This is a genomic window from Streptomyces sp. NPDC098789 (genome assembly GCF_044759975.1).
Lineage (GTDB): Bacteria > Actinomycetota > Actinomycetes > Streptomycetales > Streptomycetaceae > Streptomyces.
Genome location: NZ_JBIWAJ010000005.1, coordinates 347,600 through 405,270, shown reverse-complemented (window position 1 = coordinate 405,270; position 57,671 = coordinate 347,600). Strand labels below are relative to the sequence as shown.

General features: G+C 71.7%; 37 protein-coding genes (2 of these 37 running past the window's edge). 18 read left to right on the top strand and 19 right to left on the bottom strand.

Going from position 1 to position 57,671, the window contains the following annotated elements; genetic code table 11:
- Both ACIQWR_RS14150 and ACIQWR_RS14145 read right to left on the bottom strand, forming a co-directional pair.
- On the bottom strand, positions 1 to 60 hold the beginning of the coding sequence (locus ACIQWR_RS14150) for an SDR family oxidoreductase (RefSeq protein ID WP_404008292.1). Its footprint begins 723 nt before the window's first position; 60 of the gene's 783 nt are visible here — the first part of the coding sequence; the start codon lies at positions 58 to 60; the stop codon falls past the left edge of the window.
- A 253-nt stretch (positions 61 to 313) separates the two neighbouring features.
- The gene (locus ACIQWR_RS14145; RefSeq protein ID WP_404008289.1) at positions 314 to 1,546 is read right to left on the bottom strand and encodes a PLP-dependent aminotransferase family protein; all 1,233 of its coding nucleotides are present in this window, start codon (positions 1,544 to 1,546) and stop codon (positions 314 to 316) included.
- A gap of 76 nt (positions 1,547 to 1,622) precedes the next feature.
- Between ACIQWR_RS14145 and ACIQWR_RS14140 the strand changes: the two genes are divergently transcribed.
- Positions 1,623 to 2,465: a hypothetical protein gene (locus ACIQWR_RS14140; protein ID WP_404008286.1), complete on the top strand. Its 843-nt coding sequence runs from the start codon at positions 1,623 to 1,625 to the stop codon at positions 2,463 to 2,465.
- 235 nt (positions 2,466 to 2,700) lie between these two features.
- Here ACIQWR_RS14140 and ACIQWR_RS14135 read toward each other — a convergent pair whose 3' ends face one another.
- Together ACIQWR_RS14135 and ACIQWR_RS14130 are read right to left on the bottom strand one after the other, a co-directional pair.
- The gene (locus tag ACIQWR_RS14135) at positions 2,701 to 2,913 is read right to left on the bottom strand and encodes a DUF397 domain-containing protein (protein WP_354380417.1); all 213 of its coding nucleotides are present in this window, start codon (positions 2,911 to 2,913) and stop codon (positions 2,701 to 2,703) included.
- A 208-nt stretch (positions 2,914 to 3,121) separates the two neighbouring features.
- Entirely contained in the window at positions 3,122 to 4,006 is an 885-nt protein-coding gene (locus ACIQWR_RS14130) for a helix-turn-helix domain-containing protein (RefSeq protein WP_404008283.1), read from the bottom strand.
- A 611-nt stretch (positions 4,007 to 4,617) separates the two neighbouring features.
- Here ACIQWR_RS14130 and ACIQWR_RS14125 point away from each other — a divergent pair.
- Genes ACIQWR_RS14125 through ACIQWR_RS14110 form a run of 4 tightly spaced genes read left to right on the top strand, consistent with a single transcriptional unit; the run spans position 4,618 to position 9,191 of the window.
- A complete protein-coding gene (locus ACIQWR_RS14125; protein WP_404008280.1) occupies positions 4,618 to 7,233 on the top strand; it encodes an ATP-binding protein in 2,616 nt (871 codons plus the stop codon).
- Positions 7,230 to 7,916, top strand: a complete 687-nt coding sequence (locus ACIQWR_RS14120) for a response regulator (RefSeq protein WP_399261697.1) — start codon at positions 7,230 to 7,232, stop codon at positions 7,914 to 7,916. Before ACIQWR_RS14125 ends, ACIQWR_RS14120 begins: the two co-directional genes overlap by 4 nt.
- 24 nt (positions 7,917 to 7,940) lie before the next feature.
- On the top strand, positions 7,941 to 8,360 hold the full coding sequence (locus tag ACIQWR_RS14115) for an OB-fold nucleic acid binding domain-containing protein (RefSeq protein WP_330333123.1): 420 nt from the start codon (positions 7,941 to 7,943) through the stop codon (positions 8,358 to 8,360).
- Positions 8,361 to 8,363: 3 nt separating this feature from the next.
- A complete protein-coding gene (locus tag ACIQWR_RS14110) occupies positions 8,364 to 9,191 on the top strand; it encodes a DUF3159 domain-containing protein (RefSeq protein WP_404008276.1) in 828 nt (275 codons plus the stop codon).
- 142 nt (positions 9,192 to 9,333) lie between these two features.
- Here ACIQWR_RS14110 and ACIQWR_RS14105 read toward each other — a convergent pair whose 3' ends face one another.
- Positions 9,334 to 9,996 carry a TrkA family potassium uptake protein gene (locus tag ACIQWR_RS14105; RefSeq protein WP_283449663.1) on the bottom strand — a complete coding sequence of 221 codons (663 nt, stop codon included), beginning with the start codon at positions 9,994 to 9,996 and terminating at the stop codon, positions 9,334 to 9,336.
- A complete protein-coding gene (locus ACIQWR_RS14100) occupies positions 9,993 to 10,661 on the bottom strand; it encodes a TrkA family potassium uptake protein (protein ID WP_354379042.1) in 669 nt (222 codons plus the stop codon). The genes ACIQWR_RS14105 and ACIQWR_RS14100 overlap by 4 nt, the downstream gene beginning before the upstream one ends.
- Before the next feature lie 295 nt (positions 10,662 to 10,956).
- Here ACIQWR_RS14100 and ACIQWR_RS14095 point away from each other — a divergent pair, with 295 nt between their 5' ends.
- Together ACIQWR_RS14095 and ACIQWR_RS14090 are read left to right on the top strand one after the other, a co-directional pair.
- Positions 10,957 to 13,023, top strand: coding sequence for an APC family permease (locus ACIQWR_RS14095; RefSeq protein WP_404008272.1), 2,067 nt, complete (start codon positions 10,957 to 10,959; stop codon positions 13,021 to 13,023).
- A 175-nt stretch (positions 13,024 to 13,198) separates the two neighbouring features.
- Positions 13,199 to 14,533 carry a class I SAM-dependent RNA methyltransferase gene (locus ACIQWR_RS14090; protein WP_404008270.1) on the top strand — a complete coding sequence of 445 codons (1,335 nt, stop codon included), beginning with the start codon at positions 13,199 to 13,201 and terminating at the stop codon, positions 14,531 to 14,533.
- 119 nt (positions 14,534 to 14,652) lie between these two features.
- On the opposite strand, the gene ACIQWR_RS14085 is transcribed toward ACIQWR_RS14090, so the two are convergent.
- Genes ACIQWR_RS14085 through ACIQWR_RS14075 form a run of 3 tightly spaced genes read right to left on the bottom strand, consistent with a single transcriptional unit; the run spans position 14,653 to position 17,554 of the window.
- Entirely contained in the window at positions 14,653 to 15,906 is a 1,254-nt protein-coding gene (locus ACIQWR_RS14085) for a hypothetical protein (protein WP_404008267.1), read from the bottom strand.
- Positions 15,906 to 17,387, bottom strand: coding sequence for an N-6 DNA methylase (locus ACIQWR_RS14080; RefSeq protein ID WP_404008264.1), 1,482 nt, complete (start codon positions 17,385 to 17,387; stop codon positions 15,906 to 15,908). The genes ACIQWR_RS14085 and ACIQWR_RS14080 overlap by 1 nt, the downstream gene beginning before the upstream one ends.
- Positions 17,384 to 17,554 carry a hypothetical protein gene (locus ACIQWR_RS14075; RefSeq protein WP_404008261.1) on the bottom strand — a complete coding sequence of 57 codons (171 nt, stop codon included), beginning with the start codon at positions 17,552 to 17,554 and terminating at the stop codon, positions 17,384 to 17,386. The genes ACIQWR_RS14080 and ACIQWR_RS14075 overlap by 4 nt, the downstream gene beginning before the upstream one ends.
- 540 nt (positions 17,555 to 18,094) lie before the next feature.
- Between ACIQWR_RS14075 and ACIQWR_RS14070 the strand changes: the two genes are divergently transcribed.
- The 7 genes from ACIQWR_RS14070 (at position 18,095) to ACIQWR_RS14040 (ending at position 30,321) form a co-directional block, all read left to right on the top strand.
- Positions 18,095 to 18,931: a VWA domain-containing protein gene (locus ACIQWR_RS14070; protein ID WP_404008259.1), complete on the top strand. Its 837-nt coding sequence runs from the start codon at positions 18,095 to 18,097 to the stop codon at positions 18,929 to 18,931.
- 35 nt (positions 18,932 to 18,966) lie between these two features.
- Entirely contained in the window at positions 18,967 to 19,794 is an 828-nt protein-coding gene (locus tag ACIQWR_RS14065) for a hypothetical protein (RefSeq protein ID WP_404008256.1), read from the top strand.
- A 2-nt stretch (positions 19,795 to 19,796) separates the two neighbouring features.
- Positions 19,797 to 21,974, top strand: coding sequence for a hypothetical protein (locus ACIQWR_RS14060; protein WP_404008253.1), 2,178 nt, complete (start codon positions 19,797 to 19,799; stop codon positions 21,972 to 21,974).
- Positions 21,975 to 22,143: 169 nt separating this feature from the next.
- Positions 22,144 to 23,700, top strand: a complete 1,557-nt coding sequence (locus tag ACIQWR_RS14055) for a TIGR02677 family protein (RefSeq protein WP_404008500.1) — start codon at positions 22,144 to 22,146, stop codon at positions 23,698 to 23,700.
- Positions 23,697 to 24,944 carry a TIGR02678 family protein gene (locus tag ACIQWR_RS14050; RefSeq protein ID WP_404008250.1) on the top strand — a complete coding sequence of 416 codons (1,248 nt, stop codon included), beginning with the start codon at positions 23,697 to 23,699 and terminating at the stop codon, positions 24,942 to 24,944. The genes ACIQWR_RS14055 and ACIQWR_RS14050 overlap by 4 nt, the downstream gene beginning before the upstream one ends.
- Complete coding sequence (locus tag ACIQWR_RS14045; RefSeq protein WP_404008247.1) at positions 24,941 to 29,086, top strand: TIGR02680 family protein; 4,146 nt, start codon at positions 24,941 to 24,943, stop codon at positions 29,084 to 29,086. Before ACIQWR_RS14050 ends, ACIQWR_RS14045 begins: the two co-directional genes overlap by 4 nt.
- Positions 29,083 to 30,321: a TIGR02679 family protein gene (locus tag ACIQWR_RS14040; RefSeq protein ID WP_404008244.1), complete on the top strand. Its 1,239-nt coding sequence runs from the start codon at positions 29,083 to 29,085 to the stop codon at positions 30,319 to 30,321. The genes ACIQWR_RS14045 and ACIQWR_RS14040 overlap by 4 nt, the downstream gene beginning before the upstream one ends.
- A gap of 473 nt (positions 30,322 to 30,794) precedes the next feature.
- On the opposite strand, the gene ACIQWR_RS14035 is transcribed toward ACIQWR_RS14040, so the two are convergent.
- The 9 genes from ACIQWR_RS14035 to ACIQWR_RS13995 all read right to left on the bottom strand — a co-directional run bounded on the left by ACIQWR_RS14035 (position 30,795) and on the right by ACIQWR_RS13995 (position 40,722).
- A complete protein-coding gene (locus ACIQWR_RS14035; RefSeq protein ID WP_404008241.1) occupies positions 30,795 to 31,694 on the bottom strand; it encodes a D-alanyl-D-alanine carboxypeptidase family protein in 900 nt (299 codons plus the stop codon).
- A gap of 315 nt (positions 31,695 to 32,009) precedes the next feature.
- A complete protein-coding gene (locus ACIQWR_RS14030) occupies positions 32,010 to 34,100 on the bottom strand; it encodes a HelD family protein (protein ID WP_404008238.1) in 2,091 nt (696 codons plus the stop codon).
- A gap of 152 nt (positions 34,101 to 34,252) precedes the next feature.
- The gene (locus tag ACIQWR_RS14025) at positions 34,253 to 35,443 is read right to left on the bottom strand and encodes a cytochrome P450 (RefSeq protein ID WP_404008235.1); all 1,191 of its coding nucleotides are present in this window, start codon (positions 35,441 to 35,443) and stop codon (positions 34,253 to 34,255) included.
- Entirely contained in the window at positions 35,440 to 36,645 is a 1,206-nt protein-coding gene (locus ACIQWR_RS14020; RefSeq protein ID WP_404008233.1) for an MAB_1171c family putative transporter, read from the bottom strand. Before ACIQWR_RS14020 ends, ACIQWR_RS14025 begins: the two co-directional genes overlap by 4 nt.
- A complete protein-coding gene (locus ACIQWR_RS14015) occupies positions 36,642 to 37,169 on the bottom strand; it encodes a regulator component (RefSeq protein ID WP_404008230.1) in 528 nt (175 codons plus the stop codon). The genes ACIQWR_RS14020 and ACIQWR_RS14015 overlap by 4 nt, the downstream gene beginning before the upstream one ends.
- 359 nt (positions 37,170 to 37,528) lie before the next feature.
- A complete protein-coding gene (locus ACIQWR_RS14010) occupies positions 37,529 to 37,990 on the bottom strand; it encodes a helix-turn-helix domain-containing protein (RefSeq protein WP_404008227.1) in 462 nt (153 codons plus the stop codon).
- Between the two features lie 259 nt (positions 37,991 to 38,249).
- Complete coding sequence (locus ACIQWR_RS14005; RefSeq protein ID WP_404008224.1) at positions 38,250 to 39,422, bottom strand: MAB_1171c family putative transporter; 1,173 nt, start codon at positions 39,420 to 39,422, stop codon at positions 38,250 to 38,252.
- Complete coding sequence (locus tag ACIQWR_RS14000) at positions 39,415 to 39,990, bottom strand: ImmA/IrrE family metallo-endopeptidase (protein ID WP_404008222.1); 576 nt, start codon at positions 39,988 to 39,990, stop codon at positions 39,415 to 39,417. Before ACIQWR_RS14000 ends, ACIQWR_RS14005 begins: the two co-directional genes overlap by 8 nt.
- A 258-nt stretch (positions 39,991 to 40,248) precedes the next feature.
- Positions 40,249 to 40,722, bottom strand: a complete 474-nt coding sequence (locus ACIQWR_RS13995; RefSeq protein ID WP_404008220.1) for an XRE family transcriptional regulator — start codon at positions 40,720 to 40,722, stop codon at positions 40,249 to 40,251.
- Positions 40,723 to 41,515: 793 nt separating this feature from the next.
- Here ACIQWR_RS13995 and ACIQWR_RS13990 point away from each other — a divergent pair.
- The 3 genes from ACIQWR_RS13990 to ACIQWR_RS13980 all read left to right on the top strand — a co-directional run bounded on the left by ACIQWR_RS13990 (position 41,516) and on the right by ACIQWR_RS13980 (position 45,897).
- Complete coding sequence (locus ACIQWR_RS13990) at positions 41,516 to 43,495, top strand: BTAD domain-containing putative transcriptional regulator (RefSeq protein WP_404008218.1); 1,980 nt, start codon at positions 41,516 to 41,518, stop codon at positions 43,493 to 43,495.
- Positions 43,496 to 43,697: 202 nt separating this feature from the next.
- Positions 43,698 to 44,459 (top strand): thioesterase II family protein, encoded by a 762-nt coding sequence (locus tag ACIQWR_RS13985; protein ID WP_404008215.1) that lies wholly within the window; start codon positions 43,698 to 43,700, stop codon positions 44,457 to 44,459.
- Positions 44,452 to 45,897, top strand: a complete 1,446-nt coding sequence (locus tag ACIQWR_RS13980; protein ID WP_404008212.1) for an amidase family protein — start codon at positions 44,452 to 44,454, stop codon at positions 45,895 to 45,897. Before ACIQWR_RS13985 ends, ACIQWR_RS13980 begins: the two co-directional genes overlap by 8 nt.
- A gap of 24 nt (positions 45,898 to 45,921) precedes the next feature.
- On the opposite strand, the gene ACIQWR_RS13975 is transcribed toward ACIQWR_RS13980, so the two are convergent.
- Entirely contained in the window at positions 45,922 to 46,845 is a 924-nt protein-coding gene (locus tag ACIQWR_RS13975; protein ID WP_404008210.1) for an ornithine carbamoyltransferase, read from the bottom strand.
- Between the two features lie 194 nt (positions 46,846 to 47,039).
- Here ACIQWR_RS13975 and ACIQWR_RS13970 point away from each other — a divergent pair, with 194 nt between their 5' ends.
- Positions 47,040 to 57,671, top strand: the start of a protein-coding gene (locus ACIQWR_RS13970) for a non-ribosomal peptide synthase/polyketide synthase (RefSeq protein WP_404008207.1). 11,703 nt of this gene lie beyond the right edge of the window; 10,632 of the gene's 22,335 nt are visible here — the first part of the coding sequence; the start codon lies at positions 47,040 to 47,042; its stop codon lies beyond the right edge, outside the window.

The following is a 57,671-nucleotide window of genomic DNA, read 5'->3' as shown; positions in this document are numbered from 1 at the left end:
CTGGTGGCCGAGCCCGGCGCCGACGCCGGAGACGATGACGGTCTTGCCTTGCAGCAGCATGCGGGCTCCTGGTGGGGCGGCGGGGCCTGGGCGCGCTTGCGCGCGCACAGATCTGACGGGGCGTCAGGCTACGGTGGCGCGGGCGGGGTGGGAAGCCTTGTGGCGGGCTCGGATGTGGGTGGGTGCGGTGGGGTGGGCGGGTGCGGTCGGTCTCCCCTCCGGGGGCGCCTAAATCTCCCCCAGCTACCGCTGGGAGGGGCCCCCGGGCGGGGCTGGAGGTGGCGGGGCTGGAGGTGGCGGTGAGGGAGTCCGGTCAGGACAGGGCGGTCGACAGGCGGGTCAGGCCCTCGGCTATTTCGGTGGGGGTGTGGGTCGTGAACGACAGGCGCAGGGTGCGCGGGTCCGCGGGACCGGTGAAGAAGGCGGCCCCCGGCACGTACGCCACGTCGTGTTCCACCGCGACCTTCAGCAGGGCGCCCGCGTCGTACCCCTCCGGAAGCCGCGCCCAGACGAACATGCCGCCCTCCGGCCGGTTCCAGTGCGACCCCGCGGGCAGCGCGTCCGGCAGTCCCGCGAGCAGCGCGTCCCGCCGCTCGCGGTAGGCCCGCCGGACCACGCCCACGTGCGCGTCCAGGTCGTTGGCGGCCAGGTAGTGCGCCGCCGCCAGCTGGTCCACCGTCGAGGTGTGCAGGTCGCTGGCCTGCTTCGCCACCACCGCGGCCCGCCGCAGCGCGGCCGGGGCCCGGAGCCAGCCGAGCCGCAGCCCGGGCGCCATGACCTTGGAGAAGCTGCCGAGCAGCGCCGTACGGTCCAGCGCCCCCGGGTGCGCGGCCAGCCACGGGACCTCCGCCCCCTCGTAGCGGAGTTCGCCGTAGGGGTCGTCCTCGATCAGCCAGGTCCCGAGCCGCTCGGCGATCCGGGCCACGGCGGCCCGGCGGGCGGCGGGCAGGGTGCGGCCGGTCGGGTTCTGGAAGGTGGGCACGGTGTACAGCAGCTTCGGCCGCTCGCTCCGCACCGCCTCCTCCAGCGCCTCCGGCACGATCCCGTCCGCGTCGCAGGCCACGGCCACCACGCGGGCCCCGGCCAGTTGGAAGCACTGGAGGGCCGCCAGATAGGTCGGGTTCTCGACCAGGACCACGTCCCCCGGCTCCACCAGCGTGGCGGTGACGAGCGCGAGGGCCTGCTGCGAACCGGTGGTGACCAGCACGTCGTCCGGCCCGGTCGGGAGCCCGCGCGCGCTCGCCCGGGCGGCGACGACGGCGCGCAGTTCGGGGGCGCCCTCGGTGGTCGAGTACTGCAGGGCCCGGGCGGCCGAGGTCGCGAAGGCGGCGTCGTACGCGGCCCGCAGGCCCTCGGTGTCGAAGAGCTCCGGCGCCGGCAGTCCGCCCGCGAAGTTGATCACGCCGGGCCGCTCGGTGAGGGCGAGGATCTCGCGCACGGGCGAGCCGGCGACGCTGGCGGCCCGTGCGGCGAAGGGGGGCGGGGATGCGGGCACGGTGGCTCCTTCGGGAGGCGGATGGGCGCAGCGTAGCGGTGGAAGATGCATATGGCACCCACCTGTCCACGACCTGAACTCGCCCCCACCACTCCACATCTGATGAATCATCAGCTAGACCGGTCCCATGACGACAGAAGACACTCGCCCCGACGACTACGCCGCGCTCGCGTCGGTCGGCCCCTACGGCGTCCACCCGGGACACGCGCTCATCACCATGGTCGAGCCGCACCCGGGGCACGAGTTCGCTTACAACCGCTGGTACGAGGACGACCACTACTACGCGGGGGCCATGGCCATGCCGTGGATGTTCGCCGGTCGCCGCTGGGTCGCCACCCGCGAACTCCAGGAGCTGCGCTACCCGGAGAAGTCCGCCGTCGCGCAGCCGGTCACCGCCGGTTGCTACCTCTCGACGTACTGGGTGACCGAGGGCCGCTACGACGAGCACATGAAGTGGACCGTCGGCATCAACAAGCGGCTGGGCCGCGACGGGCGCGTCTACCAGGACCGCACGCACGTCTTCACCGCCTTCCAGGACCACGAGGCGACCGTCTACCGCGACGGGGCCGCCGGGCCCCGGGACTACCACGCGATGGACCACCCGTACGCCGGGCTCGTCCTCCAGGTCATCGACGCGGAGGGCCCCGAGCAGCGGGCGGAGCTGCTGGAGTGGCTGCGCTCGCGGCACCTGCCGCAGCGGCTGCACGGCTCGCCGGCCGCGATGGTGACGGTCTTCCGGCCGACCCCTCTGCCGGGCGACCGGATGACGTACGTCAAGCAGGTCGAGGGGGTCGACACCCGGCTGACGCTGCTGTGGTTCCTGGAGGCCGACCCGCGCACCTGTTGGGACCGCTTCCAGGGGCTGGACGCGCAGATCGCGGCGGCGGGGTCGGGCGGGAAGGTGGAGCTGGTGGCGCCGTTCGTCCCGACCGTGCCGGGGACGGACCGGTACGTCGACCAGCTCCGCTAGGGGGTGGTGCCGTGGCCTTGGTCGAGGCCCCGGCCCCGGCGGCCCCGGTCGCGTCCGCCGCTGCGGCCGGGGGCGCGGGCACGGCCGAGCCCCCTCGGCCGGGACGGCGGGCCAGTCGAGAGGGCTCCAGTCAGTACTGCGGGTACTGCGGGTACTGCGGTTACTACGGGTCTTGCCGGTCCTACGGGTCCTGCCAGTGGTGCGGGCAGGTCGGTCGGGGAGCTCGTCGTGATGCTCAGACGAGCTGTCCCAGCCGGCCTTCGTTGACCTCGTTGACGAACGAGGTCCAGGAACCCGGCGCGAAGGCGATGGACGGACCGTCCTGCACCTTCGAGTCGCGGACCGCGATGGCCTCGGTGACGGGGGACTTGACTTCGACGCACGCGCCGTTGCCGCCGGAGTACGAGGACTTCGTCCAGTTTTCCGTGGCGCCCAGTCGAATAGCCATGTTTTTCTCCGGTTCAGCGAGTCGTTCCGAATTGACGCCAGCCAATTTCCTGTTCCTGGCTGACGTGATCGACGCTACCGGCACCGCCCGACGGGTGAAGGGGCCATTCACCCGTCCGGATGGCATATTCAGGCCAGGTCTTCCGTGGCCGGGTGGTGACGGTGTACCGTACCGGCGCCCAGCGCCACCTGCCCGGTTTGCTCCACTTCTATCGACGCTTGCCCGCGTGGTCGTTGATGATGTCGGAGATGAACTCCCGGGTCTGGTCCACATTCAGGGCCTGGGCGCGCAAGTGCTCGTACATCACGCTGTACTTCTGGACGTCATTCGCCTTCTCCAGGTACAAATCGCTCGTGACGCCCTCGATGTACACGACCGTCGAGTCGGAGGCGTCCGGGAATTCCAGAATGGCGTACTGGCCGTTCACGCCGGGGTGCGCGCCCATGGAGAAGGGCATCACCTGGACGGTGACGTACGGCTGTTCCGACTGCTCTATCAAGTACTCCAGCTGTCGGACCATCAATTGCCCGTCGCCCACGCGCCGGCGCAGGGCGGCCTCGTCGATGACCGCCCACAGGCGCAGCGGACCGACGTCGACGTTGCTGTTGTCGGTCTCCGAGAGCCGCTTCTGGCGGTGCATCCGCACCTGTACGCGTTTCTCGATGTCGACCGGCGCGGTCTCCGGCAGCGCGCCGCGGATCAGCGCCTGGGCGTACTCCGGTGTCTGGAGCAGCCCCGGGACCACCTGGGGCTCGTAGGTCCGCAGGCTGGCCGCGTCCGTCTCCAGACCGATGTAGACGCTGTACGGGATGTCGCCGAAGGCGTGCCACCAGCCCTGTTGGCGGGAATCCTTGGCCATCTGCATCAGGGAGTCGACGAGCCGGCGGTCCTCGACCTCGTAGACGTCGCACAGGTCGCGGACGTCGCGCTGGCTGATGGAACGGCGGCCGTTCTCGAGCCGACTGATCTTGGACTGGGAAACGAGCAGGCGTTCGGCGACCTGTTCGGCCGTCATGCCCTTGTCCTCACGGAGCTTGCGCAGCTCCATGCCCAATCGGCGGCGTCGGACGGTGGGGTTGACATTGGACGCCACGATTACGGCACCTCCGCTTGCTTGCTGTTTGCTTACTGTCTCTCTGCGTGTCTGATGATGAGCAGACTGCCATCGAAGGGCGCGGCCTCGCTGGGGAACGGGCCGGAACGGTTCCGCGGGACCCGGGACCCGGGACGCGGTACGCGTGCTGGCGCGGACGGCGCCGGACGGCGCCGGGCGGGGCCTGTGGGGCCCGGCGAGGCCGGTGGGGCGCCAGTGGCTCCCAGGGGCCCTGTGGTGCCCGGGAACGCAGGCGCGGGGGGGGGGGGGGGCGGGGGGGCGGCCCCCCCCCCCCCCCCGCCGGGGGGGGGCCCCCCCCGGGGGGGGGGGGGGCCCGGGGCGGGGGGGGGGGGCGCGGGGCGGGGGGGGCGGGGCGGGGGGGGGGGGCGGGGGGGTGCGGGGGGGGGTGGGCCCGGCGGGGGGGGGCCCGGAATACCCCGCGGGGCGGCCCCCCCCCCGCCCCCCCGGGCCCGGGGGGGGGCCCCCCCCGGGGGGGGGGGCGCCCCACGGCCGTTCCCGGGGCGGCGCGATCGCGTCAGGGATCCGTCAGGGATGGCCGGATGGGCGTTCATCTGCGCGTATTCGGTCGACTCGTCCCGGAGAATGAGCGCATGGGACGCGGCAAACTACGGATCTACCTCGGTGCGGCGCCCGGCGTGGGCAAGACCTACGCCATGCTGTCCGAGGGCCACCGGCGGGTGGAACGGGGCACGGACTGCGTGGTGGGCTTCGTCGAGCACCACGGGCGCCCGCGCACCGAGGTGATGCTGCACGGCCTGGAGCAGACGCCGCGCCGCGAGGCGACGTACCGCGGGGCCGCCTTCACCGAGATGGACGTGGACGCGCTCCTCGCCCGCCGGCCGGCGATAGCCCTGGTGGACGAGCTGGCGCACACGAACGTGCCGGGCTCGCGCAACGCCAAGCGCTGGCAGGACGTCGAGGAGCTGCTCAAGGCGGGCATCGACGTGGTCTCCACGGTCAACATCCAGCACCTGGAGTCCCTGGGCGACGTGGTCGAGGCGATCACCGGGGTCCGCCAGCGGGAGACCGTCCCCGACGAGGTGGTCCGGCGGGCGGACCAGATCGAACTGGTCGACATGTCCCCGCAGGCGCTGCGCCGCCGCATGGCGCACGGCAACGTCTACCAGCCCGACAAGGTCGACGCGGCCCTGTCCAACTACTTCCGGCCCGGCAACCTCACCGCCCTGCGCGAGCTGGCCCTCCTGTGGGTCGCGGACCGGGTCGACGAGTACCTCAACGAGTACCGGGGCGAGCACGGCATCCGCTCCACCTGGCAGGCGCGCGAGCGGATCGTCGTCGGCCTGACGGGCGGCCCGGAGGGGCGCACGCTGATCCGTCGGGCGGCCCGGATGGCGGCCAAGGGCTCCGGCAGCGAGATCATGGCCGTCTACATCGCCCGCAGCGACGGGCTGACCGCGGCCTCGCCCAAGGAGCTGGCGGTCCAGCGGACCCTGGTCGAGGACCTTGGCGGAACGTTTCACCATGTGATCGGCGACGACATCCCCGACGCCCTGCTGGAATTCGCCCGGGGGGTCAACGCCACGCAGATCGTCCTCGGCTCCAGCCGCCGCAAGGCCTGGCAGTACGTCTTCGGCCCCGGCGTCGGCGCCACCGTGGCCCGCGACTCCGGACCCGACCTCGACGTCCACATCGTCACCCACGAGGCGGTGGCCAAGGGGCGCGGACTGCCCGTCGTGCGCTCCGCCGCCCGGCTCGGGCGGGGCAGGATCCTGGCGGGCTGGTTGGTCGGCGTACCGCTGCCCGGGCTGCTCGCCCTGGTCCTCACGCACATCGACTCCGACCCCGGCATCGCCAACGAGATGCTGCTCTTCCTCTCGCTGACGGTCGGGGCCGCGCTGCTCGGCGGGCTCTGGCCGGCGCTCGCCTCGGCGGCCCTCGGCTCCCTGCTGCTCAACTTCTACTTCGCCCCGCCGGTGCACCGGTTCACCGTCTCCGACCCCAAGAACATCGTGGCCATCGCCGTCTTCTTCGGGGTGGCCGTGTCCGTGGCCTCCGTGGTCGACCTGGCCGCCCGGCGCACCCACCAGGCGGCCCGGCTGCGCGCCGAGTCCGAGATCCTCTCCTTCCTGGCGGGCAGCGTCCTGCGCGGCGAGACCACCCTCGACGCCCTGCTGGAGCGGGTCCGGGAGACCTTCGCGATGGAGTCGGTGGCCCTGCTGGAACGCGCGGCCGACGTGGAACCCTGGACCCCCGCCGGGAGCGTCGGCCCCAATCCGGTGGCCCGCCCCGAGGACGCCGATGTGGACATGCCCATCGGCGACCACATGGCGCTGGCCCTGAGCGGGCGCGTACTGCCCGCGGAGGACCGCCGGGTGCTGGGCGCCTTCGCCGCGCAGGCCGCCGTCGTACTGGACCGCCAGCGCCTGGTCGGCGAGGCCGAGGACGCCCGCCGGATGGCCGAGGGCAACCGGATCCGCACCGCCCTGCTCGCCGCCGTCAGCCACGACCTGCGCACCCCGCTCGCCTCGATCAAGGCCTCCGTGAGCTCGCTGCGCTCCGACGACGTGGAATGGTCCGAGGAGGACAGCGCCGAGCTGCTGGCCGGGATCGAGGAGGGCGCCGACCGGCTCGACCACCTCGTGGGCAACCTGCTCGACATGTCCCGGCTGCAGACCGGTACGGTCACTCCGCTGATCCGGGAGATCGACCTCGACGAGGTGGTCCCGATGGCGCTGGGCGGCGTACCGGAGGACAGTGTCGTGCTCGACGTGCCGGAGTCGCTGCCGATGGTCGCGGTGGATCCCGGGCTGCTGGAACGGGCCGTCGCCAACGTCGTGGAGAACGCCGTCAAGTACAGCCCGGGAGGGGAACCGGTGACCGTCGCCGCGAGTTTCCTCGGTGACCGGGTCGAGGTCCGCGTGGTGGACCGGGGACCCGGCGTGCCCGACGAGGCCAAGGACAAGATCTTCGCGCCCTTCCAGCGCCACGGGGACGCCCCGCGGGGCGCCGGGGTCGGCCTCGGCCTCGCCGTCGCCCGCGGCTTCACCGAAGCCATGGGCGGCACGCTGGCGGCCGAGGACACCCCCGGCGGGGGACTGACGATGGTGCTCACCCTGCGCGCCGCCGGCAGGGGTCCGTCGCCCGCGGCCGAAGGCGTCGTGCTCACACCCACAGACGTGCGACGGACACCCACAGACATGCGACAGACACCCACAGACGTGCGACAGAAGGCAGGACCCCAATGACCCGGGTGCTCGTGGTGGACGACGAGCCGCAGATCGTCCGAGCCCTCGTGATCAACCTCAGAGCGCGCAAGTACGAGGTCGACGCCGCCGCCGACGGGGCGCAGGCCCTGGAGCTGGCCGCGGCCCGCCACCCGGACGTGGTCGTGCTCGACCTGGGCCTGCCCGACATGGACGGGGTCGAGGTGATCCGCGGGCTGCGCGGCTGGACCCGGGTGCCCATCCTGGTGCTCTCCGCCCGGCACAGCTCCGACGAGAAGGTCGAGGCGCTGGACGCGGGCGCCGACGACTACGTCACCAAGCCCTTCGGCATGGACGAGCTGCTCGCCCGGCTGCGCGCCGCCGTCCGCCGGGCCGAACCCGGCGCCGGCGCGGGCGAGGACGAGGTGGTCGTGCGGACCGAGGGGTTCACCGTGGATCTGGCCGCGAAGAAGGCGGTGCGCGAGGGGCGCGACGTACGCCTGACCCCCACCGAGTGGCACCTGCTGGAGGTCCTGGTCCGCAACGGGGGCAAGCTGGTCAGCCAGAAGCAGCTGCTCCAGGAGGTCTGGGGGCCCTCGTACGGCACCGAGACGAACTACCTGCGGGTCTACATGGCGCAGCTGCGCCGCAAGCTGGAGGCCGACCCCTCGCACCCCCGGCACTTCATCACCGAACCGGGCATGGGATACCGCTTCGAGAGGTAGCCGACGCGCCGGTACGCTTCCTGTATGAGTGCTGAACCGCGTCCCGAGAAGCCCGCGAAACCGGCCAGGCCGGGGGGCCGGTTCCGCCGGATGATAGAGCGGCTTTCCACCTCCCAGGAGGAGCTGCATTCGGCGGAGCTGCAAGAGGACGCAGAAGCCGCGGGGTGCACGCGGATCTGCGACTGCCACGACCGTCAGATAGTCAAGGTCACCGGTACGCTGCGCACGGTCACGCTGCGGCCGAGGGCGGGCGTGCCGGCGCTGGAGGCGGAGCTGTTCGACGGCTCCGCCGCGCTGGACGTGGTCTGGCTCGGCCGTCGCTCGATCGTGGGTATCGAACCGGGCAGGCGCATGATCGCCTCCGGGCGGATCTCCATGAGCCATGGGCGCCGGGTCCTCTTCAACCCGAAGTACGAACTCCGACCGCTCGGACAGGAGCACTAGCCGGTGACGTCATTCGACAAACCGACCCATCAGCCGACGGGCCCGTCGCAGGAGGCGCGGGCGCGCCACGCACGGGTGCCCGACGCGCAGCTGCCCGACGCGCAGGCGAGCGACGCGCAGCCGACCGAGGACCAGAAGGCCGTGACCCAGGCGGCCCTCTTCGACGCCTTCGGCGGCATCCGGGGCACGGTCGAGACCATGCTCCCGGGCCTGCTCTTCGTCATGATCTACACGATCAACAAGAACGTGCAGATGTCCGCCATCGCGGCGGGCGCGGTGGCGGTCCTGCTGGTCATCGTGCGGCTCGTCCGCAAGGACACCGTCAAGCACGCCTTCAGCGGCGTCTTCGGCGTGGGCGTCGGCGTGGCCTTCGCGCTGTTCACCGGCACCGCCAAGGGCTTCTACCTGCCCGGGATGATCTACGGCGCCGGGCTGGGCGTGGCCTTCACGCTCTCCGCGCTCGTGGGCTTCCCGCTGCTCGGGGTGATGCTCGGGCCGGTCTTCAAGGAGAACCTGTCCTGGCGCACCCGCAACCCGGGGCGCAAGACGGCGTACACCAAGGCCAGTCTGGCCTGGGGCCTGATCTTCCTCGCCAAGTACGCGATCCTCTTCCCGCTGTACTTCTGGGGTGACGAGACGCAGCTGGGCTGGGTGCTGATCGCGCTCAAGCTGCCGCCGATGGTGCTGGCCGTCTACTTCACCTGGCTCTTCCTGGCGAAGGCGCCGCCGCCGATCAACGTGCTGGCGGAGTGGGAGGCCGAGGAGGCCGCCGAGAAGGAGCGCAAGGCGGCGGCGAAGGCCGCGAAGGCGGCGCGCAACCCGCAGGCCTGAGGGCCGGCGGGGCGTGTGCGCACACACGAAAGGGGCGGGTGGCCATCGGGCCGCCCGCCCCTCCCGTGTGTGTACGCGGGGTGCGCGTGTACGAAGGGTGCGCGTCTACGAAGGGTGCGCGTCTACGAAGGGCGCGCCGGTGTCAGCGGCGGGCCTGGAGGAGTTCCTCCAGCTGCTCCTCGCGGGCCTGGGCGGCCACGAAGAGGAGCTCGTCGCCGGACTCCAGGGTCTCCTCCGGGTGCGGGGTCAGCACCCGGTTGCCGCGGATGATGGTGACCAGCGAGGTGTCCTCGGGCCAGCTGATCTCGCTGATCTGGGTCCCGGCGACCGGGGACTCCGGCGGCAGGGTCAGCTCGACGAGGTTGGCGTCGCCGTGGCTGAAGCGCAGCAGCCGGACCAGGTCGCCGACGCTCACCGCCTCTTCGACCAGGGCCGACATCAGGCGCGGGGTGGAGACGGCGACGTCCACGCCCCAGGCCTCGTTGAAGAGCCACTCGTTCTTCGGGTTGTTGACGCGGGCCACCACGCGCGGCACCCCGTACTCGGTCTTCGCGAGCAGCGAGACGACGAGGTTCACCTTGTCGTCACCGGTGGCCGCGATGACCACGTTGCAGCGCTGGAGCGCGGCCTCGTCCAGCGAGGTGATCTCGCAGGCGTCGGCCAGCAGCCACTCGGCCTGCGGCACCCGCTCCACCGAGATGGCGGTCGGTGCCTTGTCGACGAGGAGGACCTCGTGCCCGTTCTCCAACAGTTCGCCCGCGATGGAGCGGCCCACGGCGCCTGCGCCGGCGATCGCGACCCTCATGCGTGTGCCTCCTCGGGGCCTTCGGCGAAGGCCGCCTCGACCTTCTCGATCTCGTCCGTGCGCATCATCACGTGGACGAGGTCGCCTTCCTGGAGCACGGTCTGGGAAGTCGGCAGCATCGCCTCGCCCAACCGGGTGAGGAACGCGACGCGCACGCCGGTCTCCTCCTGCAGGTTGCTCACCTTGTGCCCGATCCAGGCCGCGGAGGTGTGCACCTCGGCGAGCTGGACCCCGCCGCTCGGGTCGCGCCACAGCGGCTCGGCCCCGGACGGGAGCAGCCGGCGCAGCATCTGGTCGGCGGTCCACCGTACGGTCGCGACGGTGGGGATGCCGAGGCGCTGGTAGACCTCGGCGCGCTTGGGGTCGTAGATGCGGGCGGCGACGTTCTCGATGCCGAACATCTCCCGGGCGACCCGGGCGGCGATGATGTTGGAATTATCACCACTGCTGACCGCGGCGAAGGCCCCGGCCTCCTCGATGCCGGCCTCGCGCAGGGTGTCCTGGTCGAAGCCGACGCCCGTGACGCGGCGGCCGCCGAAGGACGCCCCCAGCCGGCGGAACGCGGTGGGGTCCTGGTCGATCACGGCGACCGTGTGCCCCTGCTGCTCCAAGGTCTGCGCGAGGGCGGAGCCCACCCTTCCGCAGCCCATAATGACGATGTGCACGGCCGTCCTTCCGGCTGTCGGCGGCTGGCGGCCTGCCGTGGATCGCCTTTCGGGCTTCCTTCGGGCTTCCGTCGGGGTTCCATCGGAGTTCCGTCGGCGTTGCGTCGGGGTTCCACGGGGGCCAGCCTTGTTACCTGCTCAGGCTTAACAGGGTCTCAGACCGTGGCCCAAGCTACACACGGGCGGTCACCAGTGTGACTCCAGTGTCGTCTGTTGGGGTCCTGTGGTCTGCAAATACGCCGACCCGGGGGTGGTGGTTGGCCAGCCGAATTTCCCAACGCTTACGATCCTCTGCGTGTCCAAACTGACCGACGTGCCCAAACGGATCCTGATCGGCCGGGCGCTACGCAGCGACCGCCTCGGAGAAACGCTCCTCCCCAAGCGGATCGCCCTACCCGTCTTCGCCTCCGACCCGCTCTCCTCAGTGGCATATGCCCCTGGCGAGGTACTGCTGGTCCTGTCGATCGCGGGCGTGTCGGCGTACCACTTCAGCCCGTGGATCGCGGTGGCGGTGGTCGTGCTGATGTTCACCGTCGTCGCCTCCTACCGGCAGAACGTCCACGCCTACCCGAGCGGCGGCGGCGACTACGAGGTCGCCAACACCAACCTCGGCCCCAAGGCGGGCCTCACCGTGGCCAGCGCCCTGCTGGTCGACTACATCCTGACCGTCGCCGTCTCCATCTCCTCCGGCGTCGAGAACCTCGGCTCCGCCGTCGATTTCGTCATCGAGCACAAAGTGCTCGCCGCGATGATCATGATCGTGCTGCTCACGCTCATGAATCTGCGTGGAGTGAAGGAATCCGGGAATCTCTTCGCGATCCCGACCTATATCTTCGTCGGCGCGGTATTCGTGATGATCGCCTGGGGCGCCTGGCGCGGCCTCGTCATGGGCGACACGATGGAGGCCCCGACGGCCCATCTGGAGATCAAGGCCGAACACCAGGGCCTGGCGGGCTTCGCGCTCGTGTTCCTGCTCCTACGGGCCTTCTCGTCCGGCTGCGCCGCGCTCACGGGCGTCGAGGCCATCAGCAACGGCGTCCCCGCCTTCCGCAAGCCCAAGAGCAAGAACGCGGCCACCACCCTCGCCCTCATGGGCGGCCTGGCCGTGACCATGTTCTGCGGCATCATCGGCCTGGCCATGGCCACCGACGTGAAGATGGCCGAGACGCCGGCCAGCGACCTGCTCGACAAGGGCGTCCCGGTCGGCTCCGGATTCGTCCAGCACCCGGTGATCTCCCAGGTCGCCGAGGCCGTCTTCGGCAACGGCAGCTTCCTGTTCATCGTGCTCGCCGCGGCCACCGCGCTCGTGCTCTTCCTGGCCGCCAACACCGCGTACAACGGCTTCCCGCTGCTCGGCTCGATCCTGGCCCAGGACCGGTACCTGCCGCGCCAGCTGCACACCCGCGGCGACCGGCTGGCCTTCTCGAACGGCATCGTGCTGCTCGCCGGCGCCGCGATGCTGCTGGTGTGGATCTACGACGCCGACTCGACGAAGCTCATCCAGCTCTACATCGTCGGCGTGTTCGTCTCCTTCACGCTGAGCCAGATCGGCATGGTCCGGCACTGGAACCGCCACCTGCGGAGCGAGCGGGACACGGCGACCCGCCGCCGGATGCACCGCTCCCGGGCGATCAACACCTTCGGCGCGATCTTCACCGGGCTGGTGCTGGTCGTCGTACTCGCCACCAAGTTCACGCACGGTGCCTGGGTCGCCCTGCTCGGCATGGTGATCTTCTACGGCACGATGACCGCGATCCGGAAGCACTACGACCGGGTCTCCGCGGAGATCGCTGCGGCCGACGGGCCCTCCGAGGACAGCGTGCGGCCCTCCCGGATCCACTCGATCGTCCTGGTCTCCAAGGTCCACAAGCCCACCCTGCGGGCACTGGCCTTCGCCAAGCTGACCCGCTCGGACACCCTGGAGGCGCTCAGCATCAGCGTCGACCCGGTGGAGACGAAGGCGCTGCGCCAGGAGTGGGAGCGGCGCGGGATCAACGTGCCGCTCAAGATCCTCGACTCGCCGTACCGGGAGATCACCCGGCCGGTGGTGGAGTACGTGAAGGGGCTGCGCAGCGAGAACCCGCGCGACGCCGTCAGCGTCTACATCCCGGAGTACGTCGTCGGACGCTGGTACGAGCACCTGCTGCACAACCAGAGCGCGCTGCGGCTCAAGGGCCGGCTGCTCTTCACCCCCGGCGTGATGGTCACCTCGGTGCCCTACCAGCTGGAGTCCTCCGAGCTGGCGAAGAAGCGCGCCAAGCGGCGCCAGGACTGGAACGCCCCGGGTGCGGTGCGCCGCGGCCCCGTGGACACGCCGCGCCCGCCCAGGCCGCCGAAGTCGAAGGACACGGCCGCGAAGTAGCACGGCCGCGAAGTAGCCGCGGTCGCTGGTTGGTGAACGGCCGGACGAGATCCACGTAAACTGGTGGGTCGGTCGTCCGGCCGTTCCCGTGCGCCCGCCCCGCATTTCCCGTACGCCCCGCACGACCCGCACGCCCGTGCGGATTCTCGCCCTTGAACCTTGGAGTTCCCCCGACATGACCGAGCAGAACGAGACGAAGAAGTCACTGGTCGGGGAAGAGTACGAGGTCGAGGTCGGCGCCGTGGCCCACGGCGGCCACTGCATCGCCCGTACCGCCGAGGGCCGGGTCCTGTTCGTCCGGCACACCCTGCCCGGCGAGAAGATCATCGCGAAGGTCACCGAGGGCGACGAGGACTCCCGCTTCCTGCGCGCCGACGCGGTGACCGTGCTCGAAGCCTCCAAGGACCGCATCGAGGCCCCGTGCCCCTACGCCGGCCCGGGCAAGTGCGGCGGCTGCGACTGGCAGCACGCCAAGCCCGGCGCGCAGCGCCGCCTCAAGGGCGAGGTGGTGGCCGAGCAGCTCCTGCGCCTGGCCGGGCTCACCCCCGAAGAGGCCGGCTGGGACGGTACGGTCCTGCCGGCTGAGGGCGACAAGCTGCCCGCCGGACAGGTCCCCGCCTGGCGCACCCGGGTGCAGTTCGCGATCGACGAGGACGGCCACGCGGGCCTGCGCAAGCACCGCTCGCACGACATCCAGCCGGTCGACCAGTGCCTGATCGCCGCCCCGGGCGTCACCGAGCTGGGCATCGAGAAGCGCGAGTGGCCCCAGCTCGCCTCCGTCGAGGCCATCGCCGCCTCCGGCTCCGGCGACCGCCAGGTCGTCCTCACCCCGCAGCCCGGCGGCCGCCTGCCGCTGGTCGAGCTGGACAAGCCCGTCTCGGTCCTGCGGGTCGAGGAGAAGGACGGCGGCGTCCACCGCGTCCACGGCCGCGCCTTCGTCCGCGAGCGCTCCGACGGCCGCACCTACCGCGTCGGCATGGGCGGCTTCTGGCAGATCCACCCGCAGGCCGCCGACACCCTGGTCAAGGCCGTCATGCAGGGCCTGATGCCGCGCAAGGGCGAGATGGCCCTCGACCTCTACTGCGGCGTCGGCATCTTCGCGGGCGCCCTGGCCGAGCGGCTCGGCGACACGGGCGCGGTGCTCGGCATCGAGTCGACGAAGCGCGCGGTCGAGGATGCCCGGCACAACCTCCAGGACATGGAGCGCGTCCGCATCGAGCACGGCAAGGTCGAGCAGGTCCTGCCGCGCACCAAGATCAGCGAGTGCGACCTGATCGTCCTGGACCCGCCCCGCGCCGGCGCCGGCAAGCAGACCGTCCGCCACCTGGCCGGCCTCTCCCCGCGCCGCATCGCCTACGTCGCCTGCGACCCGGCCGCCCTGGCCCGCGACCTGGCGTACTTCAAGGACAACGGCTACAAGGTCCGCACGATGCGCGTCTTCGACCTCTTCCCGATGACGCACCACGTGGAGTGCGTGGCGATCCTGGAGCCGGTGGCGAAGGCCGGCTGACTGGGTTGGCTGGGTGGTATGTGAGGCGTGTCGTGGGCGTCACGGCGATATCGATCGGCTTCGATGCTCGTGACATGACGCACGCTCGACGGACAGTGGGAGCATCGCCCGATGGGCCGTCAGGGCGGTGCAGCCGCTGTTGTATCGACGCTGGGCCGGAGGCTGATGCCGTCGGCTTCGGCGTCGGGATCCCGCGGCGAGAGCATGTTGGCCCTTGCCGAGATGTCGCGCAGGATGGCGTCCTTCAGTTCGGACAGCGTGCTGATCTCCGAATCGAGCTGCATCGCCATCGCGTGCAGGGGGTCGGTCAACTCGTGGAAGCGTGTCCGGATGCTCACGTCAGGCCATGCGATGCTCAGGCGCGAGAAGGCGCCCGCGGAGATCTCCCGTCCGTTCTGGCCCTGCGTGGCGCCCACGATGGCGCTGCTCCGGCTCCTCAGTTCGTGCAGTAGCCACCAGGTGTCCACGGGGTTCTGAGGGCGTACGGCCAGGACGCCCCTGGCGGGTGAAGCGAGGCGAGGCGTCACCGCGACGTGCGCGCCGGTCGGACGAGTGGTCAGCAGGATTGTGCCCGGGGGGCACGTCGCCCGAGTGTCCCCCGAGCTGCACAAGCCGCTTCTCCTGACGTAGGGCAGCGAGAGCTCGAGGAGATCGGTCGGGGTGATCCCGTCGATACCCGAAGCCTCGGAGCGGGGGGCCAACGACTTCGCGGAGCCCGTGCCGCTCTTCGCCTTGGTGACCTCGCCGAGTCGTCGTGTTTCCCACGTGGCGCTGTTGGAAGTCCATTCGGCGTGCATCGCATCGCACAACTCCGACGTCGCCAGCGCTGCTGCCCTGTTGAGGGTCGTCTTCTCCTCGATGAGACTGATCGCTCTGTGGAACCTCGCGATCGTGCTCGCCGGGGGGAGGGGGAAGGGCATGCGGCGAAGCGAGTCGAGGCTCAGGGTCGGTTCGACGTGGGCGGTCACTTCCTCGTCGATCCATGCTCTCGCCGTGGGTGTCTGCAACCAGATCTGAAGCCAGCGCACGATGTGTGGGGCTGCTCGGATGATTCCGACCGATCTGGTCGCCGTCCATCCGGAGTGATGGGCGGTGACGAGCGCGGCATCGCCCGTCCGACGGACGAGTACGACGACCAGATCACCCTCCTGAAGCGTGGCCCGGGTGGGACGCACATCCGGCGGGTGGGCAGTGTTGCCGGGAGGCGTGCGGATGTGCCCGTCCCTGACGTGAGTTGAACTGACCACGGCCCGCTGCTCGGAACCGTCATCGTTGAGAACGCCGAATGTGGTGAACATGGCTCGTCCGGGGAATTCGGCGATGGTGGTCTCCCGCCATGCCTCGGGACCAAGACTGTCGGTCGTGGTGTCCATCAGATCTCCTTCAGCGCTTCCAGCAGCCGCGGTTCGAGTGCGTGGACCTGGCCGAGCTTGTCGGCCAGGTCGCGCTTCAACTCGTCGATCCTGCTACGGGTGGCCTCCTGCTGCCCCGGTGGCGTCGCCGCGTACGTCGTCGGCATCAGGTCGTAGGAGCGGCGGGCGATCTCCTCGGTCGTGCAACTTCGACACCAGCCGGCCTCATCACGATGGGGAACGTCCGCAGAGTTCTCCTCGACCATTCCCCGCCACGTCGAGAGCGTGGCCAGGATCCGTTCGGAGTGCCGGTCGCCCAATTGCCGCGCCCTCGAATCCGGAATGAGTTCGAAGGCCCGCCGCGCGTTGATGAAGAGCACCTCCCCACGCCTGTCGATGGTTCCCCAATCGGAACGCGCACTCTTGTCCCGGTTCAACACCCAGAGACAGGCGGTGGCATCGGAAGTGCCGAACACCCTGGGTGGAAGCGCGATGACGCACTCGACGATGTCGTCCCCGACCAGCTGTTCCCGCAGACTTCGCGTGGCAGGTTGCGGGCTCTTGGCCGCGATGTCGGCCATCAGGAAGGCGGCCCGACCCTGCGGAGCGAGCGCATGCGCGATGTGCAGAATCCAGGCGGAGTTGGCTGTCCCCCTGGGCGGGGGGCCGTCCGGCCATCGAGGGTCGACGTACGGGAGCCCCGCGAGGCCCTCCGCGGCCCAAGCCGGCTGGTTGAACGGAAGGTTGGCCAGGACGACGTCGTACGACGAGCCGGTCTCCGGCCTGGCGAGGCTGTCTCCCGGAGGGGCGATTCGCGCCCCGATGCCCCGTACGGCGAGATTCATACGGGCGACCTGGGAGGTGTGGGCGTGTTGTTCCTTGCCCACCAACGACATGGTCGGATTCAGCCCGACCTTCTCATGAACGTAGCGGTGGCTCTCGGCCAGGAGCCCTCCGGAACCGCAGGCGGGATCGAGCACCCTGTGACCGTCCTGAGGCACCGAGACGCCGATCATGAGACGGGCGATGTCGCGCGGGGTGAAGTACTGGCTGCCGCGCGCCTGAGCGGCCGATAGGTTCTGCAAGCACTGATCGAGCAAGTCCCCCACCTGCTGTGCTGCATCGATGGCCCGGATGAGCCTGCGCAGCAGGGAGTCGATGTTGGGGGGCAGGAACGGGACGACATCCTGCATACCCGTTCTGCTGCCCCCGTCATCGGGGAGGGTGAGCCAGCGATGAAGGCACTGGCTCACGGCACTTGTGATGGGTCCGTCCTTCGCGGCCTGGTGTGAGAGCCACGACCAGGTGGGGGCGACGGAAGTTGGGGAATCGGTGTGCGCGGTCCGGCTCAGATAGAGCAGCCCGAGGACGAGACGAGCCGCGTCATGAACGTTCATCAGACGGGACAAGCCGGTGGTCAACTCGTCGACCAACAGCAACGGCTGCCGGGTGACGCCTGTCGTACGCCGGGAGGTCGGGCGAGGCGCCCCCTGCTCCGTCACGGGCCCACCACGCCGAGGGAGGCCATGACCCCGAGGCTCAGGGTGAGCGCAACGGCGAAGGCCGCCACCCCCGCCTTGAAGGCGACTGTGGGCCCGCCTTCCTCGACAGTCGCGACGAGGCTGCCGGCAAGGGCAGCAACCAGGGCCGAGAGGACCGCGATGATCACGAATAACACCCTTTGTTCCATTGGATTCCCTTCTGAGATCAAGCGACCTGGACGAACAGGACCTCGCCGTGGGGTCCTTGTTGTCAGGTAGGACGGTAGAGGAAGCGCTCCTTGCGCGACAGGGAGCACGGTGTTTGGGATTCGCCAGGGTTCGGCAGGCTCTTGAGGGTGATGTGGCAGAGCACGGTGTTCGGGGTTTGAGGGAGCGGGGGCCGCCGGGCACGGCGGCCACAGTGGTCGTCATGCCCACGCACAGGTCGATCCTCCGCACTTCGTCGCCGCGAGACCCCGGTCCGGCGCATGGTCAACTCTCAGGAGGCGCAGCGCCCGTCGCCGAACTCATGGAGACCGTCCGACAACCACAGCGCACCGTTTCGCGGGCATCGTTCTGATCGACTATCACTCGCCCGGCGGCGTCGCGGACTACGATGCAACCGGGGGAATCTCGGTGTCTGAAGCTTGAGAGTCGGTGTCCGGGCGTCAGCATGTCGTGTGAGCTCCTCCAACGACCGACCTCTCCGCAGTCGCCAGGAGTGCAACGTGCCGTACACGGCCGAGATCAGCCGCAGCAATCCGACGAGCATTATTTTCCTCGTCGATCAGTCGACATCCATGAGCGACCCCATCGGTGGTGAAGTCCCCCAGCAGAAGGCCGATGTCGTCGCCGATGCCATCAACCGGCTCCTCACGGAACTGTCCGTCAAGTGCGCGAAGGAAGAGGGCGTACGCGACTACTTCCACGTGGCCGTCATCGGCTACGGCGCCACCGTCGGTTCGGCATTCGCGGGTTCACTCGCAGGCCGCGACATCGTTCCGTTGAGCGAGGTGGCCGACAATCCGGCCCGCATCGACGAGCGGCACAAGAAGGTGCCCGACGGTGCCGGCGGTCTGGTCGAGACCTTGGTCAATTTCCCGCTGTGGATGGACCCGGTCGCCCACGGCGGCACACCGATGAACCGCGCTCTGAAGTACGCCGCGAACCTCGTCGCCGGGTGGACCGAGCGCTACCCGGCCGGTTTTCCGCCGATCGTCATCAATCTGACGGACGGAGAGTCGACCGACGGCGACCCCGGCGCAGCTGCCGAAGCCATCACGTCGCACGCCACGGCCGACGGGGCTGCCCTGCTGTTCAACCTGCACGTCTCGGCGGCGGGTGGAACACCCACTGCGTTCCCCGACACCGCCGACGGGCTCCCCGACAGTTACGCCCGCACGCTCTTCAGCATGTCGAGCCCTCTGCCCAGCCACATGCGTTCCTACGCTGCTTCCCAGGGCCAGAAAGTCAGCGAAACCACCCGCGGTTTCGTCTACAACGCGGACATCACCACGGTCGTCCAGTTCCTCGACATCGGCACCCGTGCCACCGAACTGCGGTGACCACCTCGTCATCCTGCGTGTACGTCACTCACCTCGTGGCTCCCAAGTACGGCAGCACGGACGAGGAATGCGAGGATGCCGTCGCTGTGCTCCCGAACTGTTCGCACGATCACATGCTGCTGGGGCCCTTCACCGCAGGTGTGTGTGACGGGGCCACGGAGAGTGCCCTGGCCAAGAACTGGGCACGCCTGCTGTCCGCAGCGGCGGCCGAGTACGCCATGGAGCGACCGGAAATGCTGGCCGGTGGCGCCGCCTTCGAAGGGTTCGCCGCCTCGGCCGTCGCCCAGTGGGACCCTTGGCTCGCCCAGTACACGAAAGGGCGCGTAGAGGAGGGGCGCCCGTTGAAGTGGTACGAGCACACCAAGCTCGCCGAGGGTGCCTACGCGACCCTGCTCACCCTGCGTGTCGACCCCGATCCTGCTCCTCGACCCGACGGCGACACCGGCGCCGACACCTCCGAACCGGGATGGTGGTGGCGAGCCGCTGCGCTGGGGGACAGTTGTCTGTTCCAGCTGCACGATAACCGGCTGGTCGAGACGTTCCCCGTGAGCTCGGCCGAGGAGTTCGGTACGGTGCCGGACCTGTTCGGTAGCCGCAATCACGACGCGGCGCTGCTGGCCCGCCGGACTCGGTTCGCCGAAGGCCGTTGTGGGCCCGGGGACAGGCTGATCCTGATGACCGATGCTCTGGCTGCTTGGTTCTTGTCGGTTCCTGACCAGGACGGCGCCATACGTCAGTTGCTGGACTTCTCCGGACCCAGTGACTTGGGTGGATTCAGGGAATGGCTGGACGGTCTGCGGGAGCGCCAGCAGCTGCGCAACGACGATGTGGCAGTCGTACGGATCGATTTCGAAGGGCGGTGACCGTGTCCCCGCCCACCGGACCGCAGGTGCAGTTCCCCAGCGGCGCAGCCTACGCGGAAGCCCTGCAGCACACGCAGCTGTGTTTCCAGCACCCCGAACTCAAGGGCGCACGACCAGAACTGACCAAGCTCGGATTGCCCCGTGCGATATCCGGCGCCTTCGCGAGCGTGTTCTCGCTGGCCTCCGCCGCCTCGGGGCAGAGGTACGCGGTCAAGTGCTTCACCCGGCACGTCGCCGATCAGGAGCGCCGCTACCAGGCCATCAGTGCCCGACTCGCTCGGCTGGACTCGGCTGAGCTGTCTCAGCATTGGAACCTCGGTTTCGAGTATCTTCCCGATGCGATCCGTGTGGGGACGGGCCTCTTCCCCGTTCTCAAAATGGAGTGGATCGAGGCCGTCACTCTTTCCTCGTGGCTGGAGGACAATCATGCGGACCGGTTCGCCGTCGACCGCCTGGCTGACCGGTTCGAAGGTCTGACCCGCGATCTGTCGGTACACGAGATCGCCCACGGTGACCTCCAGCACGGCAATCTGCTCGTTGCGAGCGATGACACCTTCCGTCTGGTCGACTACGACGGCATGTACGTGCCGGAGCTCGCCGGCCTGGGCGGGACCGAGAGAGGTCACCGCAACTATCAGTCACCCATGCGGGGGAACGACGACTTCGGATCGACGCTGGACCGGTTCTCCGCCTGGGTCATCTTCCTGTCACTCAAGGCGATCGCTGCCGACCCGGCACTGTGGAACCGGCTGCACGAACCGAGCGGCGAGTTCCTCCTGCTCGCGGAGGACGACTTCAAGAATCCGGCCGGGTCCACGGGGCTCCGGACGCTGCTCGCCCATCCCGACCGGATGGTGCGGGGCCTCGCGGACCAGGTCAGGGCCCTGGCCTTTCAGCCCCTGGACCTCCTTCCCCCGCTCGCCCGGGCCGTCCCGAACCAACGGCCTTCCACTACGGCGAGCACTTCGGTGCCGGCCCCCTCCAGCGTTGCCGCCGGTACGGGGGGACTGCCCGGCTGGATGGCCGGGCACGTCCCCGCGCGGGACGTGCCGACGCCGGCCGCGGCTGCCGCGATCGCGCCGGGCAGCTTTCGCACCCGTACGCCGCTGGACGTCATGGCAGCATTGTTGTGGCCCCTTGCCCTGGTGATGACCGTCCTGATGTTCATCGTCGGGCTCACGGCGCAAACAGCCGCGGCAGGGGTACCGCTCGTCCTCGCCGCCGCGATGACCGTGTTCGCTCGGAGCCGTCGCGCCGAGCGGTCGCAGTCCCGGGCTGTCATGGCCGTGTTGACGCACCAGCTGGGCCGGATCGAAGACCCGCAGAAGGCGGCGGCGAAGCTCCGCAAGGATCGTGCGAAGCTCGACGCGGCGGAGTCGGACCGGAGCGCCGCCTACCCCCGGGCCCAGGACAAGGTCACGGCCGAGTACCACGCCGCGCTCACGGAAGCGGAGAAGCGCAAGGCGCGCAAGCAGCGGGACACGGACAGGAAGATCGACGGGCTCTCGGACGAACTCCGCAAGGCGTTGGCCAAGGCACTTGCCGACAAGCAGGCCGCTCATGTTCGGGATCAGCTGAGTCGGAGGCTGATCGTGCAGTCGCCGCCACACGGTATCGGGCCGACACTCGCTGCTCGCCTTGCTGCTCACGGCATTCGGACGGCCGCTGACTTCACCGGCTACCGGGCTGTGCAGCACAGCCCGTACAACACCACGGGGGCGGTGCTCGTCCTGCCTGGCGGCCGGGTCGCCAACGTCCACGGAATCGGCGAGGCAAAGGCCATCGCCCTGGACGTCTGGCGCAAGGCCGTGGTCGCGTCCGCCGTGGCCAAGCAGCCGACGGCCCTCGGTCGCCCGGAGCGGCAGTCGATCGAGCAAGGTATCGGTCGCCGCCGAGCCCAGCTCACCGACCAGCGCAAGGCCGTGGAGTCCGATGCCGAGAGTGCGCGGCTGCTGGCGCGGAAGAGGTTGGACGAGGGGCAGGAGCGACTTGCCCGGGAGAACACCCTTGCCGGGGATCGGGCTCGGCAGGAGAGGCAGGAGTTCGGTCGACGCACGGTCGTGCTCCAGCAGGACAGCGCCCTTCACGGAACGCTGAGCACCGCGCTGGAGACTGCGAGGCTCCAGCAGCGCGGGCTTTCGTATCCGCGCTACGTGCGCTTCCTGTACGTCGGTCGCTGAGCCTTCGACCGGTTGGGTCGAGGGGTGCCGGGCCGCGCGTCGAACACGGTTCCATCATGTGGTGACGTCGTTGTCGGCCCGGCACGATCAGTACCCGGTGCGAATCGGCCAAGTACCAAAGTCTCTGTCGATCATGGACCGCGGTCCAGGAGGATGGTGGGCAATGGACATGACTTCCCCGCAGGTGGAGGGCCCGCCGGACGGGTACGGGCCCTTTGCGCATCTAGCCGCTCCGAACGTGCTGCTCTACCGGGGGGTGATGCGGGCCTTCCGCGTCGCCAAGGAGCGGTTCGCCGTGCATCTGCGGCCCGAGGACGTCTTCGCCGGGTTGTCCGCGGACGTACGGCCCGGCGGGCTGGAGGGGGTGGTCGGGGCGCTGGACAAGTTGGTCGTGTGGGGGAACCTGCGGGCCGATCCGGACACCGGGCGGGTCACGGCCGTCGAGGATTTCTATCGCAAGCGCTTCATCTACCAACTCACCCGGGAGGGGGAGGCGGCCGAGGAGGCCCTGGCCGTCTACGACGAGGTACTCGGGCGGCGGGGTGCGCTCCAGGCCGTTGCGCTGCACGACATCGTGACCCAGCTACGGGCCCTGCTGGTGCTCGCGGCCGAGGACGAACCGGATCCGGCCAAGACACATCTAGCGCTCGACGGGCTCGCTAGCCGCTTCGCCGCGCTCGCCGACAACGCGCGGGCCTTCATGGGGTCGCTCCAGCGGACCATCGACCTGCATGACGTGGGGGAGGAGGTCTTCCTCGCCTACAAGGACCAGCTCATCCAGTACCTGGAGCGCTTCATCCAGGACCTGATCACCCTCGGCGGCCGCATCGCCCGGCTGATCCTGGAGCTGGAGGAGGGCGGGAGCATCGAGGCGCTGCTGCGGGCCGCCGCCGCCCGTGAGGCCGCCGATGCCACGCCGCAGGAGGCCGCGCACGCCGAGCAGGCCGCGTACGAGCGGTGGGCCGGCCGGTGGGCCGGGCTGGCGGCCTGGTTCCTCAGCCGGGACGGCCGGGAATCGCAGGCCCGGCTGCTGCGCGGCCGTGCGCTCGGTGCGGTGCCACAACTGCTGGCCGTTGTAAGGTCGTTGAACGAACGCAGGGCCGGTCGTTCCGACCGGTCCGCCGACTTCCGTACGCTCGCCCGCTGGTTCGCCGAGGCTCCCGACGACGACGCCCGGCACCGACTGTGGCGCACCGCCTTCGGGCTGTACCCGGCCCGGCACCTGACCGTGGACGCCGAGACGCTGGCCGCCCGTGTCGCCCGTCCCGAGCCCGCCTCCACCCCGTGGGCCGCCGCCGCGCCGCTGCGCATCAGCCCGCAGCTGCGCCGTACCGGCAGCTATGAGCGGCGCGGCAAGCCCCGCAAGGTGGAGGACCGCCAGGATGCGCGCCGAAGGCTCGCCGAGGTGGCCGTCAAGCAGGCCGCGGAGATCGCGGCAGCGCGGGCCCGCCTGGTCACCGACGGCATCACCCGGCTGTCCGGGCTCGGTGAGCTCGATCCCGTCAGTTTCCGGCTCTTCCTCCAGCTCCTCGGGGATGCGCTGGCCACCTGGCGGCCCGGTATGACGCACACGGTGGCCACCAGCAACGACGGGTCCATGGAGATCCGGCTCACCGCCCTGGCCGACGGGTCCGTGACTGAAGTGCGCACGCAGGGCGGCGTCTTCCGTGGCCCCGACCACACCATCGAGATCATTGAACTGGCGGAAGGAGGCGACGGACGATGAGCACTCCGCTCGCCGAAGTGCTGGACGGCCAGCATGCCGCGGAGCTGCGCAAGGCCGCCCGCGCCCTGCTGAAGCAGCCCCTGCTGCTCGCCGGCGGCGCGTACGCCGACGAGTTCCGTCTCGTCCGGCGGCACGCCTCCGACCTGCGCGAGTGGTTCGACCGCAACACAGGCTGGTCCCTCCAGGTGGACGCCGAGACCGCCCGGCTGGGCAAGATACCGGCCCACCTCGCCGATGCCACCCACCCGGCCCGCGAGGCCACGCGCAGTGCCGCTCCCTTCAGCCGCCGCCGGTACGTCCTGCTCTGTCTCGCCCTCGCCGCCCTCGAACGCGGCGAGGCGCAGATCGCCCTCGGCCACCTCGCCGACCAGGTCGTCCTCGACGCCGCTGATCCCCAGCTGGCCGCGACACGAATCCAGTTCACCCTGGACCGGCGCGACGAGCGGCTCGACCTGGCAGCCGTCGTACGCCTCCTGCTCAGCCTGGGCGTGCTGCGGCGCGTCGCCGGCGACGAGGAGGCGTACGTCAGCGGCGCCGGAGACGTTCTGTACGACGTCGAACGGCGGGTGCTCGCCGGGCTGCTCGCGGCCCGGCGCGGCCCGTCCACCATCCGGGCCGCGACCCTGCACGAGCGGCTCGTCGGGCTCACCGCCGAAACGGCCCTCGACAGTGACGAGCTCCGGTTCCGCGCGATGCGCCGCTCGCTGACCCGCCGACTGCTGGACGACCCCGTGCTCTACTACGACGAGCTGACCGACGCCGAGCTGGGCTACCTCACCCGCCAGCGCGGCTTCCTCACCGCGCGCATCACCGAACTGACGGGCCTGGTGGCCGAGGTCAGGGCCGAAGGCATCGCCATGGTCGACCCCGAGGACGACCTCACCGACGTGCGGATGCCCGAGTCGGGAACCCACGGCCACGTCACCCTTCTGCTCGCCGAGTACCTCACGAGGGCCGAAGAACCGGTCGTCTCCACCGCAGACCTTGAGCGCCGCGTTGCCGCACTGGCCGCCGAACACGGAGGTTTCTGGGCCAAGTCGGCCCGTGAACCGGGAGCCGAGGGAGAGCTGGTGGAGCAGGCCGTCAGTCGACTCGCCGGCCTGGGACTCGTCTCCCGCACTCCGGATGGGGTGGTGCCGCGCCCGGCGCTCGCCCGGTACGCGGTCGGCGAGACCGTCGTGCTCGAACCCCGAACGATAGGCACTTCTCCGGTGCCCGCGCAGCGAAAGGCCCACCAGCGTTGACCCCCCGTGCCGTACTCCCGGCCCCCGCGCGCGACCGCTGGCAGCCCCTGCGGATCGGTCTCGTCGATCTTTTCCATTACGACGTGGAGGAGTTCCACTTCCGCGACGGCCGGCTGCTGCTCCGGGGGAACAACGGGACCGGCAAGTCCAAGGTGCTCGCCCTGACCCTGCCCTTCCTCCTCGACGGGGACCTGAGTGCGCGCCGGGTGGAACCCGACGGAGACGCCGGAAAGAGGATGGAGTGGAATCTGCTGCTCGGCGGTGAGCACCCGCACTCCGAACGGCTCGGCTACACCTGGGTGGAGTTCGGCCGCCGGGACGAGGTGAGCGGCGAGGAGCAGTTCCGCACGCTCCTCTGCGGACTCAAGGCCGTCAGCGGGCGCGGTATCGCCCGGCACTGGTGGGCCGTGACCGCCCAGCGGATCGACCACGCACCGGCCGGGGCGAGGTCGCAGGGGGCGCTCAGCCTCCTCGACGCCACCGGCACGGTGTTGTCCCGGGACCGGCTCATCGAGGCGGTCGCCGGACACGGGATGGTCTACGACCAGGCCAAGACCTACCGCCGGGCCGTCGACGAAGCGCTCTTCGGGCTCGGTGAACAGCGCTACGGCGCCCTGGTGGACCTGCTCATCCAGCTGCGCCAGCCCCAACTGTCCAAGCGCCCCAACGAAGTGGCCCTCTCCCGCGCCCTTACCGAAGCTCTCCCGCCCATGGACCAGGCGGTGATCGCGGACGTGGCCGAGGCCTTCCGATCCTTGGACGAGGAGAAGGACGAGCTACGGGCCGCCGGAGCGGCCGAGCGCGCGGCCTCCGCCTTCCTCGACCACTACCGGCGCTATGCCCGCATCGCCTCCCGCCGCCGCGCACGCCTCCCGCGCAGCGAGCACTCGAAGTACGAGCACCTGCTGCGTGACCTCGCCGAGGCACAGGCCGAGAAGGCCACGGCCGAGGAGGAGCGGGCGGCGGCCGATGAGCGGATCGCCGCGCTCACCGAGACGCAGACGCGACTGGAGGCCGTCGACGCGGCCCTGCGCGAGGGCCCGGAGATGCGCAGTGCTCATGAACTGGAGCGGGCTGCGAAGGCGTTGGAGCGGTGCGGGCAGGACAGCGCACGCGCGCGTGGCGACCGGGAGGAGGCCGCGCTGCGGCACACACGGGCGCTCGGCCGCCTCGGGGCGGCGGAGAACCGGCTCCGGGCCGCCCTGCACCGTGTCGAGGACGCGCTTGGGCTCGCGCGGGAGACCGCCGAAGTGGCCCGGCTGGACCTGCCCGGGGACGCGGGGTTGACGGAGGCCGAACTGCGCACCGCCGTGACCGCCGCGACCGACCGCCGCCACCGCACCCTCGCGCACGCCGAGGAGCTCGCGGACCGGGCCGAGGCGGCGGTGGCCGAGCACCGGGCCGCCGCGCTGCGGCTCGACGAGACGGAAGCCGATCTGGCGCACGCCGCCGAGGAACAGAGCGCGGCCGACGAGACCGTGACGGCCGCGGGCCGGGCCCTGGTGGATGCCGTACGCGAGCACACGGGCCGGTGCGAGGAGCTCGTGTACGCCGACCCGGTCGGATTGCTGGACGAGCTCCAGGAGTGGACCCGACACCAGGACGGGCCCTACCCGGCACGTCGGCACGGATCGGCCGCACACAGCTCCGCGGCGGCGGTACTCGCCGACCGGGCAGCGCAATCGACGCAGCGCAGGGCGGCCCTGGCTGCCCGCGCCCGAGACACGGCACAGGAGCTCGCCGAGCTGGAGGCCGGCGGCCGCCGCGGACCGCTGGCCCCGTACACCCGGACCCCTGGCCTGCGCGATCAGGTGCCCGGCGCTCCGCTGTGGCGGCTGGTCGACTTCCGGGGCGGGGCCGCGGACCAGGAGCGCGCCGGTCTGGAGGCGGCCCTGGAGGCGGCCGGGCTGCTGGACGCGTGGGTGCGGCCCGACGGCGCGGCCCTGACGGCGGAAGGTCACGACGTACTCCTCGACGCGCGGAGGGGACCGGTCGACGGGCCGTCGCTCGCCGACGTGCTGCGCCCGGCCGTCGACCACGGCGATGCACAGGCGGCCCACGTGGGTGAGGAGGCGGTGGGTCGACTCCTCGCGGCGATCGGCCTCGGCGCGGTTGCCGGGGACACGGAGGCGGGTGCCGGTCCAGGGGGCAACGAGCCGCCAGGGGAGACGTGGGTGGACCCTGACGGCCGATACCGCGTAGGCGTCCTCATCGGCCGGTGGGCCAAACCCGCGGCCGAGTACATCGGCGAGGGCGCCCGGGAGGCCGCGCGGCGCACCCGAATCACCGCCCTGCGCGGCGAACTCACCCTCCTTCAGCAGGAGGCGGCATCCGAGGCCGCGCACGCGCAGGTGTGGGAGAGCCGTCGCCGTACGCTCGACGCCGAGCTGGCCGCGGTGCCCGACGACGGGCCGCTGACCCGGGCGCACGCGCGTGCGGCGGCTGCGGCCCACACCGCGCGCCGGGCCCGGTCCCGTCGTGCGGTGTGGGCCGCCGACGTGCTGGCCGCAGCTGAACGGTCGGAGTCGGCGAGCGCCGAGCTCCAGGAGGCCGCCGCCGATCTGGGTCTGCCCCCGGACCGGCCGGCGCTGGCCGTCGTACGGCAGGCCCTCATCGACCTCGCGGCCGTCCTGGCCGCACTCTGGCCCGCACTGCGCGAGCGGACCGAGGCGGCACGGCAGGCGCAGGAGGAGCGTGAGGAAGCCGGCCGGGCAGGGGAGCGCACCGCCGAACTCGCCCTGCGCGCGGAGGACGCCGCGCGCGAGGCAGCAGCCGCGGACGAGCGGCTCACCACGCTGCGCTCGACCGTGGGCGCGGCCGTGGCCGAGCTGGAACGGCGGCTCGCAGAGACCGCGGAGTCCCTTCGCCGCTGCGCTGCAGATCAGCGGTCGACCCAGGACCGACGCACGGCGGCGGACCGGCGGGCGAACCAGGCCGAAGGCGGGATCGTACAGCTGGAGAAGGCCGTCAACGACGCTGCCGCCGCGCGTTCCGAAGCCATCGCCGCGCTCCAGCGCTTCACCGTCACCGGGCTGATCACGGTCGCACTTCCCGATCTCGCGGTACCGGCCGCCGGCGACGGGCCGTGGGCGGCCACCCCGGCCATTGCCCTCGCCCGTTCCCTCGAATCGGAACTGTCGACCACCGACGACTCGGATGGTGCTTGGGAGCGCGTACAGCGGCGTCTGAGCGAAGAGCTCAAAACCCTGCAGGACGCACTGTCCCGGCACGGCCACTCCGCCTCGGCACGAATGGTCGAGGACGGGATGGTCGTCGACATCGTCTACCAGGGTCGCGAGCGTGCGGTACCCGAACTAGCCGAAGCATTGGCGGTCGAGGTCGGCGAACTCACCCGCATCCTCTCCGCGAACGAACGTGAAATTCTCGAAACCCACCTCATCACCGAGGTCGCGGGAACCCTTCAGGAGTTGATCGCCACCGCCGAACGTCAGGTGCTGGCCATGAATGCCGAACTGGAAGGTCGACCGACTTCCACGGGCATGACCCTGCGCCTGGTGTGGCGGGCCTCCCGCAAGGCTCCCGCCGGCCTCGCCCAGGCGCGTGGCCGACTGCTCCAGACCGCCGATGCCTGGACTTCCCAGGACCGGGCCGCGGTCGGTGAGTTCCTCCAGACGCAGATCGCCCGTCAGCAGACCGAGGACGCGGCCGGCAGCTGGCTGGAACACCTCACGGCGGCGCTCGACTACCGTTCCTGGCACGAGTTCGCCGTCGAGCGGCAGCAGCACGGCCGCTGGGTGTCCGCCACCGGTCCCGCTTCCGGAGGCGAGCGTGTCCTGGCGGTCTCCGTGCCCCTGTTCGCCGCGGCCTCCTCGCACTACGCGAGCGCGGCCAGCCCGTACGCACCACGGCTGGTCACCCTGGACGAGGCGTTCGCCGGGGTCGACGACGACTCGCGCGCCAAGTGCCTCGGTCTCCTGCACGCCTTCGACCTGGATGTGGTCATGACCAGCGAGCGGGAATGGGCCTGCTACCCGCAGGTGCCGGGCATCGCCATCGCCCAGCTGTCCCGCGTCGACGAGGTGGCTGCCGTTCTGGTCACCCGTTGGGAATGGAACGGCACGGCCCGTACTCGTCATGAGGACCCGGTGCGGACGCCGGACCCGGAGCCCCTGTGGACGTGAACAGGGCTCCGGTCGACGAAGCCCGCCTGCGCCGTCTGCTCGGCGGGCCCGATCTGGCCTGGCTGGTGGAGCGCGTGCGCCGCCGGCTGGAACGCGGGCAGCCGCTCACGGGACCCGTCTCGCTGGCCGCGCCGAACCCGGCCCAACGGGTCGCGGCCGAGCGGTTGCTGGGCCGGGCTCCGGGTGGTGGCAGGGCGTTGACGGTTCGGCTCGACACCGTGGACGCCGTACTGGTCAGATCGGGTATCAGCCCCGAGGGCCTGAAGGTGGCCGTGACGACGCTCACCGGGCCCGTCGTCCCTCTTGATGAGGTCCGCCGCAGTGAGGAGCAGGCCTGGGCGGAGGCATACGCTCCGCTCACTGCACTCGCCGGGGAGGTTCCGGCCCTCGCGGAATGGGCCGCCCGGGTGTGCGAAGGCGGCCTCCTGCTGCGACGTATCGCCGCTACGCCCGAGGCCGCTGGACCGCTGCTCGACCAAGTGGCCCGCGTCCTGCGAGAGCTGCCGGCCGAGCCGCCGCGCTCCCTGTCCGTGTTCGCCGCGGACGTCCTGGGCAGCGCCCACGCACTGGACGACGGGACGCCCGCGGCGACGCTCTGCATCTCGGGCATCCGTGTGCTCACCGGACACCCGGACGGGGCGGGCGGGGCTTGGCGGCGGGCCGCCTGGGCCTCCGCGGGCCTGCTCCGTGACGACGTCTCGTCCACGGTCCTCACGCTCAACCTCCGTGGGACCCCGGCTTTGGATTGGATGGCCGAGACGGGGGAACCGTGCGTTCTCACCCTTCGCCAGCTCGCCCACCGTCCGCCCCGGACCGCGCCGCCGGTGGTCCACATCTGTGAGAATCCCGCCGTTCTGTCGGCCGCGGCCGACACCCACGGCCCCGATGCCCTCCCGCTGGTCTGCCTCCAGGGCCAGCCGTCGGCTGCCGCCCTGGCCCTCCTGGCACACCTCCACGAGCTCGGTGCCACCTTCCGCTACCACGGCGACTTCGACTGGGGCGGCCTGCGCATCGCCACGACGCTGCACCAGCACGTGCCGTGGCAGCCCTGGCGCTACTCGGCCGTCGACTACCGGGCTGCCGTGAAGGCCGCCCATCACGCTCCGCGGCCCCTGACCGGGGTCGTGGCCCCCTCGCCATGGGACCTGGATCTGGCGCCGGCCCTCACCGAACACGGAGTGCGCATAGAGGAGGAGGCGGTACTGGATGTGCTGCTGAGGGACCTCGCGGGATGAGGTAGCGCGACACGTCCGGGCCCCGGATGAGAGCGAGGGGCTACAGGCCGTGCTGGTCGAGCATCGCCAGCAGCTTTCGTTTGTTTGCGTCTTTGGTCGGCACGCAGGGTGGTCATGTAGGTGGTGCACCCGCGCTCCGTGGCGAGGGTCCGGTGGCAGGCGCGGGCGCTCGCATGCGAGGTCGGGCAGGCGTTTGTCGGGGCCCTGTTCGGGGTCGGCCTACGACAGGCGGGGTCCGTTCCCCGTCACCGGGCCGCCGCTGCGTCTCGGGGCCGGCGGCTCGCCACCTAGCTTGAATCCCGCAGCCGGGACGAACTGCTCTCTCTGGTGAAAGAGCACATCGCGGGCAACCGTCAGGCCGGGACGGGCGCCCCCTGCGGTGGATGATGATTCTGCCGCGGGAGGCGCCCTTCTTGGTGGGGGTGGTCGAGTCGGTGCGGGCCCCAGGCGCGCCCCGGCTTCTTGCTCATGGGTCAGTCGAGGATGTCCGGGAGTCGTTGCGTGTCGGTGTCTCGCAGGGTGTTGCGGGAGCTGGTGGTCGCGCCGAGGGCCCAGTTCGAGAGGGCCATGGAGTCCGCGTAGCGTTCTTCGTCGTTCAGCAGGACGCCGATGATCGTCTTGCCGTTGCGGGTCACGGAGAAGACGAGGCACTTGCCCGCGGCCGTGCCGGTGCCGGTCTTGACGCCGATCGCGCCCGGGTATCCGTACCCGGTGGGTCGCGCGCGGACGAGCAGGTTGGTGTTCCACCAGGTGGCGAGGGTCGACGTGCCGCCGGAGCTGTAGGAGGTGGTCTTCACGACCGACTGGAACAGGGCGTTGCCCATCGCGTACCGCGTGAGCGTGGCGAGGTCGCGCGGGGTCGTGAGGTTGTTGCCGGTCGGTGAGATGCCGTCGAAGGAGTCGTAGACGGTGTTGGTCATGCCCAGCGACCTCGCCTTGGCGTTCATCTTCGAGATGAAGTCCGCCCGGCGGGCCGCCGTGGTCGAGCCCGCCCCGAAGGTGTCCGCGAGTGCGTACGCCGCGTCGCAGCCCGACGGGAGCAGCATCGCGTACAGCAGCTGACGGACGGTCGGTGTGGCACCCAGCTTGAGGGAGGCCGAGCTGGCGCCCTCCCGGTAGACGTAGTCCAGGTACGTCTGCTTGATGGTGACCTTCCGGTTGAGGTCGAGACCGGCAGAGGTCGCGACCACCACGGCCGTCATGACCTTCGTCGTGCTGGCCATCTGCCGTTTGGTGTCGGGGGTCTTGGAGGTGAGCACGGCCCCCGTGGCGCCGTTGATGAGGATCGCGCCGCGCGCGCTGACGGGCGGGGCGGCGGTGGCGGCGTGGGCGGGCGTCGAGACCGTGAAGAGGGCCCCGACGAGGGCCCCCACGACAAGGCTTGCGGTACACGCGGCCCGGGTGCGCCGCCTCAGGTTCGTTGTCACGTCAATCCCCGATTCCGCCGAAGGACTCTTTTCTGAGGGGGAGTTGCGGACAGCTCTGCCGTCCGCTGCTTCCCCTCGGCGAGATTAGGCCTCCGGGCGGGGGAGCGGGAGACCTTCCGCAGTGCGGGATGGGGAGTTGTGCGTCGCCGTGCCCTGCCGTCCCGCCTCCACGAACACTGCACCTCTGACGGGTTCCCGCATTCAGATCAAGATCGACCGGAGCGCGCGCCCGCGTCCGCCTCGGCTTCCCGGCTCGTCATGTCAGGCGGGCCGGGTGGTGATGGTGCACAGGCGTTTGGTGGCTCGGGTGAGGGCTACGTAGAGGTCTCTTTCGCCGGCGGGGCGGGAGGTGGTGATTTCTTCGGGGTTCAGGACGATGACGCCGTCGAATTCCAGGCCGCGGGCTTCGGAGGCCGGGACGATGCGGGCGTGGGCGGTGATGTCGGGGGTGGTCAGTTCGCTGACCCTGGTGTCCGCGCAGATCACGGCCAGGAGTTCGCCCGGGTGGGCGGAGCGCTGGGCGCGGAGTTCCCGGGTGAGGGCGGGGATCGTTTCGTGGGGTGGGGTGGTGACGGTTCGAGGGGGTTCGCCGGTGCGCAGGGAGCGGGTGGGTTGTTGGTCCGGGGCGATGCGGGTGAGCAGGTCCCGGACGCTCTCCAGGATCTGCTGGGTGGTGCGGTAACTGACCGTCAGGTTGTGGAGGTTGAAGCGCGGTCCGATGTGAGGGCTCAGGGCTTCCTTCCAGTCGCGCGCCGTCGCGACCGGGCCCGCCTGGGCGAAGTCGCCCACCAGGGTCATCGCCCGGGACGGGCAGCGGCGCAGGATCATCCGCCACTGCATGGCGGTCAGTTCCTGGGCCTCGTCGACGACGACGTGTCCGTACGTCCGCTCGGGGGGACCGGTGACGAGGCTCGCCGCCTCGTCCAGCAACGGCACGTCGGCGTCGGTCCACGGGGCGTCCGGATCGCGCAGGAGGAGGGAGCGGTCCCGGGAGGGGAAGTGGGGCAGGTGCCGGGCGAGGGCGTCGGCGTTCGTCAGGAGCGCCTGTACGAGGTCACCGGGTGTCAGCCGGGGCCACAACGCCTCGACCGCGCGGTCGACGCCGGCGTCGTCGAGGAGGTCGGCTCGGAGGGCGTCCAGGTCCAGTTCGTGGACCGGAACCGGGTCGGCCGCGCCTTCGACACGGCGTCCGGCGGCGCCCGTGAAACGGTCCAGGTCGATCCCCGTCATCCTTTCGGAGTCGGCGTCGATCTGCTCCAGGACATCTCCCATGTCCCGTTGCATCGCGTCGGTGACGGCGTCGACCAGGAGTTCCGTGAACACCTGGCGGGCGGGGTTGTGGCCGGGTGCGGCTGCCACGGCGGCGTCGCGGGCCGTCGCCACTTCGCTGGCGGACAGGTGGACCAGTTCCTGGCCGACCCGCACGGTGAATTCGCCGGCGGGGGCTTGGTGGACGCGCAGGAGAGCGGCCAGGGCGTCGGCGAGGTCGCGAGCACCCTTGAGGCGCGCCGTGTCGAAGGGGTCCACCGGGGCTGCCGGGTCCGTGGATACTGCGGCCAGTTCGCGGCAGGTCGCCAGGACGACGTCGTTCTCGCCCAGCGAGGGGAGGACCTGGGAGATGTAGTCGAGGAACCGGGCGTTCGGGCCGACCACCAGGACGCCCTCCTCCGCGGCGCGCGGGAAGGCGTACAGGACGTACGCCGCCCGGTGCAGGGCGACCACCGTCTTGCCGGTGCCGGGTCCGCCCTGGACCACCGTCACCCCGCGGTGGGCGGAGCGGACGATCTCGTCCTGCTCGGCCTGGAGTGTGGCGACGGCCGCCTGCATCGTGCCCGTACGCCGCGCCGAGAGGGCCTCGATCAACGGGCCGTCCCCGACGACGTCTTCGGCGGTCGGAGCGGTCCCGTCCAGCAGTTCGTCGCTCACCGAGACGACCGTGCGCCCTTCGAGACGCAGGTGCCGGCGGCGCCGCAGATCCATCGGGTGGACCGGTGTCGCCTCGTAGAAGGGGCGCGCCGCCCTCGCGCGCCAGTCCACGAGCAGCGGCAGTTCGTCCTCCGCCGTGTGCAGTCCGATCCGGCCGATGTGCAGGGTCGTGCCGTCCCTCCCGTCGATGCGGCCGAAGGTCAACCCTTTCTCGGCTCCCTCCAGTCGACCGATCTCCTTGGCCAGACGCTCAGCGGCGATTTCTCGCTCGTACGTCTCGCCGGGGCTATCCGCCGGGGCCTTCAGCACGCTCGCCCGGTTCGCCCGCGCCTCGGCGAGCCGCTCGCCGAGCAGCTCGTACAGGTTGGAGACGTATTTCCGCTCCGATTTCACCGCACGCACGACGGGGTCATTCGTTTTTGACAACACGGGCTCCTTCGATTCGAGCCACACCATAGGGTCGAAATTCCTCGAAGGTAAGTCTTGAGTTATATGGGGAGTTGTGGCCTTGCGGGTGAATTCATGGCGCCGCTTTTGATTTGCGGACCTAATGGAATTGTGCCCTCCCCGTGGAGGGGTCAGCCCAGGGTGAGGGGGAGGGACGTGAGGCCTCGGGTCAGGCGGGTTCGGCGCCAGGTCGGGGGGGTGGCGGGGGTGGTGAGGTGGGTGTTCGGGAAGCGGGTCAGGAGGGTGTGGAGGGCGATTTCGGCTTCGGCGCGGGCCAGGGGGGCGCCCGGGCAGCGGTGGATGCCGTGGCCGAAGGAGAGGTGGGCGGTGGCGTCGCGGTCGAGGCCCAGCCGGTCCGGGTCGGGGAAGGCCGCCGGGTCGCGGTTCGCGGCGCCGGGGGCGATGAGCACCGGGTGGCCGGCCGGGATGTCGACCCCGCCGATCCGGAGGTCCCGGGTGCTGTGCCGGAAGGTGGCCACGCTCACCGGGGAGTCGTAGCGCAGCAGTTCGTCGAGGGCGCCGGGGATCAGCTCCGGGTCCCGGCGCAGGCGGTCGAACGCCTCGGGGTGGTGGAGCAGGGCCAGGACGGCGTTGCCGATGAGGTGGGTGGTGGTCTCGTGCCCGGCGACCAGCAGGAGGGCGGCCAGCGAGACGGTTTCGTCCCGGTCGAGGCCGCCCTCGGCGCAGTCGCGCACGAGGGAGTGGAGCGGGCCCTCGCCCGGCGTGGCGCGGGCCGTGTCGACGAGGTGGGTCAGGTAGTCGCCGATGTGGTGCGAGGCGGCGTCGACGCGGGCGGTGTCGGTCGCGTCGAAGAGGTCGTGGGAATGGGCGGCGAGGGTGGCGCGGTCGGCTTCGGGCACGCCCAGCAGTTCGCAGACGACGGTGACCGGGAGGGGTACCGCCAGTTCCGCCACCAGGTCGACCTCTGTGCCCGGTCGCCACGCGGCGGTCAGGTCGTCGACGACGCGAGTGATGAACGGGCGCATCTGCCGGACGCGGCCGGTGGTGAACAGGGGCGTCGCCACCCGCCGGTGGCGCGTGTGCTCGGGGGGATCGCTCGCCAGCATGTTGCGGGAGATCGCCGGGTGCAGGTCCCGGTTCGAGGGCTTGTCGGCGAAGAAGCGGACCGTGTCCTTGGACAGGTGGGGGTCGGTGAACGCCTCGCGGGCCTCGGCGTGGCCGGTGATCAGGTAGGAGTGGTGTCCGCCGGAGCCGGTGGGGACCCGCCCGACGGGACAGCCCGCGCGCAGCCCGGCGTAGGTGGGGTAGGGGTCGGCGAAGAAGCGCGGGTCGCGCAGCGGGTCCTGCCGGGGGGCGCTCACGAGGCCGCGCCCGCGGTCTCGGGCTCCGGGCGTGCCGGGTGGGCCGCGTAGGCGCTCGCCACGAGCAGCAGCCACGCGGTCTCCGCCGGGAGGTCGCCCTTGCGGGAGCGGGTGCCGGCGGCGGGCGGGGCCTCGTCGCCGTCGAGGGGGAGGCCGGTGCGCTTGGCGTGGACGGCCGCGGCGATGACCGCCGCCTCCACCTCGGCGTCGCCCTCGGGGGTGTCGGCCCTGCCCCCGCGTGCGACCTCGGCGGCCGCGGCGTCCCGTACCGACGCCTGCCGGTAGCGGCGCAGGGCCAGGACGCAGTCGTTGATCTCGATGACCCGGCGGTGCAGGTGGAAGTCGAGGTCGTGGGCGTCGGCGTCGGTGTCGGTGTTGCCCGGGTCCAGCACGACCTCGGGGACCGCCGAGGTGACCTCGCGCCACAGGGGTTCCAGTGCGGTGAAGGAGGTGCGTTCCCAGCGGCGCCGGCGCAGTTGGCTGAGCGGCCACAGCAGGGCGGGGAGGGTGAGCCCGAGGGTGATCAGGAGCACGGCGACGGCGGGCGCGGTCACGCTGAAGGTGCAACGGAACGGGGTCACCAGGGTCGAGCACCGGGCGCCGTCGGGCACGAGCCCCAGACCGAGGCCGATGGAGACCAGGGCGAAGAGCTTGTACGCGGCGTAGACGAGGGCGAAGCCGCAGCCGACCGAGGTCGTGCGCAGGCCCCAGCGCTGACTGCGGCGGGTCGAACGGGAGGACTGGGCCCAGGTCTGGAGCAGGAAGTCCTTGGCCGTGTACCCCAGGTAGGAGATGTAGATGAGCACGTAGCACGCGTACAACACCGGTTTGCGGCCGGTGAGTTGCTCGGCGACGAAGAATGCGGTCATGCCGGCGACGCAGAGCGCGAGGGCGATGACGCGCAGCCGGATCTGCCGCTGGGCCCGCTCGCGGTCCAGGTTGAGCTGGAAGAGGAAGGCGAGCACGGAGGTGGCCGCCGTCAGGGTGAAGGAGTTGCTGAGGAGCCGGGCGACGTGGGGGACCACCGATTCGACCGCGTGCTCCACGGCCGGGGCGTAGGAGGCGAAGGCGAGGGCGAAGGAGGTCAGCAGCGCGGCCATCGCCCAGCTGCCCGTGGGCCGGTGCCCGCCGCGTCCGCGCACCCAGTACGCGGCGAAGCACAGCAGCACGACGGCCGTGCCCGAGAAGAGGATGTCGATCATTTCCGGTGGCGTTTCTTCCTGTGTGGCTCGGCGAACAGGGCGTCCCAGCTCTCGGCGCCGCTCGCGGGCCGGCTCGACGGGGCCTCGCGCCCCCGGTACATGAGTTGTCGGATCACGCTGGCCATCACCTCGGCCTCGCGCTCGTCCTCGCTGGTGTAGCTGGTCCGGCCGGACATGCGCTGGACGAGGGTGGGGTCGAACCCGATCGCGCGCAGGGTGTCCCGGTCCAGTTCCAGGCTGCCGGGGTGGTCGCAGATGATGTGGCTGATCTCGTGGGCGAGGATGTGGTTCTGGTGGAGGGGGGAGGTGGCCTCCTCGTAGAACAACAGGTCGGCGTCCGGGGTCTCCAGGCGGATGCCGCACGGAGCGTCCGCGGCGCCCAGGGTGCTCAAGGGGCGCAGGATGATGGGGCGTCCGCGTTGTTCGGCCACGGCGTCGCGCAGGTCGCGGGTGCTGAAGCGGTGCGGGAGCCCGAGCGCCCCGACGCGTGCCTCACACGCGGCGCGAAGCTGCTCAAGGTCCATGTCCTCACTCTGGTGGCGCCGGTCGGGGGTGGTCGGCCGCGGCGGACCCCACCCCGGAAGTCCGCTCCATGCGCCCCCATGCTGACATGTTCGCGACTCCACTTCGCGGTCGGGGGTCGCCGCGCACGCGCCTCGCGGCGCGGCTTGTCGGGGTTGTCCCGGGACATGGCCGATGCCCCCCTGTCGTGATGATCGACCACGGGCCGCCTTACGGGGCCCCAGGGGGGTGGAACGTCGGGGCGGATCGTGCGAGCGGCGCCCGATGCGCGGTTCAGTTGTTGCGGTCCAGTCGTCCGCGGTCCAGCTGTCCGCGGTCCAGCTGTCCGCGGTTAGATCGTCCGCGGTTCGATCGTCCGCGGTCAGTCGTCCAGGTTCAGGCCCAGGTCCTGGGCGGGGTCGTCGGCGGCGAGTCCTTCGAGCTTGCGGGCCTGTTCGATCACGGTGGACAGCATCTTCAGGCTGTCGATGCTCAGGCCGTTGGCCCGCAGGGCCACCTTGCGGACGTCCTGGTCGCGCATGGCGGCGAGCAGGTCGATCTCCGCCCGGGTGCGTTCGGCCGCCGCGCTGTCGACGAAGTAGCCCGCCGGTACGCCGAAGAAGTCGGCCAGGGCCTTGATGGTGTGGCGGGTCGGGTTCCGCTTGGCCCCCGTGCGCAGCTGTTGGATGGCGCTCGCCGTCACCCCGCGGCCTTCTCCGGTCGCTGCCTTGAGGATCCCCTCGGCTACCTCCGCGTAGGTGTAGGGCCCCCGGGAAGGGGGGTGCACCGTGCGGAAGAGGTGGTCCAGAAGCTGGGCGAAGGTGGGTGACTGGTCATCCTCCACGTACACGTCCTCCTTGGCGTGATGCCGAGCCTTTGCCCACCACAGTGTTTCTCGAAGCCCATCGGGCCGGCTCCGGCAACACTTTGGTTGACGCCGGACAGTCACTCTGGTGTACGTTACCAATGCTTCGTCGCCACTGGAGTGTTGAGGGGAGCGGCGGCGACGCCGGGGCGGGGCTGAGCTTCACGGGGGTGAGCTCGGCCGACGGCCCGGCGCCCGGACCACGGGCCCACCGCGCGCGGACCTCCGCGCGGGACCGTCAGGGAGCAGGGATCGCCGCCACCGGGACCGACCGCAGGGCGACGGGGGAGGTCATGGCCCGGGCCAGCCGCTGCTGGAAGGCGAGCTCGGCGGCGAGGTCGCCCGGTGCGATGACGACGGGCGTCTGCGGCGGTTGCTCCGGCGGCTGGTCGCGGCGCTTGGCCTCGATCGCGCCGAGGAGCTGGCCGGCTTCCACGACGGCCGCGAGCTCGTCGCCGCGCAGGCCGGCGGCTTCGGCCTCGGCCCGGACGGCGCGGGCGATCTCGGGGTCCATCCAGGTGCGCAGCTCCCATTGGGCGTCGCGGATCTCGATCAGCATGCGGTACAGCCGGGTCTGCAGGTCGAGGGTCGGGCCCATGGGGATGACCGGTTCCGGTACCTCCGCGGTGAGCGTGCGGTGGAGCGGGGTGAGGGCGCGGTAGGCCCGCCGGTTGCGCAGCCGGTCGCCTGCGGAGGTCAGGTGCGGGCCCCAGTCGGGCAGGATCCACCCCACGGTCTGGATGATGACGGCGATCCCCACGCCGAGTTGGGCGATGGACTCCCACGACCGCCCGGACCCGCCGAACTGCGCGGCGATGAGGTCGGCGGTGCGGCAGCCGGTGTAGACGAGCGCGAACGGCAGGGTGAAGGCCACCATGCGCAGCCCGCGGCGCAGCCAGGCCGACGGCGCGATCTTGGAGTACCGCCACCCCATCACGCCGATCTCGACCTGGTTCGCGGTGAAGGCCGCGAGGTAGACGGCGAGGTAGGCCGGCATGTACTGGGCGTGCGTGACGGCGAAGTCGTCCGGTGTCTCGCCCTGCGCTGTCGCTCCGGTGAACAGCACGGTCATGGTGATCAGCACCAGGGCGAGCGCCAGGATGCGGGGCAGCGTCTTGCGCCGTGCGGCCTCCGGTCCGTGCGTCAGGTGGAGCAGCACGAGCTGCTGACACGCGGTCATGACGACGACGCAGCTCTGGCTCAGCAGCCCGGAGAAGTTGACGATGCCGACGAAGTCGCTCGTGGCCGCCCATACCGAGGGGGTGGACACCGTGAAGATGATGAAGAGGAGGAAGAAGTTGGCCACGAGCGCCACTTGGGTGACGGAACGGTCGGTGCGCAGGACCCGCGACTTGTAGACGAGTGCAAGGAGGGCGACCGTCGAACACAGCGGGTACAGGAGGCTATTCATTGCACTTCTCGTGGGTCGGGGATTCCAGGGCGGCCAACCGCTCGACGATGGCCCGGGCTTCGGGGGGCACCGGCCATGTGCGTTGGCCTCCCCACGCGTTGATGCGCTGGCCGATCAGCGAGCCGACGAGCTCGGCCTCGATCTCCGCCTCCGCGTCGGAGTGCTCGCGCCCCATGACGCGGCGCACCAGGCCGGGGTCGAGGGAGGGCATCAGGAGTCGGGACGCGTCGGTCGACATGACGGGCGACGCGTCGTGGTCGCACAGGACGTGGCCGATTTCGTGCAGGATCACCTGCTGCTGGTGGATCGGGACGAGGCGCTCTTCGACGAAGATGTAGTCGTTCGCCTCGGTGGAGACCCATAACCCGTGCGGACCGGCGGCCGGCAGTGGGAGGGCGGCCACCCGCACCGGTCGCCCGCGCAACTCACCCAGGTGTTCGCAGAGTTCCCCGATGGTCAGGTTCTCGTCGAGGCGCAGGCCGAGGCTGAGCACCCGCTCTTCGCACCGCTCTCCGAGCGTGCTCGCGCCGCGCGCGCGGGGCTTTAATCGCCAGCGCACGACGATCACGAAGCTCCGGCGTCGGGCGTCGCGTCGTCGCTGGTCACGGGCACTCCTGCAGGGTCGGCATGAGTGGTATCTGAACACAGCGTTCCGGCCGCGTCCAGGGCAGAACAAGACAGTTCGTCATATGGCAATAGCTCAGGCAGATTATTTTTTGCCATATTCCAGAATTGCCGTCAGGAGTCTGTCAGAAGCCCGCGCCGAGCCCGTGCGGAGCCCGTGGAGAGTCGGTGCGGAGACCGCGCCGAGCCCGGGTGGCGCTCGTCAGGCGGTGGGTTCCTCCTGCGGGCCCACGGGGAGTCCTTCCAGTTCGCGCACGCGGTCGATCACTTCGGTGATCGAGCGCAGGGTCTTCTCCGACAGGCCGACCGAGCGCAGGGCCACCCGCTGCACGTCCGCGTCCCGGAGGGCCGTGAGGAGGGCCAGTTCGGCATTGACCGTGTCGGTGACCCGGTTGTCGAAGAAGTAGGCGGGCGGGACGCCGAAGAACGTGGCCAGCCCCTCGATGTGCCGCATCGTGGGGTTGTCGCGCTGTCCCTTGCGGAGCAGCCAGATGTAACTGCCCGAGATCGGCACGCCGGTGGCGGTGATCGCGCGGGCGACTTCTTCGGTGGTGTGGGGCGCCCGGCCGGCGGGGGCCGTGCTGGCGAACAGGTGGTTCAGCTTGTGAGCCAGGCTGTTCGCGGGCCCAATCTCCAGGTCGGTCATGCGCGTCCCGTCTTCATTGGTCGGCTGCATCCTACCCTCCGACTGACGTGTAAGTCGAAAGTTGGCGAATCCAACGTCAGTTGACTCGGGTGAGGCCGCAGGGTTAGCGTCGCCGAGCGGGTGTTCGACTGAGGTGCGACGACGTGGCCGTTCAGTTGAACACCAGTGGATAGTAGGGGCGGTTCGACCTCACGCCCCATCGTCAGACTTCGCACCTGGGGAGCGAATGGCCAGCGAGTCGATCCGTGCCATCACCACCGCGAGCGGTATGCCTCGCCAGACCGTCCGCACCCGGACGCTCGGCGAGTGCCTCCTCGACGCGGAGAGATGCGGCTGCCCCGGCGCGGCTCCGCGCCCGTGATCTGGGACGTGGCCCCCGGGTGTTGAACGGCGCCGCGCCCGCGGCCCCGGCGGCCCCGGGAGAGCGCCAGCCCGTTTCCGCCCCTTCCTAGTGCTGTGACGCGGCAGACCCTTCCGGTCACGGCACCAGCCTGCCGACCGATGTCGGCGGGCCCGCCACCCCTGCCCACCCTTCCTCGTCCAGGACGCGCTGTCCGCCCACCGGCGTGCCGCGGCTCCGTGCCCGGCCGAAGTGCTCCGGGAGGGCGCGGCTCGGCGTGCGGTCGAGGGAAGTCGAGGGAATCCGACATGACCACGTGAGTACGACATGACCGCGTGACCACGACATGACTACGGGACGGAGCCGTATGGCCGCCATCACATTCTGAAGACATTCGAAACACCTGAAGACAGGCGAATGACGCACGGCGTGACGCACACCGCGATGCGCAGGGCGAAGCAGCAGCGAGCACGGGGGATACACATGCAGCAGACGATTGCCGCGCCAACACAGCCATTACGACGAACAGAGGCCTCGCTTCCTTTCCTTCACGGACGGCAGGACGGCGCCGCAAAGGCGGACCTGCACATCACCTTCCAGGTCCTCGGCCCCCTGGAGGCCTGGGTCGGGCCCCGCAGGGTGGAGATCGGCGGGCCCCGGCAGCGGATCGTGCTGGCGATGCTGCTGCTCGCGCCCGACCGGGTGCTGTCGATCGACCAGTTGGTGGAGGCGGTGTGGAACGGCCGGCCGCCCGCGACCTGCCGCACCCAGATCGCCATCTGCGTCGCCAGCCTGCGCAAGGCCTTCCAGGCCGCGGGGCACACCGAGGAAGTGATCGTCACCGCGGCGCCCGGGTACCTGTTGCGCTCCTACGGGCACCGGATCGACGCGGTGGAGTTCGCGTCCGGCGTGGAGGGCGCGCAGACGCTCGCGCAGCGCGGGGACACCAGCTCGGCGGCCGACGTGCTGGGCCGGGCGCTCGGCCTGTGGCGGGGGCCGGTCCTGGCGGACATGTCGAGCCCCGTCATCGAGACGGAGGCCGAACTGCTCGAACACCGGCGCCTGACGGCGTACGAGCAGTACGCGACCCTCCAGCTCCAGCTGGGCCGGCACCGCGAGATCATCGCCGAGCTCACCGCCCTCGTGTCCGAACAGCCCTTGTGGGAACAGGCGCGGGCCGCCCTCATGCTCGCCCACTACCGCTCGGGCCACCGGTCCGAGGCCCTGGCCCTCTTCCGGCAGGCGCAACGGGTCTTCCGCGAGGAGATCGGGCTGGAACCCGGCCGGGTCCTCCAGGACCTGCACACGGCCATCCTCCAGGAGACCTCCGGACTGATGCCGGTCAGCGATGTGGTCGGGCCGCTGAGCGTCGGTTCCGCACTGCCCGAACTTCCTCCGGGCGCCGCCTCGTTCATCGGTCGGGAGCGCGATCTGCACGCCCTCGACGGTCTGCTGCGCCGAGCCCGCGGGGGTGTCTCGGCCGTCGGCCTGGTCGTTGGACGCCCCGGCATCGGCAAGACCGCCCTCGCGCTGCACTGGGCGCGCCGGGCGGCCCACGCCTTCCCCGACGGACAGATCCACGTCGACCTGGAACGGACCGGCACCGCGGACGCCCCCGCGGCCCTGCTGCGGGCCCTCGGCATGTCCGACTCCCAGATCCCCACGGAATACCAGGACCGGCTCAGGGAGTTCCACCGGCGGGTCGAGGAGCGCCAGATCCTGGTGATCCTCGACGGCGTCCCCGACGACACCGTGGCGTACGAGCTCGTGCCCAAGGCGGGCAAGTGCAGCGTCCTGTTGACCAGTCGCCGGGTGCTGGCGACCCCGGCGCAGGTCCGGTTGACCCTGCAGGAGCTGGCGCCGGCGGACTCCGTGACGCTGCTCGGCTCCCTCGTGGGCGACGGGCGGGTCGAGGAGGACGCCACCGCGGCGCACCGCCTCGCCTCCCTGTGCGACCACGCGCCGCTCGCCCTGTCCGCCGCGGCGGCCCGGCTCATCGCCAAGCCCCACTGGCGCCTGTCCCACCTGCTCACCCGGCTCGGCGACCCCCGGCACCGGCTGGAGGAACTCTGCACGGGCGCGCCCATGCTGCGCCGGTCCCTGGACGGCGTGTACCGCTCGCTCTCGCGCGAGGCCGCTGCCCTGTACGTCCGGCTCGGGCTCGTCTGCGGCGAGCGGATCGGCGTCTGGGTGGCCCAGGCGCTCCTCGACACCGACCCCATGGACGCCCAGGGGCTCCTGGAGGAGCTGGTGGACGCCACCTTGATCGAGGTCTCCGACACCGGGCCGGACGGCTGGTTCCGTTACCGCCTGCCCGGTCTGCTCTCCCTGCACGCGGAGGAGACCGCCCACCAGGAGATGACCGCGACCGCCCGCACGGCGGCGTACGAGCGGATGGTGGACGCCGAGGCCTCGCACGCGAGCGATAGCACGTCGATACCGGCCCTTCGTAGGGTCAGCTGACGGCACCCCGAACGGCCCCGGGACTCGCTCCCGGGCCGGCGATCGGGGGAGGGGTGCCGTCCGCGGTGACGGCTCGCCGCGGTCCTCGGGCCGCGGCGAGCCGCCGCGGTCCCCGGGCCGCGGCGCCGGTCGCCGTGGCCCGCGGGGCGCGTCCGCGCCCGCGTCACGGCCCCCCGCCCGAACGCATCCACGGAGGCGCATCATGACTGCCGTTCAGCAGGCCAGCACCTGGTTGAGGAGGTACCGGCCGGTCGAGCGGCCACGGGTCCGCCTCATCTGCTTCCCGCACGCGGGAGGTGGCCCGAGCGCCTTCCGCACCTGGCCGGCCGCGCTGCCGTCCGACGTCGAGGTCTTCGCGGTGCGCTACCCGGGACGGCAGGACCGGGTGACCGAGCCCTGCGTCGACCGGATGGAGCCGATGGCCGAGGCCGTCACGCAGGCGCTGACACCGCTGCTCGACCGGCCGCTCGTCCTCTTCGGCCACAGCATGGGCGCGTGGATCGCCTACGAGGTCGCGCGCCGGACGCCGGTGCGCGCCCTGCTGGTCTCGGGCCAGGTGCCGCCCGCGCGCAGGGAGTCGACCCATGACGGGGCGCCCCGCGGCGGGGCCGGTCCGCTGACCGACGACCAACTGGTCGAAGAGGTCAAGCGGCTGGGCGGGTACGACGCCCAGCTCTTCGAGGACCCGGAGCTGCGCGACCTGGTCCTGCCGCCGATCCGGTCCGACTTCGAGCTCGTACGGACCTACCGGCCCGGCCCGGTGGAGCCGCTCGACTGCCCGGTGCACGCCTACTACGGCGAGGACGACCTCGACGCCCGGGCGGACGACGTCGAGGCCTGGGGCGAGACCACCACGGGCCGCTTCACCGCGCACCGCTTCCCCGGCGGCCACTTCTACCTGACCGACCACGAGTCCGCCCTGCTGCGCGAGCTCTCCTCCCTCCCGGTGGTGTCCCTTGTTTGACCCGACCGAAGCAAGCCTGGCCCAGCTGCGGGAGGCGCTCGCCGACGGGCGGCTCACCGCTCTCGAACTGACCCGCTGGTACCTGGACCGGATCGAGCGCCACAACGACGAACTGCGCGCGGTCATCGAGGTGAACCCGGACGCCGAGGCGGAAGCGGCGCGGCTGGACGAGGGCCCGGTCCGGGGGCCGCTGCACGGCATTCCCGTGCTCCTCAAGGACAACCTCGACACCGCCGACCGGATGCACACCACGAGCGGTTCCACGGTCATGCTCGGCTCCCGGCCCGCACGCGACGCCACGGTCGTCGCCCGGCTGCGGGCCGCGGGGGCCGTGCTGCTCGGCAAGGCGAACAAGACCTCGTGGATCCTGGGAACCGCGGGCTGGAGCGCCCGGGGCGGCCAGACGCGCAACCCGTACGACACGGACCGCTCGCCGCACGGTTCCAGCTCGGGATCCGCGGTGGGCGTCTCGGCGAACCTGTGCGCGGTGGCGCTCGGCACCGAGACCATCGGCTCGATCCTGGGCCCGGCCGCCGCGAACTGCCTCGTCGGGGTGAAGCCGACCACCGGGCTCACCAGCCGCGCGGGAATGATCCCGGGCATCCCGAGCTTCGACTCGATCGGGCCCCTCGCCCGTACGGTCGCCGACGCGGCGGACGTCCTCTCGGTGATCGCGGGACCCGACCCGCTGGACGGGGCGACGGAGGGCGCGCCCATCCTCGACTACCGGACGTTCCTCGACGGGGAGGGCCTGCGCGGGATGCGCATCGGCGTGCCCCGCAAGGTGTTCTACGGCTACAGCGCGGCGGCCGACGAGATCGCCGACGCCGCCCTGGAGACCATGCGCCGCGCCGGCGCGGTCATCGTCGAGGGCGCGGACATCACCACCGCGGACCGGTTCGCCGGTCCCGAGCTGGGCGCCGTGGCGATGCACGAGACCGCGTCCGCCCTGGGCCGGTACCTCGCCCGTACGCCCGGGGAGCATCCGCGCACCATCGCCGCCCTGGTCGAGGCGAACCGGGAGAACGCGGCGGTCGAGCTGGAGTTCTTCGACCAGGACATCCTGGAGATGCTGGCCGGCGTCGATCCCGACACGGACGACCCGGTGTACCGCGAGGCGCTGGCCACCGTACGGCGGCTGGCGGGCGCGGAGGGCATCGACGCCGTCATGGACGAGCACCGGCTGGACGCGCTGGTCATGCCCACCTGCCCGCCGCCGTGGCCGATCGACATGGTCGAGGGCGACCCCGATCCGCACGGCGCCGCACTGGCGCCCGGACTGGCCGGCTACCCCGCCATCAGCGTGCCCGCGGGCTGGACCGAGGGGCTGCCCGTCGGGATCACCTTCACCGGACGGGCCTTCAGCGAGCCGGTGTTGTTCCGGCTCGCCCACGGCTTCGAGCGGGCGTGGCCGTCCCGCCGCCCGCCCGCCCGGTGAACCTCCCGGGGCCGAAGGCCCCGCTCACAGCGCCCCGAGGCTCCACTCCAGGACCGCGGCGGCGCTGTGCATCTTCGCCTCGGCCTGGGTGAACGCGATCGAACGCGGCCCGTCCAGCACCGCGGCGGTGACTTCGTCGCCGCGGTGCGCGGGCAGGTCGTGCATGAAGACCGCGTCCGGGCTGGACCGCATGACGGCCTCGTCGACCCGGAAGGGGACGAAGTCCTCGCGCCAGTCGGCGTCCGCCTTCGACGTGCCGGTCGTCTGCCAGCGGGTGGTGTACACGACGTCGACGCCCTGGGGCAGCTCGAAGGTGTCGTGCCGCTCGGTGACGGTCGAACCGTGCGCCGCGGCGAACTCCTTGGCCCGCACCATGATCTCGGGATCGACGCCGTAGCCCGCCGGGGTCCGCAGGTGCAGCTCCGTGCCCGGGTAGCGCGGCAGCGCCAGCGCCAGCGCGGCGGCCGTGTTGTTGCCCTCGCCCAGGTAGAGCACCTTGCGCCCGGCCGGATCGCCGAAGTGCCCGGCCATCGCGGTCAGGTCGGTCAGGGCCTGGGTGGGGTGCTCCTGCGCGCCCATCGCGTTCACCACCGCCATCCCGTCCTGCGCGGCCAGCGCGCGCAGCTCCGCGACGCTGCCGGCCGTACGGGCGACCAGGACGTCCAGCATGCCGCCCAGGACCCGTCCGGTGTCCTGCGTGGTCTCGCCCGTGTTGAGCTGGAGGTCGTGCGGCCCGTAGGTGATCAGGCGCGCGCCCAGGCGCAGGGCCGCGGAGGAGAACGCCGTGCGCGTGCGCGTGGACGTCGCCTTGAAGTAGATGCCGACCACCGCGCCGGCGAGCGTCTCCCGCGACCACGCCCCGGAAGCGAATTCCTTTCCCCTTTCCACGATCCGATACAGATCGACATCGGGGATATCGGCCAACGAGATGACGTGGTTGCGAACCATTGCGCGACTCCTGTGCTCAGCGGGCTTCGCAATGTAGAGGCGCCGCATATCAGGCCGGTATCGACCTGCGAAGCGGACCGGATGGGGTCTCGATAACACGCTGAAAATGCCGCTCCGTACGGTCTGGAAACGTGTCGGACGTATACACGTTCCGGCCGCTTCCGAGTTCTCGTCGAGGTACAGGAGTCAGCAGCGTGGACCGTCGTGCGACGCGCAATCCGATCGGGTCGGACCTGGATGGCGATGTGGCGACGATGCCGCTGCCCGCACTGGTCGAGGCACGGGTACGACGTACCCCCGATCACCCCGCCGTGATCTTCGGCGCGACCGTTCTCAGCTACGCCGAGCTCGACCGCCGGGCCAACCGGCTGGCGCACCGGCTCGTCGACCTCGGCGCGGGACCGGAAGCGGTGGTCGCCCTGGCGCTGCCGCGCTCCGCCGACGCGGTGGTCGCGATGCTGGCCGTGCTGAAGACCGGCGCGGCCTACCTGCCGGTCGACCCGCGCTACCCCGCCCGGCGGATCGCGCACATGCTGTCCGACGGCCGTCCCTCGGCCCTGGTCACCGACACCGCCACGCGCGGCGCGCTGCCCGAGGTCGGGGCCCCCGTCGTGCTCCTCGACGAGATCGACCTGACCTCCGGTGCGGACACCGCGCCCGAGGTCACCATCGACACCGCGAACGCCGCCTACGTCATCTACACCTCCGGTTCGACGGGTCTGCCCAAGGGCGTGGTCGTACCGCACCTGGGCGTCGCCAACCACATGCTGTGGCAGGCCGCCGAGTGGCAGGTCGACGCCGACGACGTGGTGCTCGCCCGGACCGCCTTCAGCTTCGACGCGGCGGGCTCCGAGATCTGGCTGCCGCTGATCGCCGGTGCGACGATCTGCATGGCCCCCGACGACGTGCTCGGCCTGCCGCACCTGCTGCTCGCCTACGCGGCCGAACACGGCGTCACCGTCGCCCAGTTCGTCCCCTCGCTGCTGTCCGTCGCGCTCCCCGCGCTGCGGGACACCCCCGGCCTCGCCCTGCGGCTGCTCTTCGTCGCGGGCGAGGTGCTGCCGCCGTCCCTGGCCGACGAGGTCGTCACCAAGCTGGGCGTGCGGCTCGCCCACCACTACGGCCCGACCGAGGCCTCGATCGACGTCACGGCCTACGAGGTGCGGTCCGGGGGCGACCACCGGTCCGTCCCCATCGGCACCCCGGTCGCCGGCACCGAGGTCCACATCCTCGACCGTGCGCTGCGCCCCGTGGAGCCGGGAGCGGAGGGCGAGCTCTACGTGGCGGGCGTCCAGCTCGCCCGCGGCTACCTGGGCCGACCGGAGCTGACGGCCCAGCGGTTCGTCGCCTCCCCGTTCGCCGAGGGCGAGCGGATGTACCGCACCGGTGACCTCGCCCGCTGGAACGCCGACGGCCTCGTCGAGTTCGCCGGCCGCGCCGACGACCAGGTCAAGGTCCGCGGCTTCCGGATCGAGCCGGGCGAGATCGAAGCGGCGCTCACCGAGCTGGCCGAGGTGGCCCAGGCCGCCGTGACCGTGCGCGAGGACCGGCCCGGACAGCAGCGCCTCGTCGCCTACCTCGTCGGCGCGGTGGACACCGCCACCGTGCACGAGCGGCTGGCCGCCCGGCTGCCCGAACACATGGTGCCCTCCGCCTACGTGCTCCTCGACGCCCTGCCGCTCGCCCCGAACGGCAAGCTGGACCGCGCCGCGCTGCCCGCGCCGGAGGTCGCCGTCGGCGCCGGCCGCGCTCCCCGCACGCCCGCCGAGGAGCTCCTCGGCGGCCTCTTCGCCGACGTCCTGGGCATCGACCGGATCGGCGTGGACGACGGCTTCTTCGACCTCGGCGGCGACTCCCTGCTCGCCGCCCGGCTGATCAGCCGCATCCGCACCGCGCTCGACCGCGAGGTGTCCCTGCGCGCCCTCTTCGAGGCGCCGACCGTGGCCGGCCTGGCCGCCCGCCTCGACGAGGCCGGGGCCGCACGGCCGGCGCTGGTCCGCGCCGGACGCCCGGACCCGATGCCGCTCTCGCACGCCCAGCGCGGCCTGTGGTTCCTGCACCGGCTGGAGGGCGCGAGCGCGACCTACAACATCCCCCTGGTGCTGCGGCTGACCGGTGAGCTGGACGTGCGGGCGCTGCATGCAGCCGTCCGCGACGTCGCCGCACGGCACGAGACCCTGCGGACGGTCTTCCCGGAGACCGACGGCGTCGCCCGTCAGGTCGTCCTCGACACCCCCGCCGAGCTCACCGTCGTCACCACCGCGGACGTCGGGGCCGCCGTGGCCGAAGCGGCCCGCCACCCCTTCGACCTGCACGCCGAGGCCCCCCTGCGGGCCACCCTGTTCTCCCGGACCGGGACGGACGAGCACACCCTGCTGCTGCTGATGCACCACATCGCGGCCGACGGCTGGTCCGAGCGACCGCTGATCGAGGACCTCTCCCTGGCCTACGCGGCCCGCCGCGCCGGACACGAGCCGCGGTTCGTCGAGCTGCCCGTGACCTACGCCGACTACACCCTGTGGCAGGGCGCGGCCGAGGCCGAGGGCATCGACCACTGGCGGACCGCGCTCGGCGGTCTGCCGCAGCTCGTCGGCCTGCCGACCGACCGCCCCCGCCCCCCGGCCGCCAGCTTCCGCGGCGACGAGCTGCGCACCCGCCTCGACGCCGAGCTGCACCGCGAGGTGACCGCGCTCGCCCGCTCCACCGGCCGGACCGTCTTCATGGTGGTGCAGGCCGCGCTCGCCGCGCTGATGACCCGGCTCGGCGCGGGCACCGACATCGCCCTCGGCACGCCCTCCGCCGGCCGCTCCGACGAGCAGCTCGACGGACTCGTCGGCTACTTCGTCAACACCCTGGTGCTGCGCACGGACACCTCGGGCGACCCGAGCTTCCAGGAGCTGCTGGACCGCGTGCACGGCGCCGCCGTCGCCTCCTACCCGCACCAGGACGTGCCCTTCGACCGGCTGGTCGAGGCGCTCAACCCGGCCCGCTCGCTCGCGCACCACCCCCTGTTCCAGGTGATGCTGACCTTCGAGAACCTGGGCCTGGCCGGCCCCGCGCTGCCCGGCCTCACCGTCGAGGTGGACGAGGCCGCCACCGGGGTCGCCAAGTTCGACCTCGACCTGCGCCTCCAGGAGCGCTTCGCGGCCGACGGCACGCCCGCCGGCGTGGACGTGGTCGCCGAATACTCCACCGACCTCTTCGACGGCTCCACCGTCGACGCGCTGGTCGGCCGACTGGCCCGGATGCTGCGCGCCGCGGTCGCCGACCCCGGTCGCCGGATCGCCGAGATCGACCTGCTCACCGGTGAGGAGCGCGCGGCGCTCACCGGCCGCTCCGCCCACGTCGTCGACGCGTCCGGCTCCCTGGTGCCCGACGGCGTCAGCGGCATGCTCGACGGCGCCCCGGCCCGGTACACCCTCGACGGCCGCCTCGAACGCCTCGGTGCGCCGGTCCTCGTGGGCGGTGCCCCGCTCGACGTCACCCGTACCGTCGCCGCGCTGCTCGCCCACCCCGCGCTCGTCGAGGCGGACGTGGCGGACGGTCTCGTCGCCTACGTCGTGCCCACCCCCGGTCTCTCGGTGCGCGCCGTCGACCTGCGCGAGCACCTCGCCCGCACGCTGCCCGACCACCTCGTCCCGGACACCTACGTCACCCTCGCCGCGCTGCCGCGCACCGCGGACGGCCGCCTCGACACCGGCGCGCTGCCCGCTCCCGGGGCCGAGGGCCCCGCCGCCGCGGGCACGCCGGAGGAGGAACTGCTCGCCTCGCTCTTCGCCGAGGTGCTCGGCCTGCCGGAAGTCGGCCTGCACGAGGGCTTCTTCGACCTCGGCGGCGACAGCATCGTCTCCATCAAGCTGGTCAGCCGCGCCCGCAAGGCGGGGCTGCACATCACCCCGCGGCACGTCTTCGAGCACAAGACCGTCGCCCGCCTCGCGGCGGCCGCCCGCACGGCGGCGCCCGTCGCCCCGACCGTCCGGGACGTCGCGACCGGCGGCCTGCTGCCCACCCCGGTCATGGCCGACCTGCTCGAACTCGGCGGCCCGCTCGCCGGGTACCACCAGTCGATGCTGCTCGTGGTCCCCGCCGACCTGGGCGCCGACCGGCTCACCGGCGCGCTCCAGGCGGTCCTCGACCGGCACGACGCGCTGCGGCTGACCCTCGACGAGGAGCAGCAGTTCTCCGTCCCCGCGCCGGGCGCGGCCACCGCCTCCGTGCGCCGCGTGGACGTCGCCGCCTCTGCGGCCGACGCCGAGGCGCTCGGCCGCGTGATCGAGGAGCACCACCGCGCGGCCCAGGCCGAGTTGGACCCGTACCACGGCGACCTCGTGCGCGCGGTGTGGTTCGACGCCGGAGCCGCCCCCGGGCGGCTGCTGCTGCTCGTGCACCACCTCGCCGTCGACGGCGTGTCCTGGCAGCCGCTCCTCGGCGACCTGCGGGCCGCCTGGGAGGGCGAGGCCCTCGAAGCCGTCGGCACCTCGCTGCGGCGCTGGAGCGCCCTCCTCGACGAGGAGGCGGACCGCCGCGCCGGTGAACTCCCGCTGTGGCGGACGATCATGGAGACGCCCGACCCGCTGCTCGGCAGCCGCCCCCTCGACCCGACCACCGACACCCGGGCCGCGGCCGGCACCCTCACGCTCACCCTGCCCGCCGGCGCCACCGCGCCGCTGCTCGGCGCGGTCCCCGCCGCCGTGCGCACCGGCGTGCGGGACGTGCTGGTCACCGGTCTCGCGCTGGCGGTCGCCGACTGGCGCGGCCGCCGCGGCGTCGACGCCGCGGCGCTGCTCCTCGAACTGGAGGGCCACGGCCGCGAGGACATCGCGGCCGGGGTCGACCTCACCCGTACCGTCGGCTGGTTCACCAGCGCGTACCCCGTCCGGGTCGACGCGGGCGGCGTGGACGGCGTCCGCGCCCTCAAGCTCGTCAAGGAGCAGCTGCTCGCGGTCCCGGACAACGGCATCGGCTACGGCATGCTGCGCCACCGCAACCCGCGGACCGTCGCGGAGCTCGCCGACTACGCCCGCCCCCAGCTGGGCTTCAACTACCTGGGCCGGTTCGCCGCCCCCGAACTGGCCGACTGGGCCCCGGCGCCGGAGGCCCCGGCCCTCGGCGCGGGCTTCGACGACGCCGCACCGCTCGGCCTCGGCATCGAGCTGGACGCCGTCACCGTCGACCACGCCGACGGGCCGCGCCTCGTCGCCACCTGGACCTGGGCCGAGGGCCTGCTGAGCGAGGACGAGGTCCGCGACCTCGCCGAGGGCTGGTTCGCCGCGCTGAGCGCCCTCTCCACGGTCGACGCCGGTGGTCTGACCCCCTCCGACCTGCCGCTCGTGGACCTCTCGCAGGGCGACATCGAGGAGCTGGAGGGCGCCCTGCCCGGCATCGTCGAGGTGCTGCCGCTCGCCCCGCTCCAGGAGGGTCTGCTCTTCCACGCCCTCTACGACTCCGACGGCGCCGACGTCTACTCCGTCCAGGAGGTCTTCGCGCTGAGCGGCCCGCTGGACGCCGGCGCCCTGCGCGCCGCCGCGGCGGGCGTCCTGGAGCGCTACCCGAACCTGCGGGCGGGCTTCCACCACGCGGGCCTGTCCCAGCCCGTGCAGGTCGTCGTCGACGGCCTCGAACCGCCGTGGCGCGACGTCGACCTCACCGACCTCCCCGCGGCCGAACGCGAGGGCGCCCTGGCCCGGGTCGTGGCCGAGGCGCGCGCCGAGCGCTTCGACCTGAGCCGGCCGCCGCTGCTGCGGTTCACCCTGGTCCGGCTCGCCGAGGACGAGCACCGCCTCGTCCTCGTCAACCACCACATCCTCTTCGACGGCTGGTCCATGCAGCTGCTGCTGGACGAGCTGTTCGCGCTCTACCGCGGCGAGACCCTGCCCGCGCCCGCCGCCTTCCGCGACCACCTGGCCTGGCTGGCCCGGCAGGACCGCGAGGCCGCCCACGAGGTCTGGCGCGGCGCGCTGGCCGGGCTCGGTGCGCCGACCCTGCTCGCCGAGCCCTCCTCGGCGGCGCCCGCCCGTCCCGTGCAGGTCTACTGCGACCTGCCCGACGCGGTGTCGGGCCGGCTCCAGGACCGCCTGCGCGAGTACGGCATCACCCTCAACACCGCCGTCCAGGGCCTGTGGAGCCTGCTGCTCGGTGCCCGCACCGGCCGCGAGGACGTGGTGTTCGGCACCACGTACTCGGGCCGCGCCGCGGAACTCGCCGGCAGCGAGGCGATGGTCGGCATGTTCATCAACACGCTGCCCGTCCGGGTCCGGCTCGACGGGGCGGAGTCCCTGCGCCGGCTGATGGAGCGGGTCCAGGACGAGCAGTCCCGGCTGATCGCGCACCAGTACCTCGGGCTGAACGACGTACAGCGCCTGGGCGGGCTGGGCGAACTCTTCGACACGCTGACCGTCGTCGAGAACTACCCGCACGATGACGACGACGTGTGGGAGCCCGCGCCGGGCCTGCGCGCGAGCGTGTTGGAGGACCACGACGCCACCCACTACCCGCTGACCCTGTCGGTGCTGCCCGGCGCGCGGCTCAAGCTGCGCCTGGAGTACCGCCCCGACCTGCTGGACGCGGCCCAGATCGCCGGGCTCGCCGCCGACCTCGTCCGCCTGCTCACCGCCTTCGTCGACGACGCCACCGCGGCCGTCGGCGAGCTGGTCGGCACCGGAGCGGCCACCGCCCTCGCGCCGGTCGCCGCACCGACGGCCGCGGAGGTCGCCGTACCGGCGGCCCCGGACGGCGCCGTCGCACTCTCCTTCCGCGCACCGCGCACCCCGGAGCAGGAGATCCTCTGCGGTCTCTTCGCCGCCGTGCTCGGCGTGCCGGTCGTCGGCATCGACGACAGCTTCTTCGAGCTCGGCGGGCACTCGCTCACCGCGATCCGACTGCTCAGCCGCATCCGCTCGATGTTCAGCGTCGAGCTGGCCATCCGGCACCTCTTCGAGGCGCCCACCGTCGCCGAGCTCGCCGAACGGTTGAAGGGCGCCGAGCAGTCCCGCCTCGCCCTCGCCCCGATGCCGCGGCCGGAGCACGTCCCCGTCTCGGCGGCGCAGTGGCGCCTGTGGTTCCTCTACCGACTCGAAGGCCGCAGCGCGACCTACACCGTGCCGCTGCTGCTGCGCATGTCGGGGGCGCTCGACCGCGGCGCCCTCGAAGCCGCCTTCGGCGACATCGTGGCGCGGCACGAGAGCCTGCGCACCCGCTTCCCCGAGGTCGACGGGCAGCCCTACCAGCTGATCACCGAGGCGGAGCAGCCCGAGGTCACCCTGGTCGAGACCGACGAGCGGGGGCTCGCCGAGCAGCTGGCCGTCGCCACCCGCTACGGCTTCGACCTCGCCACCGAACTCCCCTTGCGCATCACGCTGTTCCGGCTCTCGGAGACCGAGCACGTCCTGCTCTTCCTGCTGCACCACATCGCGAGCGACGGCTGGTCCGACGCGCCGTTCGCACGGGACCTCTCCGTCGCCTACGGCGCCCGGACCGAGGGCCGCGCGCCGGCCTGGGCCCCGCTGCCCGTCCAGTACGCCGACTACACGCTCTGGCAGCGGGAACTGCTCGGTTCGGAGGACGACCCGCAGAGCCTGCTGTCGCGCCAGCTCGCCTACTGGCAGCAGAACCTCGCCGGGCTCCCGGAGCAGCTGGAACTGCCGACCGACCGGCCCCGCCCGGTCGCGGCCTCCTTCCGCGGCGACGAGGTCCGCTTCGAACTCGACGCCGAACTGCACGGCCGACTGCTCGAACTCGCCCGCCACACCAACACCACGCTCTTCATGGTGTTCCAGGCGGCGGTGGCCGGACTCCTGACCCGGCTCGGCGCCGGTGACGACATCCCGCTCGGCGGCGTCATCGCCGGACGCACCGACGAGGCGCTCGACGAGCTGATCGGCTTCTTCGTCAACACCCTGGTGCTGCGCACCGACACCTCGGGGAACCCGACCTTCCGGGAACTGCTGGCCCGGGTCCGGGAGACCGACCTGGCCGCCTACGCGCACCAGGAGGTGCCGTTCGAGCGCCTGGTCGAGGTGCTCAACCCGACCCGCTCGCTCGCGCACCACCCGCTGTTCCAGGTCATGATCCTCTTCCAGAACAACGCCGGGGCGGACCTGGGCCTGCCCGGTCTGCGGGCCGGCCTGGAGGACGTCGGCTCCGGCGTCGCCAAGTTCGACCTCGACTTCGACATGCAGGAGAACCACGGCCCCGACGGCGAGCCCGCGGGCCTGTCGGGCCTGGTCGAGTACGCCACCGACCTGTTCGACCGGTCCACCGTGGAGCAGATCGTCGACCGGCTGGGCCGGCTCCTGCGGGCGGTCGTGGCCGACCCGGACCAGGGGCTGTGGCAGACGGACATCCTGGCCCCGACCGAGCGCCGGGAACTGCTGGAGCAGTGGACCGCGCCGGCCCCCGAGCCGTCCGAACGGACCACCGTGCCCGCGCTGTTCGAGGCCGCCGTCGCCGCGCACCCCGGGGCGAGCGCACTCGTCGCCGGCGCGGAGCACCTGACCTACGAGCAGCTCAACGCGCGGGCCAACCGGCTCGCCCACACCCTCCTCGCGCAGGGCGTCGGACCCGAGACCGTGGTCGCGCTCGCCCTGCCGCGCGGCGCGGACCTCGTGGTGGGCGTCCTCGGCGTCCTCAAGGCCGGCGCCGTCTACCTGCCGCTCGACCCGAACTACCCGGCCGAGCGCATCGCCTTCGTCCTGGCGGACGCCCGTCCGGCCGCCGTCGTGACCGGCGCCGGCACCGACGTGGCGCTGCCCGAGGGCATCACCCGCGTCGTCATCGACGAACTGCCCGCCGACGCCCCCGTCACCGACCCGGCGCGCCCCGCGCTGCGCCCGGACAACGGCGCCTACATCATCTACACCTCCGGCTCCACCGGACAGCCCAAGGGCGTGGTGATCCCGCACCAGAACGTCGTGCGGCTCTTCACGCGGACCGACCAGTGGTTCGGCTTCGACGAGTCCGACGTGTGGACCCTCTTCCACTCCTACGCCTTCGACTTCTCCGTCTGGGAGCTGTGGGGTCCGCTGCTGCGCGGCGGCAAGCTCGTCGTGGTGCCGCAGGACGTCAGCCGCTCCCCGCGCGACTTCCTGCGGATGCTGCGCGACGAGCGCGTCACGGTCCTGAACCAGACCCCGTCCGCCTTCTACCAGCTCATGCGGGCCGACGAGGAGGAACCGGGCACGGACCTGGCCCTGCGGTACGTGATCTTCGGCGGTGAGGCACTCGACCCGGGACGGCTCTCGTCCTGGTACGACCGGCACGCCGACGACGCCCCCGTACTGGTCAACATGTACGGCATCACCGAGACCACGGTGCACGTCACCCACCAGGCGTTCGACCGGGTCACCGCGGCCGCCACCGCCGCCAGCGTCGTCGGCGTCGGCATCCCCGACCTGCGCGTCTACGTCCTCGACCAGGGGCTCCAGCCCGTCCCGGCAGGGACCACCGGCGAGCTGTACGTCGCCGGAGCGGGCCTGGCCCGCGGCTACCTCGGCCGCCCCGGGCTCAGCGCGCAGCGGTTCGTCGCCGACCCCTACGGCGCTCCCGGCACCCGGATGTACCGCACCGGAGACCTGGCCCGCCGGGCCGCGGACGGCACGCTGTCCTACTTCGGCCGGGCCGACGACCAGGTGAAGATCCGCGGCTTCCGGATCGAGCTCGGCGAGATCGAGTCCGCCGTCCTCGGGGCGCCGGACGTCACCCAGGCCGCCGTCGTGGTCCGCGAGGACCAGCCCGGTGACCTGCGGCTCACCGCCTACCTCGTCGGCGGCGACACCGACCGCGCCCGCGACCACGTCGCGGCCGTGCTGCCCGCGCACATGGTCCCCGCCGCCTTCGTCACGCTGGAGAAGCTGCCGCTCACCCCGAACGGCAAGCTCGACCGCAAGGCCCTGCCCGCTCCGGCCCTGTCCGGCGCCGCGGAGGGCCGACGGCCGCGCAACCCGCGCGAGGAACTCCTCGCGGTCCTGTTCGCCGACGTGCTGAGCGTGGACCGGGTCGGGATCGACGACAACTTCTTCGCCCTGGGCGGCCACTCCCTCCTCGCCACCCGGCTGATCAGCCGCATCCGGTCCGCGATGGGCGTGGAGGTGCCCGTCCGGGCCCTGTTCGAGACGCCGACCGTCGCCGGGCTCGCCGGCTGGACCGACCAGGCGGGGGAGGCCAGGCCCGCCCTGGTGCCGATGGAGCGCCCCGAACGGGTGCCGCTCTCCTTCGGGCAGCGCGGACTGTGGTTCCTCAACCGGCTCGAAGGCCCCAGCTCGACCTACAACGTGCCGCTCGTCATGCGGTTCTCCGGACCGCTCGACGTGCCGGCTCTGCACACCGCCCTGCACGACGTGGTCGCCCGCCACGAGGGGCTGCGCACCCTCTTCCGCGAGGCCGACGGCACCCCGTACCAGCACATCGTGCCCGCGGACGAAGCGGTGGTGGAGCTGACCCTCGTCGAGGTCGACGACGAGCGGCACCTGGAATCGGCCCTGGCCGAGGCCGCCCGCCACCACTTCGACCTGGTCACCGAACTGCCCATCCGCGGCACCCTGTTCCGGCTCGCCGGGGACGAGCACGCCCTGCTGCCGCTCATGCACCACATCGCCAGTGACGGCTGGTCGGAGACCCTGCTCGGAGACGACCTGTCCCTCGCCTACACGGCGCGGGCCGCCGGCCGCGCCCCCGACTGGGCGCCGCTGTCCGTGCAGTACGCCGACTACACCCTCTGGCAGCGTGAGCTGCTCGGCCGCGAGGACGACCCCACCAGCGCGATCTCCCGCCAGCTCGCCTACTGGACCGAGACCCTGCGCGGCCTGCCCGAGCTCGTGGACCTGCCCACC

Excerpts from the sequence above, each read along its gene's own strand:
- ACIQWR_RS14145 (WP_404008289.1), bottom strand. The coding sequence starts at position 1,546 with ATGCATCTTCCACCGCTACGCTGCGCCCATCCGCCTCCCGAAGGAGCC.
- ACIQWR_RS14140 (WP_404008286.1), top strand. The coding sequence starts at position 1,623 with ATGACGACAGAAGACACTCGCCCCGACGACTACGCCGCGCTCGCGTCG.
- ACIQWR_RS14135 (WP_354380417.1), bottom strand. The coding sequence starts at position 2,913 with ATGGCTATTCGACTGGGCGCCACGGAAAACTGGACGAAGTCCTCGTAC.
- ACIQWR_RS14125 (WP_404008280.1), top strand. The coding sequence starts at position 4,618 with ATGGGACGCGGCAAACTACGGATCTACCTCGGTGCGGCGCCCGGCGTG.
- ACIQWR_RS14120 (WP_399261697.1), top strand. The coding sequence starts at position 7,230 with ATGACCCGGGTGCTCGTGGTGGACGACGAGCCGCAGATCGTCCGAGCC.
- ACIQWR_RS14115 (WP_330333123.1), top strand. The coding sequence starts at position 7,941 with ATGAGTGCTGAACCGCGTCCCGAGAAGCCCGCGAAACCGGCCAGGCCG.
- ACIQWR_RS14105 (WP_283449663.1), bottom strand. The coding sequence starts at position 9,996 with ATGAGGGTCGCGATCGCCGGCGCAGGCGCCGTGGGCCGCTCCATCGCG.
- ACIQWR_RS14090 (WP_404008270.1), top strand. The coding sequence starts at position 13,199 with ATGACCGAGCAGAACGAGACGAAGAAGTCACTGGTCGGGGAAGAGTAC.
- ACIQWR_RS14085 (WP_404008267.1), bottom strand. The coding sequence starts at position 15,906 with ATGGACACCACGACCGACAGTCTTGGTCCCGAGGCATGGCGGGAGACC.
- ACIQWR_RS14055 (WP_404008500.1), top strand. The coding sequence starts at position 22,144 with ATGACTTCCCCGCAGGTGGAGGGCCCGCCGGACGGGTACGGGCCCTTT.
- ACIQWR_RS14050 (WP_404008250.1), top strand. The coding sequence starts at position 23,697 with ATGAGCACTCCGCTCGCCGAAGTGCTGGACGGCCAGCATGCCGCGGAG.
- ACIQWR_RS14020 (WP_404008233.1), bottom strand. The coding sequence starts at position 36,645 with ATGATCGACATCCTCTTCTCGGGCACGGCCGTCGTGCTGCTGTGCTTC.
- ACIQWR_RS14015 (WP_404008230.1), bottom strand. The coding sequence starts at position 37,169 with ATGGACCTTGAGCAGCTTCGCGCCGCGTGTGAGGCACGCGTCGGGGCG.
- ACIQWR_RS14005 (WP_404008224.1), bottom strand. The coding sequence starts at position 39,422 with ATGAATAGCCTCCTGTACCCGCTGTGTTCGACGGTCGCCCTCCTTGCA.
- ACIQWR_RS13995 (WP_404008220.1), bottom strand. The coding sequence starts at position 40,722 with ATGCAGCCGACCAATGAAGACGGGACGCGCATGACCGACCTGGAGATT.
- ACIQWR_RS13990 (WP_404008218.1), top strand. The coding sequence starts at position 41,516 with ATGCAGCAGACGATTGCCGCGCCAACACAGCCATTACGACGAACAGAG.
- ACIQWR_RS13985 (WP_404008215.1), top strand. The coding sequence starts at position 43,698 with ATGACTGCCGTTCAGCAGGCCAGCACCTGGTTGAGGAGGTACCGGCCG.
- ACIQWR_RS13975 (WP_404008210.1), bottom strand. The coding sequence starts at position 46,845 with ATGGTTCGCAACCACGTCATCTCGTTGGCCGATATCCCCGATGTCGAT.